Source organism: uncultured Bradyrhizobium sp., from assembly GCF_936928535.1.
In the GTDB taxonomy this organism is placed as follows: Bacteria; Pseudomonadota; Alphaproteobacteria; order Rhizobiales; family Xanthobacteraceae; genus Bradyrhizobium.
In genome coordinates, this window is the sequence record NZ_CAKZHY010000095.1 from 1 (window position 1) to 56,369 (window position 56,369).

At 62.2% G+C, this 56,369-nt stretch carries 55 protein-coding genes (1 of these 55 running past the window's edge); 23 read left to right on the forward strand and 32 right to left on the reverse strand.

The features are described from left to right. Positions 1-61: 61 nt before the first annotated feature. Positions 62-1,906 carry an alpha/beta fold hydrolase gene (locus Q0687_RS17450; RefSeq protein WP_298879478.1) on the reverse strand — a complete coding sequence of 615 codons (1,845 nt, stop codon included), beginning with the start codon at positions 1,904-1,906 and terminating at the stop codon, positions 62-64. Positions 1,907-2,110: 204 nt separating this feature from the next. Here Q0687_RS17450 and Q0687_RS17455 point away from each other — a divergent pair, with 204 nt between their 5' ends. After that, the gene (locus Q0687_RS17455) at positions 2,111-2,839 is read left to right on the forward strand and encodes a CBS domain-containing protein (RefSeq protein WP_298878962.1); all 729 of its coding nucleotides are present in this window, start codon (positions 2,111-2,113) and stop codon (positions 2,837-2,839) included. A 27-nt stretch (positions 2,840-2,866) separates the two neighbouring features. Here Q0687_RS17455 and Q0687_RS17460 read toward each other — a convergent pair whose 3' ends face one another. The 3 genes from Q0687_RS17460 to Q0687_RS17470 form a co-directional block, all read right to left on the reverse strand. Further along, entirely contained in the window at positions 2,867-3,331 is a 465-nt protein-coding gene (locus Q0687_RS17460; protein WP_298878964.1) for a RidA family protein, read from the reverse strand. A 15-nt stretch (positions 3,332-3,346) separates the two neighbouring features. Then, positions 3,347-5,038 carry a benzoate-CoA ligase family protein gene (locus Q0687_RS17465; RefSeq protein ID WP_298878965.1) on the reverse strand — a complete coding sequence of 564 codons (1,692 nt, stop codon included), beginning with the start codon at positions 5,036-5,038 and terminating at the stop codon, positions 3,347-3,349. A 149-nt stretch (positions 5,039-5,187) separates the two neighbouring features. Further along, positions 5,188-5,706, reverse strand: a complete 519-nt coding sequence (locus Q0687_RS17470; protein ID WP_298878967.1) for a MarR family transcriptional regulator — start codon at positions 5,704-5,706, stop codon at positions 5,188-5,190. A gap of 253 nt (positions 5,707-5,959) precedes the next feature. On the opposite strand from Q0687_RS17470, the gene Q0687_RS17475 reads away from it, so the two are divergent. Continuing rightward, a complete protein-coding gene (locus Q0687_RS17475) occupies positions 5,960-7,135 on the forward strand; it encodes an ABC transporter substrate-binding protein (RefSeq protein WP_298878968.1) in 1,176 nt (391 codons plus the stop codon). A gap of 30 nt (positions 7,136-7,165) precedes the next feature. Further along, positions 7,166-7,624: a cupin domain-containing protein gene (locus Q0687_RS17480; protein ID WP_298878969.1), complete on the forward strand. Its 459-nt coding sequence runs from the start codon at positions 7,166-7,168 to the stop codon at positions 7,622-7,624. 9 nt (positions 7,625-7,633) lie between these two features. Here Q0687_RS17480 and Q0687_RS17485 read toward each other — a convergent pair whose 3' ends face one another. From Q0687_RS17485 to Q0687_RS17495, 3 genes are all read right to left on the reverse strand, one after another. Then, on the reverse strand, positions 7,634-8,884 hold the full coding sequence (locus Q0687_RS17485; RefSeq protein WP_298878972.1) for a flavin-dependent oxidoreductase: 1,251 nt from the start codon (positions 8,882-8,884) through the stop codon (positions 7,634-7,636). 140 nt (positions 8,885-9,024) lie between these two features. Beyond that, entirely contained in the window at positions 9,025-9,861 is an 837-nt protein-coding gene (locus tag Q0687_RS17490) for an enoyl-CoA hydratase family protein (RefSeq protein WP_298878974.1), read from the reverse strand. Between the two features lie 42 nt (positions 9,862-9,903). Beyond that, on the reverse strand, positions 9,904-10,665 hold the full coding sequence (locus tag Q0687_RS17495; RefSeq protein WP_298878975.1) for an SDR family oxidoreductase: 762 nt from the start codon (positions 10,663-10,665) through the stop codon (positions 9,904-9,906). Positions 10,666-10,861: 196 nt separating this feature from the next. Between Q0687_RS17495 and Q0687_RS17500 the strand changes: the two genes are divergently transcribed. Genes Q0687_RS17500 through Q0687_RS17520 form a run of 5 tightly spaced genes read left to right on the forward strand, consistent with a single transcriptional unit; the run spans position 10,862 to position 16,586 of the window. Next, positions 10,862-11,680, forward strand: coding sequence for an alpha/beta fold hydrolase (locus tag Q0687_RS17500; protein WP_298878976.1), 819 nt, complete (start codon positions 10,862-10,864; stop codon positions 11,678-11,680). 6 nt (positions 11,681-11,686) lie between these two features. Continuing rightward, positions 11,687-12,976: an acyl-CoA dehydrogenase family protein gene (locus tag Q0687_RS17505; RefSeq protein WP_298878977.1), complete on the forward strand. Its 1,290-nt coding sequence runs from the start codon at positions 11,687-11,689 to the stop codon at positions 12,974-12,976. 2 nt (positions 12,977-12,978) lie between these two features. Continuing rightward, complete coding sequence (locus Q0687_RS17510) at positions 12,979-14,505, forward strand: AMP-binding protein (protein WP_298878979.1); 1,527 nt, start codon at positions 12,979-12,981, stop codon at positions 14,503-14,505. Then, positions 14,502-15,590, forward strand: a complete 1,089-nt coding sequence (locus Q0687_RS17515) for an NAD/NADP-dependent octopine/nopaline dehydrogenase family protein (protein ID WP_298878981.1) — start codon at positions 14,502-14,504, stop codon at positions 15,588-15,590. The genes Q0687_RS17510 and Q0687_RS17515 overlap by 4 nt, the downstream gene beginning before the upstream one ends. Before the next feature lie 3 nt (positions 15,591-15,593). Next, entirely contained in the window at positions 15,594-16,586 is a 993-nt protein-coding gene (locus tag Q0687_RS17520; protein WP_298878982.1) for a 3-hydroxybutyryl-CoA dehydrogenase, read from the forward strand. Here Q0687_RS17520 and Q0687_RS17525 read toward each other — a convergent pair. From Q0687_RS17525 to Q0687_RS17550, 6 genes are all read right to left on the reverse strand, one after another. Beyond that, the gene (locus Q0687_RS17525) at positions 16,583-17,629 is read right to left on the reverse strand and encodes a peptidase M29 (protein WP_298878984.1); all 1,047 of its coding nucleotides are present in this window, start codon (positions 17,627-17,629) and stop codon (positions 16,583-16,585) included. The genes Q0687_RS17520 and Q0687_RS17525 overlap by 4 nt on opposite strands. A gap of 35 nt (positions 17,630-17,664) precedes the next feature. Next, positions 17,665-18,432 (reverse strand): ABC transporter permease subunit, encoded by a 768-nt coding sequence (locus tag Q0687_RS17530; protein WP_298878986.1) that lies wholly within the window; start codon positions 18,430-18,432, stop codon positions 17,665-17,667. After that, positions 18,429-19,214 (reverse strand): ABC transporter permease, encoded by a 786-nt coding sequence (locus tag Q0687_RS17535; protein ID WP_298878988.1) that lies wholly within the window; start codon positions 19,212-19,214, stop codon positions 18,429-18,431. The genes Q0687_RS17530 and Q0687_RS17535 overlap by 4 nt, the downstream gene beginning before the upstream one ends. Beyond that, positions 19,211-20,056, reverse strand: a complete 846-nt coding sequence (locus Q0687_RS17540; RefSeq protein ID WP_298878990.1) for an ABC transporter ATP-binding protein — start codon at positions 20,054-20,056, stop codon at positions 19,211-19,213. Before Q0687_RS17540 ends, Q0687_RS17535 begins: the two co-directional genes overlap by 4 nt. A gap of 93 nt (positions 20,057-20,149) precedes the next feature. After that, positions 20,150-21,844: a dihydroxy-acid dehydratase gene (gene ilvD / locus Q0687_RS17545; protein WP_298878993.1), complete on the reverse strand. Its 1,695-nt coding sequence runs from the start codon at positions 21,842-21,844 to the stop codon at positions 20,150-20,152. 71 nt (positions 21,845-21,915) lie between these two features. Then, entirely contained in the window at positions 21,916-22,899 is a 984-nt protein-coding gene (locus Q0687_RS17550; protein ID WP_298878995.1) for an ABC transporter substrate-binding protein, read from the reverse strand. Between the two features lie 176 nt (positions 22,900-23,075). Here Q0687_RS17550 and Q0687_RS17555 point away from each other — a divergent pair, with 176 nt between their 5' ends. Next, entirely contained in the window at positions 23,076-23,984 is a 909-nt protein-coding gene (locus Q0687_RS17555) for an NAD(P)-dependent oxidoreductase (RefSeq protein ID WP_298878997.1), read from the forward strand. 7 nt (positions 23,985-23,991) lie between these two features. Here Q0687_RS17555 and Q0687_RS17560 read toward each other — a convergent pair whose 3' ends face one another. From Q0687_RS17560 to Q0687_RS17575, 4 genes are all read right to left on the reverse strand, one after another. Beyond that, positions 23,992-24,552 (reverse strand): flavin reductase family protein, encoded by a 561-nt coding sequence (locus Q0687_RS17560; RefSeq protein ID WP_298878999.1) that lies wholly within the window; start codon positions 24,550-24,552, stop codon positions 23,992-23,994. Between the two features lie 9 nt (positions 24,553-24,561). Continuing rightward, the gene (locus Q0687_RS17565) at positions 24,562-25,791 is read right to left on the reverse strand and encodes an acyl-CoA dehydrogenase family protein (RefSeq protein ID WP_298879001.1); all 1,230 of its coding nucleotides are present in this window, start codon (positions 25,789-25,791) and stop codon (positions 24,562-24,564) included. A 70-nt stretch (positions 25,792-25,861) separates the two neighbouring features. Further along, a complete protein-coding gene (locus Q0687_RS17570; protein WP_298879002.1) occupies positions 25,862-27,124 on the reverse strand; it encodes a CoA transferase in 1,263 nt (420 codons plus the stop codon). Between the two features lie 262 nt (positions 27,125-27,386). Continuing rightward, the gene (locus tag Q0687_RS17575) at positions 27,387-27,686 is read right to left on the reverse strand and encodes a hypothetical protein (RefSeq protein ID WP_298879003.1); all 300 of its coding nucleotides are present in this window, start codon (positions 27,684-27,686) and stop codon (positions 27,387-27,389) included. Positions 27,687-27,938: 252 nt separating this feature from the next. On the opposite strand from Q0687_RS17575, the gene Q0687_RS17580 reads away from it, so the two are divergent. Next, positions 27,939-29,888 (forward strand): PAS domain-containing sensor histidine kinase, encoded by a 1,950-nt coding sequence (locus Q0687_RS17580; protein ID WP_298879004.1) that lies wholly within the window; start codon positions 27,939-27,941, stop codon positions 29,886-29,888. A gap of 2,638 nt (positions 29,889-32,526) precedes the next feature. Here the strand turns inward: Q0687_RS17580 and Q0687_RS17585 are convergent. Then, the gene (locus tag Q0687_RS17585; protein WP_298879005.1) at positions 32,527-32,724 is read right to left on the reverse strand and encodes a hypothetical protein; all 198 of its coding nucleotides are present in this window, start codon (positions 32,722-32,724) and stop codon (positions 32,527-32,529) included. Between the two features lie 246 nt (positions 32,725-32,970). Between Q0687_RS17585 and Q0687_RS17590 the strand changes: the two genes are divergently transcribed. From Q0687_RS17590 to Q0687_RS17605, 4 genes are all read left to right on the forward strand, one after another. Next, on the forward strand, positions 32,971-33,315 hold the full coding sequence (locus Q0687_RS17590; RefSeq protein ID WP_298879007.1) for a response regulator: 345 nt from the start codon (positions 32,971-32,973) through the stop codon (positions 33,313-33,315). Between the two features lie 266 nt (positions 33,316-33,581). Next, positions 33,582-35,114 carry an FAD-dependent monooxygenase gene (locus Q0687_RS17595; RefSeq protein WP_298879008.1) on the forward strand — a complete coding sequence of 511 codons (1,533 nt, stop codon included), beginning with the start codon at positions 33,582-33,584 and terminating at the stop codon, positions 35,112-35,114. 278 nt (positions 35,115-35,392) lie between these two features. Beyond that, complete coding sequence (locus Q0687_RS17600) at positions 35,393-35,593, forward strand: hypothetical protein (protein WP_298879009.1); 201 nt, start codon at positions 35,393-35,395, stop codon at positions 35,591-35,593. After that, positions 35,590-35,823, forward strand: coding sequence for a hypothetical protein (locus tag Q0687_RS17605; protein WP_298879010.1), 234 nt, complete (start codon positions 35,590-35,592; stop codon positions 35,821-35,823). The genes Q0687_RS17600 and Q0687_RS17605 overlap by 4 nt, the downstream gene beginning before the upstream one ends. A gap of 19 nt (positions 35,824-35,842) precedes the next feature. Here Q0687_RS17605 and Q0687_RS17610 read toward each other — a convergent pair whose 3' ends face one another. Further along, positions 35,843-36,100 (reverse strand): hypothetical protein, encoded by a 258-nt coding sequence (locus Q0687_RS17610; protein WP_298879012.1) that lies wholly within the window; start codon positions 36,098-36,100, stop codon positions 35,843-35,845. A 102-nt stretch (positions 36,101-36,202) separates the two neighbouring features. Beyond that, the gene (locus Q0687_RS17615; protein WP_298879014.1) at positions 36,203-36,451 is read right to left on the reverse strand and encodes a hypothetical protein; all 249 of its coding nucleotides are present in this window, start codon (positions 36,449-36,451) and stop codon (positions 36,203-36,205) included. A 402-nt stretch (positions 36,452-36,853) separates the two neighbouring features. Between Q0687_RS17615 and Q0687_RS17620 the strand changes: the two genes are divergently transcribed. Continuing rightward, positions 36,854-37,039 (forward strand): hypothetical protein, encoded by a 186-nt coding sequence (locus Q0687_RS17620; protein ID WP_298879016.1) that lies wholly within the window; start codon positions 36,854-36,856, stop codon positions 37,037-37,039. Between the two features lie 48 nt (positions 37,040-37,087). Here the strand turns inward: Q0687_RS17620 and Q0687_RS17625 are convergent, their stop codons facing one another. After that, the gene (locus Q0687_RS17625) at positions 37,088-37,261 is read right to left on the reverse strand and encodes a DUF3606 domain-containing protein (RefSeq protein ID WP_298879017.1); all 174 of its coding nucleotides are present in this window, start codon (positions 37,259-37,261) and stop codon (positions 37,088-37,090) included. A 336-nt stretch (positions 37,262-37,597) separates the two neighbouring features. Between Q0687_RS17625 and Q0687_RS17630 the strand changes: the two genes are divergently transcribed. Beyond that, positions 37,598-38,329: a Crp/Fnr family transcriptional regulator gene (locus Q0687_RS17630; RefSeq protein WP_298879019.1), complete on the forward strand. Its 732-nt coding sequence runs from the start codon at positions 37,598-37,600 to the stop codon at positions 38,327-38,329. 7 nt (positions 38,330-38,336) lie between these two features. Here the strand turns inward: Q0687_RS17630 and Q0687_RS17635 are convergent, their stop codons facing one another. Then, the gene (locus tag Q0687_RS17635) at positions 38,337-39,017 is read right to left on the reverse strand and encodes a phytanoyl-CoA dioxygenase family protein (protein WP_298879020.1); all 681 of its coding nucleotides are present in this window, start codon (positions 39,015-39,017) and stop codon (positions 38,337-38,339) included. Between the two features lie 168 nt (positions 39,018-39,185). Between Q0687_RS17635 and Q0687_RS17640 the strand changes: the two genes are divergently transcribed. Both Q0687_RS17640 and Q0687_RS17645 read left to right on the forward strand, forming a co-directional pair. Then, positions 39,186-40,505 carry a divalent metal cation transporter gene (locus tag Q0687_RS17640; RefSeq protein ID WP_298879021.1) on the forward strand — a complete coding sequence of 440 codons (1,320 nt, stop codon included), beginning with the start codon at positions 39,186-39,188 and terminating at the stop codon, positions 40,503-40,505. Positions 40,506-40,989: 484 nt separating this feature from the next. Further along, positions 40,990-42,204: a mandelate racemase/muconate lactonizing enzyme family protein gene (locus tag Q0687_RS17645; RefSeq protein WP_298879023.1), complete on the forward strand. Its 1,215-nt coding sequence runs from the start codon at positions 40,990-40,992 to the stop codon at positions 42,202-42,204. Between the two features lie 3 nt (positions 42,205-42,207). Here the strand turns inward: Q0687_RS17645 and Q0687_RS17650 are convergent, their stop codons facing one another. The 4 genes from Q0687_RS17650 to rocF all read right to left on the reverse strand — a co-directional run bounded on the left by Q0687_RS17650 (position 42,208) and on the right by rocF (position 45,543). After that, positions 42,208-42,492, reverse strand: a complete 285-nt coding sequence (locus tag Q0687_RS17650; protein ID WP_298879024.1) for a hypothetical protein — start codon at positions 42,490-42,492, stop codon at positions 42,208-42,210. A gap of 115 nt (positions 42,493-42,607) precedes the next feature. After that, complete coding sequence (locus Q0687_RS17655) at positions 42,608-43,150, reverse strand: cytochrome c (protein ID WP_298879026.1); 543 nt, start codon at positions 43,148-43,150, stop codon at positions 42,608-42,610. Further along, positions 43,137-44,405, reverse strand: a complete 1,269-nt coding sequence (gene soxC / locus Q0687_RS17660) for a sulfite dehydrogenase (RefSeq protein ID WP_298879028.1) — start codon at positions 44,403-44,405, stop codon at positions 43,137-43,139. Before soxC ends, Q0687_RS17655 begins: the two co-directional genes overlap by 14 nt. Before the next feature lie 160 nt (positions 44,406-44,565). Continuing rightward, positions 44,566-45,543, reverse strand: coding sequence for an arginase (gene rocF / locus Q0687_RS17665; protein ID WP_298879029.1), 978 nt, complete (start codon positions 45,541-45,543; stop codon positions 44,566-44,568). A gap of 236 nt (positions 45,544-45,779) precedes the next feature. Here rocF and Q0687_RS17670 point away from each other — a divergent pair, with 236 nt between their 5' ends. Continuing rightward, entirely contained in the window at positions 45,780-46,040 is a 261-nt protein-coding gene (locus Q0687_RS17670; protein ID WP_298879030.1) for a hypothetical protein, read from the forward strand. An 8-nt stretch (positions 46,041-46,048) separates the two neighbouring features. Here Q0687_RS17670 and Q0687_RS17675 read toward each other — a convergent pair whose 3' ends face one another. Both Q0687_RS17675 and Q0687_RS17680 read right to left on the reverse strand, forming a co-directional pair. Further along, complete coding sequence (locus Q0687_RS17675) at positions 46,049-48,793, reverse strand: EAL domain-containing protein (protein ID WP_298879031.1); 2,745 nt, start codon at positions 48,791-48,793, stop codon at positions 46,049-46,051. A gap of 63 nt (positions 48,794-48,856) precedes the next feature. Further along, positions 48,857-50,086: a FecR family protein gene (locus tag Q0687_RS17680; protein ID WP_298879032.1), complete on the reverse strand. Its 1,230-nt coding sequence runs from the start codon at positions 50,084-50,086 to the stop codon at positions 48,857-48,859. A gap of 128 nt (positions 50,087-50,214) precedes the next feature. Between Q0687_RS17680 and Q0687_RS17685 the strand changes: the two genes are divergently transcribed. From Q0687_RS17685 to Q0687_RS17695, 3 genes are all read left to right on the forward strand, one after another. After that, positions 50,215-52,011: a ShlB/FhaC/HecB family hemolysin secretion/activation protein gene (locus Q0687_RS17685; RefSeq protein ID WP_298879033.1), complete on the forward strand. Its 1,797-nt coding sequence runs from the start codon at positions 50,215-50,217 to the stop codon at positions 52,009-52,011. Between the two features lie 143 nt (positions 52,012-52,154). Continuing rightward, complete coding sequence (locus tag Q0687_RS17690; protein WP_298879035.1) at positions 52,155-52,985, forward strand: alpha/beta fold hydrolase; 831 nt, start codon at positions 52,155-52,157, stop codon at positions 52,983-52,985. Between the two features lie 289 nt (positions 52,986-53,274). Beyond that, positions 53,275-53,595 carry a cytochrome c gene (locus Q0687_RS17695; protein ID WP_298879037.1) on the forward strand — a complete coding sequence of 107 codons (321 nt, stop codon included), beginning with the start codon at positions 53,275-53,277 and terminating at the stop codon, positions 53,593-53,595. Positions 53,596-53,779: 184 nt separating this feature from the next. On the opposite strand, the gene Q0687_RS17700 is transcribed toward Q0687_RS17695, so the two are convergent. From Q0687_RS17700 to Q0687_RS17710, 3 genes are all read right to left on the reverse strand, one after another. After that, a complete protein-coding gene (locus Q0687_RS17700; protein ID WP_194481422.1) occupies positions 53,780-54,121 on the reverse strand; it encodes a phasin in 342 nt (113 codons plus the stop codon). A 146-nt stretch (positions 54,122-54,267) separates the two neighbouring features. Beyond that, complete coding sequence (locus Q0687_RS17705) at positions 54,268-54,453, reverse strand: hypothetical protein (protein WP_128950591.1); 186 nt, start codon at positions 54,451-54,453, stop codon at positions 54,268-54,270. A gap of 391 nt (positions 54,454-54,844) precedes the next feature. Next, positions 54,845-55,309, reverse strand: a complete 465-nt coding sequence (locus Q0687_RS17710) for a hypothetical protein (RefSeq protein ID WP_298879041.1) — start codon at positions 55,307-55,309, stop codon at positions 54,845-54,847. Positions 55,310-55,499: 190 nt separating this feature from the next. Here Q0687_RS17710 and Q0687_RS17715 point away from each other — a divergent pair, with 190 nt between their 5' ends. Next, entirely contained in the window at positions 55,500-55,856 is a 357-nt protein-coding gene (locus Q0687_RS17715; protein WP_298879481.1) for a hypothetical protein, read from the forward strand. Between the two features lie 46 nt (positions 55,857-55,902). Here Q0687_RS17715 and Q0687_RS17720 read toward each other — a convergent pair whose 3' ends face one another. Continuing rightward, positions 55,903-56,369, reverse strand: the 3' portion of a protein-coding gene (locus Q0687_RS17720) for a hypothetical protein (RefSeq protein WP_298879042.1). Its footprint extends 97 nt past the window's final position; only the last 467 of its 564 coding nucleotides appear in the window; the start codon falls outside the window, past its right edge; its stop codon occupies positions 55,903-55,905.

A 56,369-nucleotide genomic window follows, 5' to 3' on the forward strand; every position in this document is an offset into this window, starting at 1 on the left:
GCAACCGAGGAATCCGCCAACACTCAATCAGTTCCAGCGCAGGTTTCTTGGAATCAATCGTCTAGGTGCGGACGTAATCGCCGGGAGCATCGGGCAGGCCATCGAGGTCGCCATATCCGGTCCGCGGCGGATCACAGAGCGCGCCGGATCTCGCGACGAGCCAGCGGGTCCACTCCGGCCACCACGATCCCTCGACTTGGGGCGCCAGCTTCAGCCATTCATCCGGGCCGACATAGGGCGCGTCTGCAACCTTGGTCATCACCTGATAGCTGTGCCCGGGCTCGTCGGGCGGCGCGACGACGCCAGCGTTGTGGCCGCCACTGGTCAACAGGAAGGTCAGGTCAGCATCGACCTGGTAATGGAGCTTGTGCACGGATCGCCACGGCGCCACATGATCGGTGATCGTGCCGACCGCGAACATCGGCGCATGAATGTCGGAAAGCGAGATGTTCCTGCCGTCCACGACGTAACGTCCTTCGGCGAGATCATTGTCAAGGAACAGCTTACGCAGATATTCCGAATGCATGCGATAGGGCAATCGCGTTGCATCCGCGTTCCAGGCCATCAGATCGCTCGGCGGCACCGCGTCGCCCATCAGGTAGTCGTGCAGCAGCCGCGACCAGATCAGATCGTTCGAACGCAGCAGCGCGAACGCGCCGGCCATCTGTGCCGTATCCAGATAGCCTCGCTGCGACATCATGTCTTCAAGAAAGGCGACCTGGCTCTCGTTGATGAAAAGCGTCAGCTCGCCAGCCTCGGTAAAGTCGGTCTGTGCGGCCAGAAGCGTGATGGTGCCGAGCCGATCATCGCCATCGCGTGCCATCGCAGCAGCGGCGATCGACAGCAGAGTTCCGCCAAGGCAATAGCCGAGCGCATGGACTTTCTGTCCGGGCAGGATTCGGCCAATCGCATCCAGCGCGGCCATCACCCCCTGCCTGCGATAGTCGTCAAACGCAACATCCCGATCCCTGGCGTCCGGATTGCGCCAGGAAATCGCGAACACAGTAAAGCCCTGATCGGTGAGAAATTTAACCAGCGAGTTCTGCGGCGAAAGATCGAGGATATAGTATTTCATGATCCAGGCCGGCACGATCAGGATCGGTTCGGGCCGCACTTTTGCTGTTGTCGGATAATACTGGATCAGTTCGATCAGCGCGTTGCGGTAGACGACCTTTCCGGGCGAGGCCGCAACCGTCTGGCCGACGACAAACTGGTCATTCCCGGCCGGCTTTGCGGCCAACAGCATCCGCATAAGATCGCCGTACCAGTTCTGACAGCCAAAGACAAAATTCTCTCCGCCGCTTTGAAACGCCTTCTCCAGCACTTCCGGGTTTGTTGCTGCGAAATTCGACGGTGCAAGCGTGTCCAGTATCTGACGCATCGAGAATTCGACGATGGCTTCATTCGCATGCGAGACCCCTCGCACGCCCGTCGTGGCGTCGTGCCACCAGCGCTCTCCGAGCAGAAACGCCTGCGCAAGAAGATTGAAGGCCGGCGCCTCCCATTGCGGCTCCTTGAAACGGCGGTCCCGTTTCCCCGGCCGGATCACAGACCAGGGCTCCATCCCCGCTGATGTCGCGTATGTAGCCGCTTGCAGCAACCGGCTGCTATCACGAATGACGTTCGTGGCGATCTCCAGCCGTCGCTGCGGTGCCGCCGCCAGATGGGAACTCCAGTCGAGCCACGCGAGCGTCAAGGCGATCGGCGAAATTCCGCCCGTGTACCGCGCCAGTATCGCATGGAATATGCGGTCCATCGAATAGCGCTCAGACACCGGCTCGGCGGTTTGCGTCTCGGCGAGAGGGGCGCTGTTCGTCGCATCCAAGGCGGCTTCAACAGCGGGTTCGACGAATGACGTCGGCAACACCGGCTCGCCGGTCCGAGGAAGGATCTGTACGACGCTCATGGCCAGGGATTCTCGTGCGCTTCTGCTCACGGGCAGGATATGGCTTTCTGCGCCGGAAACGTTGAGCTGCATCAATTGCCGAGGTTGATCACAACAGCTCAACCGGGACGCACCGATCTCGTCGTTTGACATGGGTCAAACCATACCGCCGGGCGCGATCTAGATTTCAAGCTGTCAAAATTTGAAAAGCCAGCGGAGCACACCATGCGCGCCCACCAGATCATGACCCGATCGGTTATCTCGGTCACGCCCGACACCAGCATCGTCGAAGCAGCCAACATCATGTTGAAGCGCCATGTCAGCGGACTTACCGTCGTCGAGGACGGCGGCAAGCTGGTCGGCGTGGTCTCGGAAGGCGACTTCATCCGGCGCAGCGAGATCGGCACTGGGCGCAAGCGCGGGCGCTGGCTGCGGTTCATCCTCGGGCCCGGCAAGTCGGCCGGCGACTTCGTCCACGAACACGGCCGCAAGGTTTCCGAGGTGATGACCGCATCGCCCATAACCATTACCGAGGATACCGCGCTCGCCGAGATCGTTGACCTGATGGAACGCAACAACGTCAAGCGCCTGCCGGTGGTTCGCGGCGACAAGGTCGTCGGAATCGTGTCGCGCGCCAACCTGCTCCAGGCCGTGGCCGGCCTCGCTCGCGAGGTGCCGGATCCGACCGCGGACGACGATCACATCCGCGGCCGCATCATCGACGCCATGGAGAAGAACGATTGGTGCCCGTTCGGGCTAAACGTCATCGTGCGCGATGGTATCGTTCACCTAAGTGGTGTCATTACCGAGGAGCGGGCACGACAGGCGGCGGTCGTCGCCGCGGAGAACGTCGAAGGCGTCAAAAAGGTGCACGACCATCTTTGCTGGGTCGACACCATGTCGGGCGTCTATCTGAACTCGCCCGAGGATGACGATCTCGCCAAAGCGAGCTGAAATAGCGAGCTCCGCGCGGAAGGCGACTCAGCGAGGAATGATCGCGGTAGCCTCGATCTCGACGCGCGCCGCCTTCTCGACCAGACGCACGACCTGAACCAGGGCCATCGCGGGATAGTGCGTGCCGAGGGCAGCACGGTAGATCTTGCCGAGCTCCTTCAGGTTTGTGAGGTATTCCTCCATATCGACCACGTACCAGGTCAGACGCACCAGATGCTCGGGCTGCGCGCCGGCCTCGGCCAGGATCTCGGCGATGTTGCTCAGGGTCTGCCGCACCTGCGCGATAAAGCCGTCCGCGAGACGCTCCTGGGCGTCCCAGCCGATCACGCCCCCCGTGACAACAATGCGCCCCTCGGCGGCCATACCGTTGGCATAGCCCTTCGGCATCGGCCAGCCGGAGGGCTGAAGCACCTTTGCCTTGGGGCTGCTGTCAGCCTCGGCGCCGCTCGGTAGCACCGCAAGCTGGGGGCCTTTCGATGTTGTCGCGGACAATGCTAGATCCTCATCTCATTCCGCCGCGACGCCTGAGGACGTCGCAGCCGCCTGCGCCAGTTGCCGCAAGGCGAAACGCTTCAATTTGCCGGTCTCGGTCTTCGGCAGTTGCGTCACAAACTCAATCGCGCGCGGATATTTGTACGGCGCGATTTCGCGTTTGACATGCTCCTGCAACTCGGCCGCGAGCTTTGCATCCGGCATCACGCCGGGTGCGGCTATGACATAGGCCTTCACGATCATCCCACGCGCCTCGTCCGGCGCGCCGACAACACCGCACTCGGCAACCGCAGGATGGGTGAGCAAGGCCGCTTCCACATCGGTACCCGCGATATTATAGCCGGATGACACGATCATGTCGTCCGAGCGGGACTGGTACCAGAAGTAACCGTCGCTATCCATTAGATAGGTGTCGCCGGTAATGTTCCAGCCGTTCTGAACGTATTTCCTCTGCCGTTCGTCGGCGAGATAACGGCAGCCGGTCGGCCCGCGCACAGCGAGCTTCCCCATTGTGCCTGGCGGCAAATCCTTGCCGTCATCATCGACGATCTTCGCCTCGTAACCCGGAACGGGCTTGCCGGTCGCGCCGGGACGAATCTCGTCCTCGGTCGCACTGATGAAGATGTGCAGCAGCTCGGTCGAGCCGATGCCGTCCATCAGCTTGATGCCCGTCGCCTTCAGCCAGGCATCGAATGTCGGCTTGGGCAGCGTCTCGCCGGCGGAGACGCACTTTCGCAGGGAGGAAATGTCGCGGCCTTGAAGCTTGCCGATCATGGCGCGGTAAGCTGTCGGTGCCGTGAAGCAGACCGTGGTCTTGTATTGCTCGATCGCCGAGAGAATGTCATCGGGCGTCGTCTTCTCCAGCACGACGAAGGAAGCACCGATGTGCATCGGAAACAGCACGCCGCCGAAGCCGAAAGTAAAGGCCAGCGGCGCCGATCCAATGAAACGGTCCTTTTGCTCGGCTCGCAGGATGTTGCGTGCGTAACCATCGCACACCGCCAGCATGTCCCGGTGGAAATGCATCGTGCCCTTGGGATCCCCGGTCGTGCCCGACGTAAAGGCGATCAGACAGATATCGTCGGCGGCGGTATCGACGGCCGTAAACTCGGTGCTTGCATCCGCGATCAGCGTATCGAGCGAGTCTGCCGCGCCGTTGCCCCAATACACCGCATGCTTGAGGCCGGGCGCCGCCAGCTTCGCCTTCTCCATCTCGTCGGAGAGTTTTCCGTCGCAGAGCGCGAGCGTGATCTCGGCCTTCTGGATCGGATAGGACAACTCCTTGGCGCGCAGCAGCGGCATGGTCGCCACGCAGATGCCACCTGCCTTGATGACTGCGAGATAGGTCGCAACCATCATCGGGCTGTTGGCGGAGCGCAACAGCACGCGGCCGCCGGTGACGAGACCGAGCTTGCCAACCAGCACATTGGCGATGCGATTCACCAGCGCCTGCAATTCGCGATAGGTAAAGCTGACGGCGGGACTGATGACGCAAGGCGCGTCGCCGTGCCCTTGCTCGACCCAGCGGTCGAGGAAATAGCTGACGCAATTCAATCGCGCCGGATAGCGCAGTTCCGGCCGCGTGAAGATAAACTCCGGCCAGAGGTCAGGCGGCGGCAGATGCTGCCGCGCGAACGTATCGACATGGGCGGTCGCGACGTCGCCGTCATGCGAGCCCGAGACTTGAACCTTGGCAGCGTTGGCCATCGCACGCTCCTTTGCGCATGGAAAGCACCCGGCAGCACTCACTGGAAAAACATTTTAGGCTTAAAACAATTTTGCGCAATAGCGGATTTTGGGCATCCCATGGATTTTCGTGCGGCAAAGTGGGATTGGCGGGCGCCTCGGCCCGTAGACTAGGGCTTGCGACGAGCGGCAGATTTCTGCGCCGATGCCTTGGTCTTGGCCAGTAGCCGCATCAGCTCACGCACATCCTTGGGCGTCAGATCGGCAAAGAGATCGGCGATCCACGTCTCGTGTTCCGCAGCCATTCTGCGAAATTCAGCACGACCAAGCTTTGTGAGGCGGATAACCTGGACGCGGCGGTCGGTCTCCGAGGTGCGGCGGTCGAGATGGCCGGATTCCACGAGGCGTTCGACGAGGCCGGTGACGTTGCCGTTGGACACCATCATGCGCTTTGAGACATCCGACAGCGTCATGCCGTCGGGCGCCTTGTCGAGCTGCGCCATCAGATCGAAGCGCGGCAGCGTGACGTCGAAGCGCTGCCGCAGCCGACCGCGGACCTCACCCTCGATCAGGGTCGTGCAGGTGAGCAAACGTAACCACAGCCGGAGCTCTTCGGCGTGGTCCTCCGGAGTTTCGACGGCCTTCGTCTCGGAATCGAGCATTTCGATGCAGTCACTCACGGCCGGCATTGGCGCCGGCCCGGATCCCCCAACGTTTTGAGCTTCAAATAAATCGGCGCCGGCCGCAAGCCCAAAGCTGCAACAATCGACCGCATACGAATTTCTTTAGGCTTCAAATAATTGGCGCGCCGTTTGCATGCGTCGCTGCCCGCACGATGACGGCGGCCGTGAGCTTGGCTTGCCGCGAACGCCGTCATCGGCATAAGCTTGTCTCGGAGTACGCGGCTTGCAATGCAGGCGCAATCGTTAGGGGGGATCAATCATGAAGACGCAACTGACCTTGGCAGCAACCGCACTTCTTCTCGGCACCGCGATGAGCCCTGCCCTCGCGCAGGAGAAGATCAAGCTGGGCGTGATCGTGACCCTCTCCGGACCCGCTGCCGCGCTTGGTCAGCAGGTTCGCGATGGCTTCGCGCTCGCTGTGAAGGATCTCGGCAGCAAGATGGGAGGCCGGGATGTCGAGGTGGTCGTGGTCGACGACGAGCTCAAGCCGGATGCGGCTGTGACCAAGGTCAAGGGTCTGCTTGAGCGCGACAAGGTCGACTTCGTGGTCGGACCGATCTTCTCCAACATCCTTCAGGCGATCCACAAGCCGGTCACGGAATCCAAGGTATTCCTGATCAGCCCCAATGCGGGTCCTTCGACTTTCGCCGGCAAGGACTGCAACCAGTTCTTTTATGTGACGTCCTACCAGAACGACCAGGTCCACGAGATCCTCGGCAAGGTCGCGCAGGATCGTGGCTACAAGCGCATGTATCTGATGGTGCCGAACTATCAAGCCGGCAAGGACTCCGTCGCCGGCTTCAAGCTCGACTACAAGGGCGAGATCGTCGAAGAATCCTATTTGCCGCTCAACACGCTGGACTTCCAGCCGGAGCTGTCCAAAATTGCTTCGCAGAAGCCTGATGCTGTCTTCACGTTCATGCCTGGCGGCCTCGGCGTCAACCTGGTCAAGCAGTACAAGCAGGCGGGTCTTGCCGACAGCATTCCGGTGCTTTCGGCCTTCACGGTGGACGAATCGACCCTACCGGCACAGCAGGACGCGGCTGTTGGAATGTTTGGCGGCGCCAACTGGGCGCCTAATCTCGACAATGCCCCGAACAAGAAGTTCGTCGCTGCCTATGAGGCCGCCTATAACAGCGTGCCCGGCACCTATGCCATGCAGGGTTATGACGCTGCGATGCTGATCGACAGCGCAGTCAAGGGTGTGAAGGGCGACCTCTCCGACAAGGAGGCTGTTGGGGCAGCCCTGAAGAAGGCGGATTTCACGTCGCTGCGGGGATCGTTCAAATTCAACACCAACGGTTATCCGATCCAGGACTTTTATCTGACCAAGGTCGCCAAGCGTCCGGACGGCAAATTCCAGACCGAAATCGTTCAGAAGGTCTTCGAGAATTACGGCGACCGTTACGCCAAGGACTGCAAGGCCGCCAACTAAGACCGCGCGTCGCGCTAAGGGAGGAATACCATGAAGAGCGAAATCACCGGCATCACGCGGGCCAACGAGGGTATCCAAGGCATTTCCTGGAACATCCTGGGCCAGACCTATGTCCCGAAGAGCTGTAGCGAGAACAGCTTCTCCTGGCATGCGACGCTGCCGCCCGGCACATTCGTGCCGCCGCACATTCATCCCGACCAGGACGAATATCTCTACATGCTGGAGGGCAAACTCGACTTCGTGCTCGGCAATTCAGAGGCGCAAGCAGCGCCCGGCGATCTGATCCGACTTGGCATGGGCGTGCCGCACGGCATCTTCAACAAGTCGGAGCAAACAGCAAAAGTACTGTTCTGGGTGTCGCCGACCAAAAAACTGTTCGACCTGTTCTGGGGCCTTCACAACATGAAGGAACAAAAGCCAGAGGACGTCGTGGCGATGGCCGCCGAGTTCAACATCCACTTCCTGCCGCCGCCTCCCGGCGCCGGCTAGCGACCTTTCTTAAGCGCGCACCGCCGCGAGTCCTGGCACCGCGGCGAAGCCAGCTTTGGTCGCGTAGCCGCGCACGATGGCTTCGCGCTGGGAATAGCTCAAGACGTTGTCGACATTGTCGAAGCCGTCGGGCGCGAGCTGCTCGACGGCGTCGATGACGCCTTCGGGGCCACCGCGCCGGTTGGATCGGACGATATCAGCGGTCATCGGCAGGCGCTTCTTCTCGTATTCCATCAAAGCCTGACGCGGATGCTCGGCACGCACCAACGCGTCGGCGAGACAGCGCGCATCAAGGATTGCCTGCGAGGCGCCGTTCGAGCCAACCGGATACATGGGATGCGCGGCATCACCCAACAGCGTGACGCGGCCCGACGACCAATAGGGCAACGGATCGCGGTCGCACGTCGGATATTCATAGAACTCCGGCGTGGCCGAAATCAGGCTCTTTACGTCGATGTAGGGTACCGAGAAGCGCGCGACGTGCGGCATCAGCTCCTCACGTCGGCCCGGCCGCGACCAGTCTTCCTTGCGCGGAGGCGGCGCATTGCCCTCGCCAACTTTCACCAGCACCGCCCAATTGGTCAGACGGCTCGCCGGGCTCGATCCCTCGGCGATGGGATAGACGACCACTTTGGCATTGAGGCCACCGGCCACGATCATCGATTTGCCAGTGAGGAACAGCGGCCAATCGCGCGCACCGCGCCACAGCATCAGGCCGTTCCAGCACGGCGGACCCTCGTTCGGGAATAGCGCCTCGCGAACGCGCGAATGGATGCCGTCGGCGCCGATCAGGATATCGCCCCGCGCGGTGTGGATGTGCGCACCTGCACGATCGAAGAAATAAGCGGTGACGCCACCCTCGTCCTGCGTGAATGCGCCGAGCCGGCAACCAGTATGGATTGAATCCGTCCCGAGCCGCTCTTCGACGGCGCGGTGGATGACGCCCTGGAGGCGGCCACGGTGGATCGAGAACTGCGGCACGTCGTGGCCAGCATCGACGCCGCGGGCTTCGCGCCAGACCTCCTGACCATGGCGGTTGAGGTAGTAGAGCTGATCGGTACGGATTGCGACGTCGTCGAGCTTCTGCAGCAGGCCAAGGCCGGCAAGCTCTCGCATGGCATGCGGCAGCGTGTTGATGCCGACGCCTAGCTCGCGGATCGTATCGGATTGCTCGAAAATCTCACATCCAATGCCGCGGGCCCGCAGCATCAAAGCTGTGGTGAGACCACCGATACCGCCACCGACGACAATCGCCTTCATCGCCCTCAACTCCACTCGATACACAGGCAACGGGGTTAGCGTCGCACGGCCGGTCACCCCGCCGCAAGCGGCTTTGTCGCGTCCGCCGCGACCTCGGCCGCCGTCTTGGGCTTAGCCTTAATTGCGGCCCAAACCGCCGCTCAATCGCCCCTGAAGACCGGTTTGACCTTGTTGGCGAAGGCCTGAAAAGCACGCTCGAAATCGGCCGTCGTCATGCACAGGGCCTGGGCAACGGCCTCCGCTTCGATAGCCTCCTCGACCGACATCGCCCATTCCATGGCTAGCATGCGCTTGGTCATCGTGTTGCCGAAAGTCGGCCCTTCCGCCACCTGCTTGGCCAGCAGCTGCGCCTGGGGCAGCACCTGCTCCGGCGTCACGATGCGGTTGAAGAAACCCCACCTCTCCCCCTCCTCCGCAGTCATGAAGCGGCCAGTGTAGAGCAACTCGGAAGCGCGGGACTGCCCGATGATCCGCGGCAGGATCGCGCAGGCGCCCATGTCGCAGCCGGCAAGGCCGACCTTATTAAACAGGAACGCCACCTTGGCTGCGCTTGCTGCGAGCCGCATATCGGACGCCATGGCAATGATTGCGCCGGCGCCGGCGCAGATGCCCTCGACTGCGGCTACGATCGGTTGCGGACAGGCGCGCATCGCTTTGACCAGATCGCCCGTCATCCGGGTGAAGGCGGTTAACCCCTTGGTATCCATTTTGACGAGCGGGCCGATGATTTCGAACACGTCACCACCAGAAGAGAAATTGCCGCCGGCACCGGTGACGACAATGGATTTAACCGCGTCGTCAAACGCGCAGGCCCGGAAGAAGTCCGTCAGCTCACGATAACTCTCGAATGTCAGCGGATTCTTCCGCTCCGGGCGGTTGAGTGTCACGGTGGCAACGCCCTCGACAACGGCCAGCAGGAAGTGCTGCGGCGAATAGTCCGCAAGTGGCACGGTGACGGGATTGGCTGGTCTGCTCATGCAATCTCCTTGGCTTCCTTGTTCCGCACCTGCGCCACGACGCTAGATTTCGCCACCGGCGACCGCAATCGCCTGCCCGGTGATCGCGCCGGCGTTCTCGCTGCACAACCAGAGCACGGCATTCGCCACTTCCTGCGGCGTGATCAGACGCCCCTGTGGATTATGCTTCGCGAGCTCTGCGATCGCCTGCTCGCGGGTGCGCCCGGTCTTCTTCATGATGTTGTCGATGCTGCCGGCGACGAGATCCGTGTCGGTGAAGCCGGGGCACACCGCATTCACGGTCACGTTGCTGCCGGCTATTTCCAGCGCAAGTGCGCGCACGAGACCGACCACGGCGTGCTTGGCCGCTGTATAAGCGCTCACATAGGCATAGCCCTTGAGCCCGGCTGTCGATGCGATCGCGACGATACGCCCGTAAGGGCGATCCTTCATTCCCGGCAGCACAGCGCTGATGGCATGGACAACGCCCATGAAATTGACATCCATCATGCGGGTGAAGAGCGCACTGTCCGATTTGGCGAACGGCGCGGATTCGGCGCTGCCGGCATTCGCAACCAGGATATCGATCGGCTTTCGCGCATGCGCTGCGGCGATAGCTTCCTTCAGTGCAGCTTCATCCGAGACGTCAGCAACGGCGGCATGATGCGCAGCACCGGCTTTGACCGCCTCCTCGAGAGAAGCGGCATTCCGGCCAAGCACTGTCACGTTGGCGCCGGCGCCAACAAGGGCAGAGGCAATCGCGCGGCCGATGCCGCGACCGCCTCCGGTCACCAGCGCGTGCGGCGAATGCGGCAATCCGGACATGCGCTTGCTCCCTGGGATCTGCTGATCGTTCCTCCGATATATTTTAACCTTCAAATTTTTGCAACGAAAGCACCGACGGATGTAGCGCATAATGTTGCGCAGGCGACCGGCCCGAAAATTGCTTTAAGTATAAAATTATCTCTTCCCATCCCTCACAGGCCTGTTAGCATCGCTGGGCCAAGCCAAAGGATGTCGCGTGCCGCAGCCTTCGCCAATGATAACAAAGGATGGACGCTTCGCCTATGAAGCCGCTGGCGATCCAGGCGCAACTCCCTTGATTTTCCTTCATGGAATCGGCGGCGCGGCGCGGGCCTGGCGGCAACAGCTTGCCGCATTCGGCGATCGTTTCCGCACGATCGCGTGGGACATGCCGGGATATGGCGGATCGGCCCCGCTCGCCAGCGTCAGTATCGCTGCCCTGGCCGATGCGCTCCAGCAATTCATCGAGCAACTCGGGGCGACAAAGCCCATTCTGGTCGGCCATTCGATCGGTGGCATGATCGTCCAGAAATGGCTGGTCCAAGCGCCAAAAGTGGCGCGCGCGGTGGTTCTGGCACAGACAAGCCCGGCCTTCGGCAAGGCCGACGGCGACTGGCAAAAGTCGTTCATCGCAGCGCGGCTTGGTCCGCTCGATCGCGGCGAGACCATGAAGTCTCTGGCACCGTCTCTGGTGAAGGAACTCGTCGGCGACGATCCCGATCAAAAAGGCATCGAGCTAGCGCGCGAGTGCATGGCGAGCGTGCCCGAAGCGAGCTATCGCGCCATGATGCTCGCGTTGATCGGCTTTGACCAGCGCGGCACGCTCAAAGACATTTCAGTGCCGACGCTGCTGCTGTCCGGTTCGAAGGACAATAACGCGCCTGCACCGATGATGGCAAAGACGGCAACCTATATTCCCGCGGCCAAATATGTCGAACTCGCCGGCGCCGGCCATCTCGCCAACCTCGAACGCCCTGATACCTTCAACGAAGCGCTCGGCGACTTTGTCGATTCCATCGCTGCAGACCACGAATGACGCGAAATGACCATGCAAGTCAGCAAGACCATGGGCGCAACTGATAAGGTTGCGCTGGACGCACCGATCTTCGATCCAGTAGCGTTCCGGCTGAACGACGAACAGGCTGCCATCATCGCGCGGGCGCGTGAGATCGGCCAAAGCGTGTTCGCCGGTCGTGCCGCCGCCTATGATCGCGAGGCGATTTTCCCGACCGAGAACTATCGTGACCTGCATCGCGTCGGTCTGCTCGGCATCGCTGTACCCAAGAAGCACGGCGGCCTGGGAGCGAACTACCAGACGTACGCGCTGGCGGCCGCCGAGATCGGCCGCTATTGCGGCGCGACCGCGCTGACCTGGAACATGCACGTCTGTTCGACGCTGTGGTCGGGGCCTTTGGCGGATGACCTCGACATGGACGCGGAAACCCGTGCGGAACACGAGCGCCGACGGGCAATCCACTACAAACGCATCACCGAAGACGGCGCGATCTATTCGCAACCATTTTCGGAGGGGGGCGCGGCAGCCGCCGGTGGCGTTGCGTTCGGCACAGAAGCAAGGCCCGTCGCCGGCGGCTGGATCGTCAACGGCAAGAAGATCTTTGCATCGCTCTCAGGCCACGCCGACTATTACGGCGTGCTCTGCACGGAGATCGAGGAAGGCGAAAAGGCCTCGCGCCGCAATACGCTTTACCTCGCGATCCCCGCGAAGTCGCAAGGCGTCTCCATCGTCGGCGATTGGGATCCCCTCGGCATGCGGGGCACGGTCTCGCGAACAATCCTGTTCAAGGATGTCTTCGTTCCGGAAGATTCCGCGCTGATGCCACGCGGCGTGTACTTCCAGGCGGCGATGCGCTGGCCGCACATGTTCCTGACGCTGTCACCGACCTATATGGGGCTCGCGCAGGCCGCCCATGATTTCACCGTGCGTTATCTGCGTGGCGAGGTGCCGGGCATGCCGCCGGTCAAGCGCCGGATGTACCCGACCAAACAGATTGCAGTCGCACAGATGCAGATCAAGCTGGAGCAGATCAAGGGAATCTGGTTCCAGGCCGTAACGGAGGCGCGCGCCAATCCGAGCAAGGAGCAGGTACTGCGAGCCTACGCCGCGCAATATTCGGTGATGGAGGGCGCCAATGAGCTCGCTGCGCTTGCGATCCGCACCTGCGGCGGACAGGCCATGCTCCGCTCGCTGCCGCTGGAGCGCATCTACCGCGACAGCCGCTGCGGTTCGCTGATGTTGCCCTGGACAGCTGAACTTTGCCTCGACCGGATCGGCCGCGAGGCGCTTTACGAGGCCGGCGAAACGGACGACTGACGGTGGATCTCTGTAGTCTGATCGATCGCAACGCGGCGTTTGCGCCGGACAAGACAGCCATTGCCTTCGAAGGGCAGCGGCTGAGCTACGCGGCGTTGGCCCATCGGATCGAACGGACCGCAACAGCCCTGAAGCAGGAGTTCAGTGTCGGGCGCGGTGACCGCGTCGCGATCCTGAGCCTGAATCGGCCGGACTATCTGGTCCTGCTCTACGCCTGCGCGCGGCTCGGCGCGATGCTCGTGCCGTTGAACTGGCGCTTGGCGGTCGCCGAACAGCGGTTCATTCTCACCGATTCTGGCGCCAAAGTGCTGGTGCTCGAGCAGGCATTTGAAGGCGTCCTTCCCGAGATCGCGCCGGGGACGGCCGTCGTCGGCCTCGATTTTGCGCCGTCCCGCGGCAAATCCTACGAAAACTTGCTAGCCGGCGGCGAGGGAAGCGCACGCAATCCGCATGCCGATCTCTCCTGTCCGCTGCTAATTGTCTACACGTCGGGCACGACAGGACGGCCCAAGGGCGCGGTGCTGCGTCAGGAGGCGTTGTTCTGGAACGGCGTCATGAGCCAGCACATGCACAACATGACATCGGACGATCACGTGCTGACGGTGCTTCCGTTCTTTCACGTCGGCGGGCTCAACATCCAGACAACGGCGGCACTTCAGCTTGGCGCGACCGTGACGGTCCACGCTCGCTTCACCCCGGACACTGCGCTTGCGGCGATCGAACGGGACCGGCCGACCCTGACGGTCATGGTGCCGGCCATCATCCAGGCCGTCAGCGAGCACCCGGCGTGGGCCACGACTGATCTCTCTTCGCTGAAAGCCGTCGCCACCGGATCAACCATCGTGCCGCCGCACCTCATTGATCGCTTCGTTACGCGCGGCGTCCCAGTGCTGCAGGTCTACGGCTCGACGGAAACCTGCCCCATCGCGGTCTACACCCGCCTCGGCGGCGACCTGTCGCGCTCGGGATCAACCGGCCTTGCCGGCCTCTGCTGCGACGCGAAGGTGATCGATCAGGCCGGCAATGAGATGCCTGCGGGTACGCCAGGCGAAATCACCGTGCGCGGACCCAACGTGTTCTTTGAATACTGGAGCAATGCAGACGCCACGCGCGACGCGCTCCACGACGGCTGGTATCGCACCGGCGACATCGGCTTGTGCGACGCCGACGGTTACTTCTGGGTCCGCGACCGCAAGAAGAATACGATCATCTCCGGCGGCGAGAACATTTATCCGGCAGAAGTTGAGCGCGTCTTGCTCGAGCATCCCGATGTCAGCGAATGCGCGGTAATCGGACGACCGGACCCGCGCTGGGACGAAGTGCCCATCGCTTATGTCATCCGACGATCCGGCTGCCGTCTAGAAGCGGACGAGCTGAAGGCCCACGTTCAATCCCAGCTTGCCCGCTATAAGGTTCCCCGCGACGTCGTTTTCGTTGCGGATCTGCCGCGCACGGCACTTGGCAAGGTCCAGCATTTTCTGCTGAAGCAGCTCGATGCGCAGTCGCGAGCGCAAGGAGAAGCATCTTGAAGATCGCAGTTCTGGGTGGAGGAAACGGCTCTTTCGCAGCAGCGGGCGATTTTGCCCTGGCGGGGCATGAGGTCCGGCTCTGGCGGCGCGACGCGAATCAGGTGGCAGCACATCGCGCCGCCGGCTCTCGCATCCAGGTGAAGGATCACAACGGCTGCCACGACGTTAAGCTGGCGCTGGTGACCACCGACATCGCCGAAGCCGTCGACGGTGTCGAACTAGTGGTTTGCCCTGCCCCCGCCTTCGCGCAGCAGGATATCGCCCGGCGCCTTGCGCCACACCTGCGTGACGGCCAGGTGGTCTTTTTGCCCCCCGCGACATTCGGCTCGATGATCTTTGCCCAGGCGGCGCGGGACGCCGGCAACCGCGCCAAGGCGAGCTTCGCCGAAACCGGCACGCTGCCCTGGCTCACCCGCAAGCACGGGCCATTCGAGGTCGCCATCACTATCCGCGCCAAACGCCTGCCGGTTGGCGTGTTTCCGCTGGATCAGGCGCCACATGCGCTTGAGGTGATTGGCCGGGCTTTCCCTGATGTGATCGAGCCCTGCGGTGATGCGCTCTCCGGCGCGCTGATGAATGCGGGCTGCATCATCCATCCGCCATTGATCGTGATGAACGCGGGGCCGATCGAGCATTTCGAGCGCTGGGATATTCACAAGGAGGGAACACAAGCCGCGATCCGACGGGTGACCGACGCACTCGACGCGGAGCGGATTGCGGTACGCGAAGCGTTAGGATATGGCGCACCGCATTTTCCGCTTGCGCATCATTACGCCAAAGAAGGCGAGATCTGGATGTATGGCCGCGGATCGCATGACCGGCTGACTGATTCCGGCGACTGGCGGGAGCAGATCGTGCTGACCGAGCACCGCTACATGCGCGAGGATTTGCGGCTTGGGCTGTCGCTGCTGGTGTCCATTGCTGGACTGGCGGGCGTCGCCTCGCCGCTCGCCAAGGCTTTCCTGGCCATCGGCGGTGCTATCTGCGGTGAGGACTTTACGCGAGGCGGCCGAACATTGGAGACCTTGGGGCTTGGCGAGCTTCACAGAGCGGAATTGCAGACGCTGCTTCGTGAGGGATTCTAGCCGATGAGCAGCCGCGCCAAGATTGCCTGCCTCGGAGCCGGTCGTATGGGACGCGGCATTGCCGTTGCGTTTGCTTACGCAGGACATACGGTCACAATGATCGACATCAAAGCTCGCTCGGCAGAGGAGTTCGCCAAGCTGGAGGCGGATGCACTTGGCGAGATCGGAAAGACGTTTGCCAGCCTGTCCAGGCTGGGACTGTTAACCGAGGCAAACATTGATCCGCTGATCGCACGGGTCTCGGTGGTGCCGGCCAACCAAAGCGGCCCTACCCTTGCCAAAGCGGAAATCGTCTTTGAAGGGGTTCCTGAGGTCGTCGAGCTGAAGCGCGAGGTGCTGGCGACGGCTTCAAAGCAGGTCGGCCCGGACACAATCATCGCCTCCACGACGTCGACCATCCTCGTCGACGATCTGTCGGGCGCTATCGTGAATCCGCGCCGTTTCCTCAACGTGCATTGGCTAAATCCGGCCTATCTGATCCCGCTGGTCGAAGTCTCGCCCGGCAAGGCCACCGACCCCGCCATTATCGACGAGGTCAAAGCGCTGCTCGAAGGCATCGGCAAGGTCCCGGTAGTTTGCGCGGCAACACCTGGCTTCATCGTGCCGCGCATCCAGGCGTTGGCGATGAACGAGGCCGCGCGCATGGTCGAGGAGGGCGTCGCCAGCGCAGAGGAGATAGACAAGGCGATCCGCTACGGTTTCGGCTTCCGCTATGCGGTGCTCGGGCTGCTGGAGTTCATCGATTGGGGCGGTGGGGATATTCTGTATTACGCCAGCCGTTATCTCGAAGGCGCGCTCGGCAGCGACCGCTATCGCGCACCGGACGTCATTTCCCGCAACATGCATGAAGGCCGGATCGGCCTGCGCACCGGCGCAGGCTTCCTCGATTATTCCGGCCTGGACGTCGATGCCTATCGTGCAAAACGGCTCCAGGCCATGGTTGACCTGCTTCGGCACTTCGACCTGGCTCGCCCACCGGTGCTCGACCGCAACTAGCCGAACACATCCTGAAGGACGCCTTCGCGAACAACTGCCACGCCATCAAGCTCGATGGTCGCCCCCATCATCGGCAGGTCGAAATGGCCCGCAGTGTAACGTCCGGCGAATTCGTTGGCGCCCGTCGAGAATAGGAAGTTGCCGGAGACAGCGCGGATCTCCGTGCCATTGGTGTCGCGCTGGTCGTACATCGAGAGCGCCTCGTAGCGCGCGGCCGGATTCATGCCGAAGCCGACATGCGACACGGCATAGGCCTCCCGATCACCCCAGGCAGCGAGATAGGCGCGCATCATCGCGGCATCTGTGCCCTCGCCCTCCAACTCGACGACGTAATCGTCCTTCAAAGTCATCTTGACCGGCGACGTCAGGTAGCGCTTGAAGGTGAGATTGATATCACCGGGCGCCATCACCAGCGTGCCGTTGATCGTCCCGCTCTTGGGAAAGCTCACGACGATGCCCCCCGGCCAATGCGCCAACGTACCTGGCTTGTCGGTCCATCCCCAGACGCCAACCGTGGAAGCGCCCGCCATGTCCACATCGAGCGCCGTGCCGGCTCTCGAGGTGACCCGCATTCTTTTGGACCCCCGCAGCATCTTTGCCGCCGCGCGAACGCGCTTCTCGAGCGCGGAATCCGGCACCATCCGCTCCAGCGCTTCGGGATGCTCGTTTGAGATCACCAGGATGCGCGCGCCGGCCTTCAGGATTTCAGGCGTCTCCGCCGCGTGCATCAGGCCCTCAACGGTGCAGTCCACCACAAAACCCGCCTGCTGAAGCGCGCTAATGACGGGACCAAGCTTTTGGATCGCTTCGCTCGCTCCCGTCGAGCGGACCGGAACGATGTTCCGGTTGCGCGGCGTCGGCATAACGACGTGAAACGGCTTTGCTCCCATCCGCAGCAAGGCCAGTTCCGTAAGGTGTACGTTCAACGCGCGTGATTGGGTCTCCGAGAGGATCGCTGCGGTATCGCCCGCCTTCACGGCGCAACGTTCAAAGATCTCGCAAAACGCGTCGATCCATTTTGCCTCGATGCGATCAGCCAGCATGGTTCACTCCCGGTCTTGTTTTCTTGCTCGTCAGATCACGCTTCGGGGAAGCCCCGCAGGAGGTACGATCGCGCAGCACCCAACAGGCCGTTCAGGATCAGCCCCATCAGCGAGATCGTAATCAAAGGCACGAACATGTCGACAGCCTGGAAGGTGCGAGCCGCCGTCACGAGCGCATGCCCCAGTCCATCCGTCGACGTGATCATCTCGGCCAGAAACACCACGATGCAGGAAATGACAAGACCGATCCGGCACCCTGTGAGGATCGACGGCATCGCCGCCGGTAACACCACCTTGAACAGGATTTCATAGCGCGGCGTTCCCGCCGCCATAGCCGACCAGATCAGTTTCTGCTCTACCGTCGACGCCCCGTAGTAGGTGGACAGCAGAATCGGAAACAGCGCGTCCGCGGCCACTAGTGTGATCTTCGAGCCGTGACCGAAGCCGAGCAGCAGCAACAGCGCCGGATAGAGCGCGACCTTCGGCAGTGGCGCAAGCACCCGCACGACGGGCCGAACCACGGCGTTGATCGCCGGACTGGCAGCAGCTGCAATGCCAATGCTGACGCCGAGCACGACCGCAATCGAAAATCCGGCGAACAACCGGATCAGGGTCGCCACCATTTCCTCCTGGAATGTCCATGTCACGAGCTGCTGGAGCAGCCGGCTGAAGACCAGACCTGGCGGCGGCAGCAGCACCGCGGGCGCGACGCCAAACGACACCAGCCCTTGCCACAGTGCGATCACCAATGCGATCGGCGCGAGCCCCAAGACAATGTTCGTTGAGAAGAAGCGTGACATCATGAGAAGCTCAGCGGCATATCGAACTGCGGCTCGGACCAGCGCACAAGCCTTGCGCGAACCCGCTCGAAGACCGCATCTAGGCAGATGCCCATCGCACCGACGATGATGATCATCGCATAGACCGTGTCGTACTGGCCCATGTCGAGTGCGTTGAACAAGATGTTCCCCGCTCCCGACTGGCGCGCAATCATCTCGCTTGTGATCATCGTGATCAGCGCCAGCACCAGGCCGGTCCGGCACCCGGTCAGAATTTCGGGTAGCGCGGCCGGGAGTACGATCCGGACCAGGCGCTGCAAGGGTGAAAGCCCCATCGCCGCGCCCGACCACAGCATCTTCTCCTCGACGGCCTTAGCGCCTTCAAAACTGTGATAGATCACCGGCAAGCTTACGCCGAGGAAGATCACCAGCGTTTTCGTGATGTCACCGACGCCGAGCCACAGCATGATGATTGGCATCAGGGCCGCTTTCGGCACCGGATAGATGATCATCAAGAGCGGATTGAAGAAGGCCGCGACGGCCCGGCTACGACCCATCAAAAGACCCAACGGGATCGAAAGCAGCACGGCGATGCCGAACCCGATTGCCATGCGGCGGAGCGAGGCCAGGATGTTAATCAACGATTCCTTGTCGCCGAGAATATCCGGAATCGCGCGGATGGCTTCAATAGCTGTTGGAAAGCTGTCGCTCTCGAGCCCGAGCGATGCGAACTGCCAAATCGCCAGCAATCCGACGCAAGCCAGCACGGGCGCTGCACGTTTCGCCATAGCGGCCTGCGAAATCATGAGGGCGATCCGACTTCGTCGCTTTCATCGAACATGCGCTCGATATCGACGACATATTTCTGGTAGCGCGGATCGAGCAAGAGCTCGTTGCGGCGCCGCGGTCGCTGGAGATCGATGTCGATGACTTCCCTGATACGGCCGGGAGACTTCGACATCATCACGACCTTGTCGGACAGAAAGACAGCTTCATCGACCGAATGCGTAACGAAAAGCACGGTCTTGCGGTCGCGCTCCCAGATATTGAGCAGATCATTCTGCAGGCGCGTGCGCGTATGCGCATCAAGTGCACCGAACGGCTCGTCCATCAACAGGACCTCGGGATGGTAGGCGAGCGTTCGGGCCAGCGCGACGCGCTGCTTCATGCCGCCCGACAGCTCCTTCGGATAGAAGCTCTCATAGCCCCTGAGCCCGACCATCTCGATCAGCGCGCGGCTCTGTGTTTCTGCTTCGTGCGCTCGTACACCCTGCTGGCGCGGCCCGTACATCACATTGCCCAGCACTGTCTTCCAGGGAAACAGCGCGAACTCCTGGAAGACCGGTCCACGATCCGGCCCCGGGCCCGTAATCCTCTGCCCTTTCATCCTCGCCGCGCCGCTGGTTGGACTGACGAAGCCACCAACGATGTAAAGCAGGGTCGACTTGCCACAGCCGGACGGACCTAGAATGGAAACGAACGCGCCCTCTTCGATCGTCAAAGAGATTTCCGACAGCGCCAAATGGTCCTTGCGCGCCGAGGTCTGGAAGACCTGCGAAACGCGGTCGATCTCGATGATCGCAGAAGCCGGCTGTTGTGACGTCACCGGTCGCACCCATTCACTCGATCTCGAAGGCACTACCTTCATCTCGTCTCTCGCTTGACTCACGCGCGAAGGTTACGCAGCCGATCTGCTGAATGTCCTCCATCAGTGGCACGAGCTTAGCAAGAAACTTGCCACTCAGTCGAACCACGGCCACTCCGCCGGCCCCTCATGCGTAACGGCTCCGCCCGGCGCCTGACCGACCAGACGCGCGTATTTCGCCAACGCACCGGCGCGATGACGCGGGGGGCGTTGCTTCCAATCGCGTCGGCGTGCCGCGAGTTCCTGCTCGTCGACCAGCAAGTCCATGCGGCGACCGGCAGCATCAATCCGGATCTTGTCGCCATCGCGAACGAGCGCCAGCGGGCCGCCGACAAACGCTTCCGGAGATACATAGCCAATGCACATGCCGCGCGTAGCGCCGGAGAACCGGCCGTCCGTGATGAGGGCGACCTTCTCACCCATGCCTTGGCCGTAAATCAGCGCGGTGACGCCGAGCATCTCACGCATACCGGGACCACCAACGGGCCCTTCGTTGCGGATCACCAGGACCTCGCCAGGCCTGTAACTGCGGTCGCGAACAGCTGCGACGCAAGCCTCTTCATCCTCGAAGACGCGCGCGACGCCCTCGAAGAACTGGCTTTTCAAACCGGCCACCTTGATGACAGCACCTTCGGGGCAGAGATTGCCCTTCAGCACCGCGACGCCGCCGTCGGGCATGATCGGCGCGCGGGCCGCGTAAACGACCTCTCCGTCGGGCGCTTCAGCCGCGCCATATTCTTCGGCAAGCGTACGGCCGGTGATTGTCAGGCAGCCGCCATCGATATGCCCACTCTGGATCAACTCGCGGATTATCACGGCGGCCCCGCCGATGTCGTAGACGTCCTTCGCCGTGTATTTCCCGCCCGGCCGCAGGTTTCCGATCAGCGGCGTCTGAGCAAATACTTCGCCGACATCATCGATCGTAAAACGAATGCCCGCCTCGTTCGCGATGGCCGGCAGATGCAATGCGGCATTGGTCGAGCCGCCCGTCGCGGCAACGATCGCGGCACCGTTTTCCAGGGACTTCCGCGTCACGACGTCGCGTGGCAGTGGTCCACCACTCTGCAGCATTTCCATGATCAGCCGCCCGGCACGACGCGAGATCTGTGCGCGCTCGGCATAGACGCCGGGCACCATGGACACGTTGGGAATGGTGAGGCCCATCGCCTCCGATACCATCCCCATGGTGTTGGCGGTGAACTGACCGGCGCAGGCCCCGATGGTCGGCAGACAGGCGCGCTCGATCCGTTCAAGCGTCGCGGCGTCGATCTCGCCCGTCATGAAGCTGCCGACAGCCTCGTAGGAGTCGAGGACGGTCAGCGTCCGTCCATCCACGCGACCCGGCAGGGAGCTGCCGCCATAGATGAAGATGGAAGGCACGTTGCAGCGAACCATGCCCATCATCACGCCCGGAAGCGTCTTGTCGCATCCGCCATATCCGATCAGTGCGTCATAGGCGAGGCCATGAACGACAGCCTCGATCGAATCTGCAATCAGCTCGCGCGAAAACAGCGAGAATTTCATCCCCTCGTGATTCATGCTGATGCCGTCCGACACCGAGACGGTCGAGAATTCGCGCGGCGTCCCGCCGGCCTCCTCAATCCCGGTCTTGGCCGCAGCCACCTGGAAATCATGGGTCATATTGCAGGGCGTCTGCTCGCCCTTCATGCTGACAATACCCACCATCGGCTTGGCGATGGCCGAATCGTCCAGCCCCATTGCGCGCATGAAGGCACGATGGGGAGCCCGGTCGAGCCCGTCAGTCGTGATCCGTGATCGCAACTTCTTCATGCTTGCATCATATTCGTGCAAAGTCTCGCGTGGCGGAACACTGCGACCTCGCTATCTTGCGACCCGCTCAACTATTGCAGCGGCGCGATGATCGTCGGGTGCTTGAACTGCGCCACATCCAGTTTCGGCAGCATCCCCGTGTCCGCGTAAATGTCCAGCATCTTCTGGATCGCAGGGAAGTTCGGCGCCGCACCGGGATCGCGACCGAAATCGTTGTCCTTGAGAAGGTAAGTATCGAGCACTGGAACGGGCGCCTTCAGTACTTCGGACACGACCTTCAGGGTCTCCTCGCGGTTCGCCAGTGCCTTCTTCATCCCGGAGGTGATATCGCGGACATAGGCCTTTACGAGGTCCGGATTCTTGTCGACGAAATCGGCGCGGCAGGCCTCCAGGATATGCACGATATTTGGCATGGCCTCCGACAGCGAGAACAGCTTCCTGATACCGCCCTTCGCCTCTGCGCGCGCTGCAAACGGCTGGTTCATGTTGACTGCATCGACCCGGCCCTGGCGCAGCGCATCCTCGGAGACCGCAAAGCCGACCTCAACCAGCTTGATGTCCTTGGCGGGATCGACGCCGTTTTTCTTCAAAAGCAGGTTGAACGGGCCCTGGGTGCCGCCGCCGATCACAGAAATGCCGACGGTCTTGCCCTTAAGGTCCGCAATCGTCTTGATCGGCGAGTCATCCTTGACGGCCCAGTAGACCGAGAAGCCACCAGGCTTCTCGAAGACGTGCTGGGCCACGATGTAGGCTTTGAGATTGCCGCCAACCACGCCATTGGCAAGCGACAGCGGCGCCTGCGTCGCACAATCCAGTGCGCCGGCCGCCAATGCCTGCGTCATCGGCGCGGTGCCCTGAAATTGGGTCCACTCGATGTTGTAGGTCTTGCCGATGTCGGGGAATTCGGTCGGCCTGCGCATCATCCAGTATTTGGATTCCTCGGCCGGGATGGTCCAGCCCACGCGGATCGTTTGCTGCGTCCACGCCGGGCTTGCGCCTGCGATCATGGCCGCCATAGCTCCTGCCGCAAGCATCCAGCTCGAAACTGCCCGCATCTTGCCCACTCCGTTGCTCCGGCGCCGACCGACGCCACCCAACCCGACCGGTCCGAATGTTTCATGGTTCAAACAATCAGGCAAGCCATGCGAGCTGGTCCGGTTTCGCCGCGGTATCCGTTATGTATGCTGGGACAGCGGTCGCGCCGTTGCGCTGCGGCAGGAGGAGGCAACCTATGGCTGACGCGAGCAAGGCAAACCCGCAAGGCGTCGAACGGCTCGGCTATCTCGGCCTGGGACTGATGGGAGCGCCAATGACACGTCGGCTGCTCAAGGCCGGCTATCACGTCAGCGTCTGGAACCGTTCGGAGGACAAGGTCGCGCCGCTTGTCGAGGCTGGCGCCAACCACCCGAGCACGCCGCGTGAATTGTTGGCGAGCTCCGACATCCTCTTCATGTGCGTGACGGATGCCGCCGCGGTTGAAGAGGTGATCTTCGGGAAGACGGGCCTTGCCGCGGGTCCCGGTATGGGCAAGCTTGTGGTCGATTTTTCGTCGATCCACCCCGACGCCGCGCGCGAGCTTGCGGCGCGATTGAAAGCTGCGAACGGCGCAAGCTGGATCGATGCGCCGGTGTCCGGCGGCACAAAGGGCGCCGAAGAAGGTACTCTTGCCATCATGGCCGGAGGAGAGACCTCCGATATCGAGCGCGCACGGCCTTATGTGCTGGCCATGGCGCGCAGGTTTACCCACATGGGTCCGGTCGGCGCCGGCCAAACCACAAAACTCTGCAATCAGGTGATCGTCGGATGCGCGATGGCTGTGCTTGCGGAAGCGACGCGTCTTGCCTCGAACGCCGGAATTGACGCCAGCCGGCTGCCGGAGGCGCTCGCTGGCGGCTTTGCGGATTCGATTCCGCTTCAGCTCTTCGTGCCGCGCATGGTCCAGGGCATTCACTCACCGCCACTCGGCCATATCGCTACAATGTTGAAGGATCTCGACACGGTCGCCGATGTCGCGCAAGCAACGTCGACCCCGGTGCCAATGGCGACCCTCGCGGGACAAATCTTCAGGCTGGCCAAGGCCGCACGCGGTGCCGACGCGGACGCACTGGAAATTTACAAGCTCTCGGCTACAGACCGCTGAAATCCCCTTACGGCGACTTCTTGCGCTCGTCGTCGGCGAGAAAACGGCCGTACATCCCCCGCGCAAATAGCAGCGGCTCATTCGCGTTGTAGGCATAGGCCTCGACGGCACCGAGAAAGATGACGTGATCGCCGCCATAATAGCGATTGACGGACCGGCACTGAAAGCTCGCCACACTCTCGGCGAGCACAGGCGCGTTGCCGAGACCCGGTGTCCAGTCCACGCCCGCGAACTTATCGTCCGACGATTTGGCAAACTTGTTTGCAAGGGCCTGCTGCGAAGTCCCGAGCACGTGCACCGTGAAATGGGTGGCGTTCTGAAACACGGTCAGGCTCGATGAATAGACGCCGAGGCTCCAGAGAACCAAAGGAGGATTCAACGAGACCGAGGCGAACGAGTTGCAGGTGATGCCATAGGGCTTTCCATCGGGGGCCGTAGCCGTGATGATCGTTACACCCGTTCCGTAGGTGCCGAGCGCGTTGCGGAAATCACGCGGGTCGATCGGCGAGTTGTCGCTTGAGAACTCGTTGGCGGGATCGGCGGCCGGATGCTTTGGCTGATCATTCATCGCCCGGCCTCACAAGGTGAGATTCTCGGACGGCAGGCCGAGGGCGACGCGTCCATAATTGGTTCCGGCCGCATCGAAATTGAATGCGAGGTGCGAATTGATCGCGTGCGCATCGCGAAACTGTCGCTGTAGCACCCCCGTCGTGAACAGACCGCGCGCTCCGCTCGCCGCAAACAGCATCGAGACGGCATCTGTGCACAGATTGACCGAGAACGCTCCATCGCGCCGGTATTTGGTCTTGGTGATCATATCGGGCGTGCGGTTGCGCCGTGCGTTTTCCATCGCCTCGGTGCAGGCCGAGCGCATGATGAGGCGCGCGGCATCGATCTTGGCGGAAGCTTCCGCAATCTTGATTTGCGTGCTCTGGAAGTCGCTCAGCTTGGCACGGTTGTAGGTTGATATGCGGTGACGCGCGACCTCCGCATAGTCGTCCAGGCACGCCTGTGCATTCCCGAGCGCGACGCCGGACAGGACATAGGGAAACAGCGAGAACACGGGCAACGCGTACAGCGGATTGGGATTCACCTTGCTGCCGGGCGCCGCGCCGCCGGCAAGATCACCCACCGCGACGGTCATATCATCGGGTACAAAGGCGTCCCTGACCTCGACGTCCGACGACCCGGTGCCGCGCAGTCCCACGACGTTCCACGTATCGAGGATCTTGTAGTCGGCCTTGGGTAATAGAAAGATGCGGTATTCGATCCCGTCCGCCTCGTCGTCGGATGAAACCACGCTTGCAAGCATATTCCATGCGCACGAGCCGACGCCCGACGAGAACGGCCAGCTTCCGCGCAGCCGGTATCCGCCTTCGACTTTCTTGGCACGCCCGGCCGGGAAGATGAACGATGATGCGATCAAGATGTCCGGATCTTGGCCCCAGACCAAATCCTGCGCACGCTGCTCGAACATGCCGAGCATCCAGTGGTGGCTCGCCAAATTGGCCAGATTCCAAGCAACCGACGCGTCGGCCCGCCCAAGCAACTCGGCACAATCAATAAGGGCAACATAATCGAGCTCGGCACCGCCGATACGCTTCGGCTGAAGCATCCGGAACAGGCCGGCTTCATGCAAGTCGCGCTCGGTCTCCGGCGGCAGGTGCCGCAGTTCCTCAGTTCGGACCGCACGCTCCCGCAATTGCGGGACTAGCGATCGGGCCCTGGCAATCATCGCCGCATAGGGTCGCTCGCCGGAACCTGTCGCCGCCGATTGATCCATGCTCGGGTCCTGACCAGGCACCATTCGCGTTCCTCGCTCTCGCGCACTTATGAGGCTGGAACCGTGCCAAATCAAGCCGTTGCTGCGCTCGGTCCTATGTCGCGGCTCCCCGCCGCCCGAAAGCACCTTTTTCGGCCATGGCAGCAATCCGCTGCTTGTCGTAACCAAGCGTCTCGCGCATGACGTCCTCGGTATGCTCGCCCAGCAGCGGCGCCGCTACAGGATCAATTGCCGCCGTCAGGCTCATGCTGATCGGCGGTTCGATATTCGGCACCCACTGCGCCGTGCGATGGGGGATTCGGCTCAAGCGGGCGCGTTCGCGCGCTTCGGGTGCGTTGAACCCTTCCTCGACCGTCCGGAGATAGCCGACCGGAATATTGGCCAGCTTCATCTTCGTCATCCAGTTCTCGAGCGTGTCGCTGGCAAACACTTCCGCGATCGCCGCACGCAGGAGCTCCTTGTTCTCGGACCTTGCTTTGCGCGTTGCGTACTGCGGCGCGTTGATAAGATCCGGGCGGTTCAACACCTCGACCACTAGCCGTCGATACAGCCGATCATTGGCGCAGGCCATGTAGAGCGGACCATCAGAAGCCTCATAGACACCAACCGTGGGAGAGCCGGCCGGTGAATTGCCGAACCGGCCAGGATTGTCTCCGTTGATCAGATAAGCCATCCCGTAGAATCCGGTCATGCCCATGGCGACATCGAACAGCGCAACCTCGACATGCTGGCCTCGACCGAGCCGGTCTCGCGCCAACAATGCCAGCAGAATGGCATTGCAGGCCGACATCCCCGTCGCCATGTCGACGATCGGAGGGCCGGTGCGAACTGCCGGGCCATCCGCGAACCCGTTGAGCGACATGAAGCCGCTCTCCGCCTGCGTGATGGGATCGAAGCCGGGGCGCGAGGCGAACGGCCCGGTGCGTCCGTAGGCGGAAATGGAGCAATAGACCAGTCGCGGGTTGAGCGGTGCCACGGCCTCGTAATCAAGGCCGAACTTCTTCATGACACCGCTAGAAAAATTCTCCACGACCACATCGGCCCTGCGGATCAGGTCCAACGCAATCTCGCGCCCCTCCGGAACTGCAAGATCGAGTGCGATCCCGTGCTTGTTGCGGTTCAAGCTGAGATAGGCTGCGCTTTCACCGCCGATCTCGGCGTGCTCATAGGCGCGCGTGTCGTCGCCGCCATCGGGATTCTCGATCTTGATGACGCGCGCACCGAAATCGGCCAGCGTCTGGGTGCAGGCAGGACCCGCAACCACGCGCGTGAAATCGACAACCAGCAAGCCATCAAGCGCGCTTGGTCCTCCCGCCGCCCGCGGCGGACGTTCCGGCAATTGAGGCTTGATGGACATCCTGCGGCTCCTGACATCGGCTTGTGCTCGCCGAATTGCTCCAAACGAATTTAAAGCCCGGGAGAGCTAACTTCGCAAGTGTTTCAACCGCGCGGCTTCAAGGGACCTTGGCCGGAGCGAAGCCAGAAATGCACGTTCCGCGTCGCGGTACATTCCGATTAACCAAGGCGACCTGCGCCAGCTTCGACCATATGAATTATATACACGGTACGGACTCATCGAAGGAGATCAACCGAGCAGCGGCGCTCCTGCCACGAGAAACTCACTTGCACAGTACGACCTTCACGCCGAGCCAAGCGGCCCCCATCAGGCCGGTGGCAATCACGGTGATCACGGCCTTGAGCGTGTAGCTGCGGGCCTGCTCTGCGCATTTTCGCCACCGCCGCAGGTGATGAAAGTCCGCCCTCATCTCCCTCCGGTCATCGTCTTCGATCCCAACGGAAGCCAATACCGACGTCACTGTCTTTAACGCGATCGCATCGATACTGGTCAACTGAATCCTATCCTGCTCCGCGAACATCTCGGCAACGATCGCCCTGATCTCGTCATCTTGCATCTTCATCGCTTGATGATCCCTGCAATGTTATCAAAACCACGCTTGGCGAATGGCGAATTGACCTCGGATCTGCGAATTCGAGGCTGAGGACCTTGCCCAGACAAGGATCTTCGACGTTGCGGGAACGCCTGCGGGCAATGGTCCCGGCTTCTGACGGTTATTCATCTTCCGCCTGATGACCTTGAGGGCTCGGCGCCGAATTCGGAACCTTATAGAAGCGCACGGCGTTGTCCCTACTCCGTTTCTAGAGTTTCAAGAATGAGAACGACATCCGTAGGGGATGCCCGCAGCCTCGAACTGCTGATCAACGCGATCGTCGACTACGCCATCTTCATGCTCGATCCTAACGGCGTGGTCAGGACCTGGAACAGGGGAGCCGAACGCCTCAAGGGCTATGCGGCCGACGAGATTATCGGAAAACCCTTTTCAGTCTTCTACACGCCTGAAGATCGCGAGAAGGGTTTGCCAAATAGGGCGCTGGCAACGGCCGCGGAGACAGGTCGCTTCGCCTCCGAGGGTTGGCGGGTCAGAAAGGATGGCAGAAGGTTCTGGGCGCTCGTCGTCCTCGACGCAATTCGCGACGAGAACGACAGCCTGGTCGGCTTTGCCAAGGTTACGCGCGACATCACCGAACGTCACCAGGCTCAGAATGAGCTCCTGGAAGGTGAAAGACGCTACCGCCGGCTGGTCGAAGCCGTGGTCGATTACGCCATCTTTCAGCTTGATCCTTCCGGCCATGTCGCGACCTGGAATCCCGGCGCACAGCGGATCAAGGGTTACTTGCCTGAAGAGATCATCGGCCGGCATTTCAGCACGTTCTACACGCCTGAGGATCTGGAAAAGGAGGTACCAAAGAACGCTCTGGCGGAAGCGACCGAAAAGGGTCGGTTCGAAGCCGAGGGCTGGCGCGTCCGCAAGGATGGGACGCGTTTTTGGGCCTCGGTGGTCATCGATCGGATCACCGACGAGAGCGGCGCCATCATAGGCTTTGCCAAGGTTACGCGCGACTTGACCGAGCGCAAGCAAGCACAGGACGAGCTTCAACGTGTCCAGGAACAGCTTGTGGCATCGCAGAAGCTCGAAGCGGTCGGACAGCTGAGCGGTGGTATTGCACACGACTTTAACAATCTACTCATGATTGTCCTGGGAAATCTGGAGAACGCCGAGCGCAACAGCCGCAACCTCGGTGGACCCAACCTTCATCGCGCGTTGGCAAATGCAAAGCGCGGGGCCCAGCGCGCCGCTGCGCTGACCAGCCGGTTGCTCGCCTTCTCACGGCGTCAGGCTCTCGATCCGAAGCCCATCAACCTGAACAGCTTTCTGGGTGGCCTGCAGGAGTTTCTTCAACGCACGCTGGGCGAACGCATCGAGGTCCAATCCGTCGGTGGCGCCGGCCTCTGGCAGATCGAGGCGGACGTGAACCATCTGGAGTCGACCATCGTCAATCTAGCGATCAACGCCCGCGACGCGATGCCTAATGGTGGGAAGCTGACGATCGAGGCGGCGAACGTCTCCGCGGATGACGACTATTCGCGCGCAAATCCGGAGGTTGCTGCCGGGCAGTATGTCGTCGTCTGTATCAGTGACACGGGCTCGGGCATGACTCCAGAGGTCCTACATCATGCGTTCGAGCCGTTCTTCACCACCAAGGAGCCAGGGCAGGGAACCGGGCTTGGCCTCAGTCAGGTCTATGGCTTCGTCAAGCAATCGGGCGGCCATGTGAAGATCTACAGCGAGGTCGGGGAGGGCACGAGCATCAAGATGTACTTCCCGCGTTACCATGGCCATGCACAGCCCGCTTCGGAGGAAGCGGACGAGTTCATCGCCGAGGGAGCTACGATCGAAACCGTTCTCGTCGTTGAAGACGATGCCGATCTCAGGGTCTATGTTTCGGACGTCCTGCGGGATCTTAATTATCGTGTTCTGTCTGCCGGAAGCGCTCAAGCTGCGTTGACCATTCTGCTCCAGGAAGATCAAGAGGTCGACCTTCTCCTCACCGATGTCGTCATGCCGGGAATCAATGGACGCGAGCTGGGACGGCGGGCTGAGCAGATCAGGCCCAAGCTCAAGATCCTCTACATGACGGGCTACTCGCGCAATGCCGTCGTACATCAGGGGCGTCTCGATGACGGGGTCGATCTGCTCGAAAAACCGGTCACTCAGGCAAGGCTAGCGCTGAAGGTGCGCGAGATCCTGGATCGAAGCTGATCGCGACGCCCCCAGCTGATGGCCGCTACGCGCGCTTGCAAGGCCTGGTCCCCAGCCTATCGCGGTCGCCTATGAAGAACGCAACCAGCACGCTGTAACAGAATAGGCCGCAGTCTCTGCTTTGGAACGACCGACACCGGTGGGGAAAGCCGCAGGATTAGCCGAGTAAATCCTATGCGCCATGAGCCGGCCTCCACGCCGAGCGCCACGCGGTTTCGGCTCAAACGGCAAAACCCGACATTTTTGACTGTCCAGCAACGCTGATCGAGTTATTGCTCAGCGCGCCTCGCGCGCCGTCAATCACGCTTTCGTAGATGCGGCTTCTGTTTGCCTAGTGGAGTACCAGGTCGTTCGATCGAGGAGCCATCTATAGTCTGGAACACAGGGAAGATGTATCTATGTTGGCAGCCCGAGCGCGGCAGCCAGATGAGCGACACTCGTTTCGATGGCTACGACGAAAGCGAACGCTGAAACCAGCGTGGCCGTGGCAGAGAAATCAGTGAGGTCGTCGGTGAGATCGGCGATATCGTGCCGTTGATCGACAACCTGCTTGTCGAGGGGGCCTTGGATCCTTCTGCAGGCAGACGAACTGTGCACTGGCCATTCAGCCTGGTTTACTCAATTTATCGAGGTGATAAACGTCAGAAGCTGGCGTATTCGCAGAGGCTATTCCCACGTATAATTCCTCCACCCGCCACCCCTCTTCCCGCAGGCCATCGACGAGACCAAATCTCTCATTCCATTCTTGAAGCGCCAAAAGATATTTCGTGTCGAATGATCGAGCGATGTGGGCAATTGCCACTGACCTTAGCTTCCCGACACTCGGGAAAGTCAGTCGTTTGTGAAATTCGATCGCGACAGGCGTCTCGAGGCCCACGAGGTCGACAAGCGGGACACGTCCTGCATACGCAACATAGCGTCATGCACCAGTATCGTCGGTCGATCGGTCAAATTCTCATTGATCACCGCACGATGTCGGACAGGCTTTTCTGATGTCCTGTTATGCGTGTCCAATAGTCGGAAAGTTGCCAACCGAAAGCTAACGGTAGGAAGAAAATCGCAATCCAGATCAATCGAAGGGTCTTCGTTCGAGCCGCGGAACTGAGGGCCGACGCCACTCCAAAGAGGATGATCGGAGCAAATATATAGAGATAGCGACTTCCATTGTGCGAGAGTCCGCTAGGAAACTTCCAGAAATATAAGCCTATGAGAGTGGTCGCGAACACAGCCAGCATTATCCCAACCGAGAGCGGCCGAATGAAACGCAGGCAGAGAAAGAGCGGAAAGCAGGCTGTCGCGGCCCGAGCCATCGCAAGCGACGAAGGCCAATTTGTTCGGCCAATCTGCGTAACGGTCTGCGAAGTAGTACGTCTTGGCATCGAGGGTACTAGGAACTAACGACCTCGTGTCGACCCAGTACCAAACCAGGAACGGCGCAACGGCTAGAAGCGAGGTCGCGCATGCAAGGGTCTTAAAGCGGAGCGCGTGGCCATGATCCAAAAGCAGAATGACCATCGATCCGTTAGACAGAAGACTAAGCTCCGGCCGAATAAATGGCATGACTCCGCAAAGAAGAGAGAGCCAGATCGTTCGTCTCTTGTCCGTCAATAGCTTGATGTCCCTAGCCACCGCAGCCAAACGCAGCGAGCAATTTCGACGCGATGAGCCCCGGCTGTGTCGATCGCTCCTAAAAGAAGGCTCCAACGGGGCGGCCGCAAAGACAGGCCGTGCGAGTATCTATTCCGTTATCCAGTTTGGGAAGTTCGTGCCAATTAAGACCACTCGCTCATGGTGCCACACCGATAAGAATTAGGGGCTCACTCTGCATTCTGCTCGTGTTTTGCCCCCGTCGAACGGACAACAGATGGACTAAATTGAAGCCGGCTTTGAACCAGTTACCGCCGACCTATTTCCCCAACCGCAGCCGGCTCGGCCACCCCACCCGCACCAACGTCTCATCCGGATCCGAGATCGCGAATTCATAAATCCCCCACGGCTTGTCCTCAGGTATTTGCTGAAATTCGTGCGCGGCGGCGTCGACGTCCTCGAGGTAGAGATAGAGGGCGAACGGATTTCGGGGGAACGAGCCAGCCCTCGACCGCGTCGATGAGATGCAGATATCCGCCCTGCCCGTTCGACAGCATGCGATAGCTGTCCTCCTCCCCTCACGGGCCTTTCGCCGTCCGGTCGCGCAAAGCCCAAGCGGGCGTAGAAGCGCTCCGACGCATCGAGGTCGTTACAAGGCAGGATCGCGACAAGGGCACCGGTCGGGCTCATGCGGACACTCCGATCAGGATAGCGGCATCAGAAAGCCCGCAGCGAATGCTTCCCGCGCGGGCTGAACCGAACGTTTCGATGATGCCATTCTGCCAGTGTTTTGCCCGACGGGTCAACCCTCATTTTGGTTAAACCGAAACGGCTCCGGCGCTGACGGGGGGCTTGGTGCGCCGGAGCCGCCATTCCAGCCGGCCAATCGGCGGTATGCCGGCACGACACCAAATCCACCCTGGAACCGAAGATTCCTAAACGCTCCGCGGCCCGTGCTTGGTGGACCCGCCTGTTGCTCGTCCCTCAAGGCGCGGAAGCGGGGAGCGGGCGGAAGGGCAGACGCGACCTGGCGCGTCGCGACCCGCCGACATCACGCCTCGTTCAGGCCCGCGCCGCGATCGATCACGGCCGCTTCGCCCTTGGCGGTGAGCTCAAAAGTGTCGCCATCCTTCTGCACATAGCCGTCGGCGATCAGCCGAAGCAGCCCGTCGTGCCTGTCATCGCTATCGCTGAAGGCGATGGACTGGCCGATGTCGCAGAGCATGGCGATATCAGAATCTGTCAGCATGGACTCCTCCCGGATCATACAAATTCCTGTTCCCGCCGGCGGTTCCTGCGAGAGGCGAGCTGGCGCCGCTTCGATGCGAAAAGCCCGCGCCAGAAATTCTCCCGCGCGGGCTGAAGCTTCTGTTTCGATGATGGCATCGTGCCGGTGTTTTGCCCGACGCGGCAATCGACACACGCCTTGCACGCGCATCCGGGTCAGGAACAGGAGGCAGCAGCGCGCGTTTTTATCGCAGGAGGACAATCATCCATGAGTCATGTCGTACTCGTCGTCGACGACGATGCCGGCGTTCTCGATGTCGTGACAAGCATGCTGCAGGAGCTCGGTTGCGATGTCGTCGGCGCGCAGAGCGGGACGGACGCGCTCGCGCAACTCGTGCAGAACGAGCGCATCTCGATCCTGATCACCGATATCAACATGCCGGGCATGGACGGACACGAGCTGGCCGAGCGGGCGAGGCGCGTGCGGCCGAGCCTCAGGGTGCTTCAACTGTCAGGCCGGGAGCCGCGGCGCGGCGGCCTTCCGATGATCCGCAAGCCGTTCTCCCTCGAGGATCTCGCCAACACCATGAGGCAGACGACAGGCGTCTGCTGAATGTTCGTCGCCACATAAAAAGCCCGCAGCGGATGCATCCCGCGCGGGCTGACCTGACTTTTCGATGATGGCATTGTGCCAGTGTTTTGCCCGACGAGTCAAACGAACTCGCGCGCTGCCGCTTGTGTTTGTCCGACGCCGCGCGAAGGCCGAACGCAAACGAGATACGCCCCTCCTCCCAGCTCTATATGTGGTGCGCAAGGGGCTTGCTTCAAGCTCCCGCCGCCGGTGTACACCCCGCGCCTCACACCGAGAGGGGTCACCACATGCCTGTTTTGCTTCCGACATCCCGCCTGCGCGCGCACACCTCGCCAAGGCGCAACCGGGAGATGCCCGACCATGCCGTCGTGATCGCCGGCGGCGGCCCGACCGGATTGATGCTGGCGGCGGAACTGGCGCTGGCGAAGGTCAATGTTGCGATCGTCGAGCGCCGCGCCAGCCAGGAGCTCATCGGCACGCGCGCCGGGGGCCTGCATGCGCGCAGCATCGAGATCCTCGATCAGCGCGGCGTTGCCGATCGCTTTCTGCGCGAAGGGACGATCACCCAGCTTGCGGGCTTTGCCTGGACGCGGCTCGACATCAGCGATCTGCCCACCCGGCATCCTTACGGGCTTGCGCTGCGGCAGAGCCACATTGAACGCATCCTGGCCGACTGGGTCGAGGAAACAGGCGTACCCATCTATCGGCGCCGGGAGGTGAGCGATGTCGTGCAGGACGACACCGGCGTCGACGTGATGCTTGCGGGCGGCGAGACAATGCGCGCGGATTATCTGGTCGGCTGCGATGGCGGGCGTAGCCTGGTGCGCAAGACCGCCGGCATCGATTTTGCCGGAACGGATCCGACGCTCAGCAACCTCATGGCCGAGGTCGAGATGGGCGAGACGCCGCAATGGGGCCTGCATCACGACGCAATCGGCTTTCACGGCCTCAGCAAGACGGAGCGCGGACGCGTGCTGGTGGTGATGACGGAAGCAACGCTCGATCGCAAGGGCGAGCCGACGTTGCACGATCTCAGCGAGGCGCTCGTCACCGTCTACGGCATCGATTTCGCCGTCCGTAACCCGTCCTGGATCTCGCGTTTCACCGACACGGCACGGCAGGCCGTCTGTTATCGCCGCAAACGCGTGCTGCTCGCCGGCGATGCCGCGCATATCCATCACTCCGTCGGCGGACAGGGCCTCAACACCGGCTTGCAGGACGCCGTCAATCTCGGCTGGAAGCTGGCGCAGGTGGTGAAGGGCATGTCGTCCGACGCTTTGCTCGACACCTACCACGCCGAGCGTCATCCCGTTGCCGCGCGCGTGTTGCGCAACACCAGGGCGCAGATCGCCCTGCTCCGCCGCAACGACGACGGCCGCAGGGCCGCGCGCGAGGTCATGGCCGAGCTGCTGGCGATGGACGAGCCGCGCAAGCGTTACGGCGCCATGATGAGCGGGCTCGACATCCGCTATGATCTCGGCGGCCAGCATCCCTTGCTCGGCCGCCGCATGCCCGATCTGGCGTTGACCATCGAGGGCCGCTCGATGCGGCTGTTCACGCTGCTGCACGATGCGCGCGGCGTCCTGCTCGATTTCGGCAGGGCCGGCGGGCCGGACATCTCGCCCTGGGCGGATCGCGTCGCACACATCAAGGCCACGTATGATGGCGCATGGGAGCTTCCTTGTATCGGAGCCGTCACCGCGCCGACAGCCGTGCTGGTGCGGCCCGACGGGCATGTGGCGTGGGTGGACGATGGACTTGGAAGCGGACTTGGAGTTGGACTTGCGGAGGCGCTGACGATCTGGTTCGGCGCAGCGTGAGATCGTCGGAGGCACCAGAGCAGCATGCCCCCACGGGCTTGCTGCTTTGTGCAAAAGTGCACTTTCGATTGAGGCGTCGTGCAAAATGAGTAAGTGGCTCAAACGCCGCAAATCGCGCATCGAAAAGATCGCGCGGATTCTTGTCCGACCTATCAAATGATGAAGACTCATCGCGAGACGAGTCGTACAGTTAACCGTTACCGCGCGGTCCGTGGCACATATCGGTGATGAGAACGCCCGGTCGCGCTCCTGCCCTCCTCGAACATGGGAGCAGCGCCATGCTGAAGCGGCGTCGTTTCAAGCAGACCAGGACACTTCACCAGAGGCTCGCCGACCAGGCCGTGCAATTGCGCGAGCAGGCCCGCGCGCTCGCGCCGGGACATCGCCGCGAGATGCTGCTGCGCCGCGCGCGGCAGGACGAGATGGCGATGCAGATCGATGCCTGGCTGCATTCGCCCGGCCTAAGGGCGCCGACATGAACGGGCAATATCGCGCTTATCTGGTCGGCGAAGACGGCGTCTTCCGCGCCGCCGAGGCGTTCGAGGCCCCGTCCGACACATCAGCACTCGCCCTTGCGCAGCGCTTTGCGCGCCGCGGCGACGTCGAAGTCTGGCAGCTCGGCCGCAAGATCGGCTTGGTGAAGGGGCCGAGGCCGCCCGAGGCCCCGGAGAGGTTAAAGGCCCGACCTGAGGCGCGGCCCGAGACCTAAGATCTCGCCCGCCTCCAACCTAGGCCGCGCGGGACAGTTGCGCCGTCCGCTCGACCCGCGCTTCCAGCAGGGCGATCGAGGTCCGCAAATTGTCGCGGCGCGCCCGCAAGGCCTGCGCCAGCATCGAGTAAGTGGGGCTGCGGGGATCGGCATTCCCGGCAATGCGCTCCTCCTCGGCAATGTCGCCGTCCAGCATCTGGATGCGCCAATGCAGGTCGGAGATCAGGGCATGGAGTTGCAGGGACGCGGTCGCTTCGAAACGGGACGTTGACTGCATGGGATCGCCTCAATCTGAAACGGCCCGATGGGCCGGGCCGGGATTACGACGTCGTGCAGCAAGACGGATGCCAACTCCGTTTGGGACAGCAGAAGGCCGCCCCTACTCGTCCTTCAGCTTCCGTTCGATATAGGCGTCGACGGTCTCGGCGAACGAGCGCTGCACGCCGACCGAGCTGACGTGCAGATCGAGCGCGTCCTGCTGCAGCACGCGCAGGCCGCGCCTGCGTGCGCAAATCGGCGCCATCGCGAGATAATCGTCGATGGCATCAGTCGCCAGCGGGATCCCTTTCGGATCCCCCCACGCGATCAGCAACCGCAGAAAGCTCAGGCAATCGGCCAGACCCGGCATGGCTTTCGTCTTCAGCCCTGCCGCGATTTCGGCTTCGGCCTGCTGACGGGCTGGGTATGGGTCCCGAACAGGGCCAGCAGCAACGCGACTTCTTCCTTCGAACCGATCTGGATCATGACTTGTCTCCGTTTCGCTTCGTTGGTCGGGCCCAACGGCGAGGGAGTTCAGGACGATCTGGTTTCAGGATTGTTTCAGGACGGTTTCGTGGTCAGTGCGCCCCGCGCAGCAAGGCCGGCAAGATCGCGTCCAAAGGCAACAGTTCTGCATGTCTTGATGTCGCCGGAGGGGATGCAGGTTCAACCGGACGGCTCAAACTTTAATCGAATGCCGTGATGCGGATTCGGCGAAATGAAATCTCTTCGCGCCATGCTGGCACATGTCCGTTCTCAGGAGAGAGAGCCGATGTACTACGTCGCTGGCTTACTGCTTGGACTGGCGGGATTGTTCTATTCGGCAGGACATCACGAGCTCGGCTCGTTCGGGGCCGATGTTTGCAGCTATGGCGGCCTGTTCTGCGACAGCCCGGGTGTTGTCTTTACCGGCGCGGCGCTCTCCGCCGCCTGGGGCATGTTCGTAAGCATCAAATAGGGACACGCAGCATATCCGTCGGTCGCTGCCGGGCTTGAGCGCCGCGGCTCACAGCGCAAGCTCCTTGCGAACGGCTGCCGCTGCATTGCCCACCTTGTCGACAGCCTGTTGCAGCTCTTCCCTGGAGACGCCGAGCGCGTGGGTCCAGTACTTGACCTCCCAGGGCTCGTGCATGTTGATCTTGCTGCGATCCGGCTGCTCGCGCTTGGTCAGACGATCCATCGCGACGTCCCTCCTCGAGGTGAAAGAACGCGGCCGGGCCCGCACCGTTCCGAAGCGACATGTGTGCAGAACGCACATTTCGGACAATCGGTTGGGACGTTTCTGGGTGGCTCGTCGCCGTGAACAACGCGGCGGCTCGACTTGATAAATGTTAAGCGGCGCGCACGGCCGGGCTCGCCCCCACTTAACATTTGTTGGATTTGCCCAATTCCCTAACGCATCGTCCACAATGTTGAGACGCCGGAGCGGCGTCATTTAACCTTTGTTGTCAACAACGAGCCGGGGTCTATGCTTTTTGCTCCACACGCGCTCAGCCGCGTGGGGGAATCGAGTGCCGTGACAAGCGACATGATCTGGGCGCCGCTGTTTCAGCGCCTGAAAACCACGACCGGCGCGGATGACCGGGATCTGCAAGCTCTCGCGGCGCTGCCGTTCACGCTCCGCAACTTTCGCGAAAACCAGACCGTGCTGCGCGACGGCGAACAGCCGAGCGAATGCTGCCTGATCGCCGACGGCTTCTGCGTGCGCTCCAAGACGATTGCCGACGGCAGACGCCAGATCCTGTCGATCCACATTCCGGGCGACCTGCCGAGCTTGCAAAACCTCCATTTCGCGACCGTCGATCATGACCTGATCGCACTGTCCGATTGCACGCTCGCCTTCATCGCCCACAAGGCGCTGAACGAGTTGATCCGCCAGCGACCGGGCGTCGGCGACATGTTCTGGCGCGACACGCTGGTAGATGCCGCCGTGTCCCGCGAGTGGATCGTCAATGTCGGCCAGCGCTCCACCTACAACCGGCTTGCACATCTGATCGTCGAGCTGCGTGAGCGGCTGCGCCTGATCGGGCGCGTGATCGACAATACTTTTGAAATCCCGCTGACGCAGGAGCAGTTCGGCGAAGCCATGGGCGTGACCAGCGTCCACACCAACCGCATCCTGCGCGAACTGCGCATCGACGGCGTTCTGGAGCTTCAGCGCGGCACGGTGCGGATTCTCAACGAGCACAAGCTGCAGGAGCTCGCCCAGTTCGACGGCCGCTATCTGCATTTGTCGCCATCGTCCTAGAGCATACTCAGGGGGCAAACACCTCGGAAGTGTCCATGCGCACGTTGCGGATCGCGCGGCAGGACTCCTGCGCCTCCCGCATGTGCTCCGGCATGAAGCTCAGCAGCAGCGAACGCCGCCGTGCGCCGGACCGATTGCGGGTCGCGCCATGCGGCAAGTCGGCGTCGAACACCAGGATGTCCCCCGCCTCGCCCGCCGTGATCAGAGACGCGGCTTCGTCCGGCTCGCCCAGATCGACCGCGCCTTGGTCGAGGTGGCGCGGAACGAGGCGCGTGGCGCCGTTGTCCGGTCCGTAAGCATCCAGGAAAACCAACGCGGCCACGGCCCCCCTGCCCAGTCCATCGCGGTGGAGGGGCTGATGGCCGCCGCCCTGCAGCGGTTCGCGGCCCTCGACCTGGGACAAAAAGAACGGACCTCCCAGCATCTGTGCTCCCGCCGCCAGCAGCGGCGACAGTCGGCAGGTCCGCTGCACGATGAGATCGAGATCGACCAGTGCGTGGCGCCAGCCCGCGCCGCGGGGCACCGCCCATTGATCGCCGGTCCCGACACCGGCATCGAAGGCCGCACGCAGCGCCTCGCGCCAGGCTTCGGGCACCGCACCGCGAAGCAGAAGATAGTCGCGCGCCAGCGCCGCTGCCTGATCCGGCGCAAGCGGGGTAACCCTGGTGGGAGGCGGGCGAGGGCTCATGACGCTCCGTACAATCTCAAATTGTTTCTCGCAAGAGCGATGCAGATCGGCGCAGGGGGAGTTACGCCCCGTCTTGAGGCGGGGCTCAATCGCCGGATCCCGGCCATGGAACTTTCCGGCTATGATCGCGCTTAGCCCTTAAATTCGCAATTTCCGGAAGGCCAGCCCTTGTCGAACCGCGCCAAACTCCAAGCCTCCAAACGTGACAGCGTCGTCGCTCCGACCAAGGCGGCACCGACCCTGCTGCAACGGCTCGGGCCCGGCCTGATCACGGGAGCGGCCGATGACGATCCGTCGGGAATCGCAACTTATTCCCAAGCCGGCGCGCAATTCGGTTTCGGGCTGCTCTGGACGATCTTTCTGACCTTGCCGTTCATGATCGCGATCCAGCTCGTCAGTGCGCAGATCGGCAGGGTCACCGGCAAGGGGTTGGCGGCCAACGTCCTCGAGCTTGCACCGCGCTGGATCGTGATGGGGCTTGTGGGGCTGCTCGTCGCCGCCAACACCTTCAACATCGCCGCCGACATCGCGGCGATGGCGGAGGCGCTCTCCCTGGTCATCGGCGGGCTTAATCACGAGCACGCGCTGATCTTCGCGGCCGGCTCGACCCTGCTGCAGGTGTTCGTGCCCTATCGCCGCTATTCGCCGGTGCTGAAATTCCTGACACTGTCGCTGTTTGCCTATGTCGCGACGGCCTTCACCGTGAAGATCCCCTGGGGCACCGCGCTGCTCGCAGCAGTGTGGCCGAAGGCGAATGTCAGCGCCGACTATTTCATGATGGTGGTCGCGGTCCTCGGCACCACCATCAGTCCCTATCTCTTCTTCTGGCAGGCCTCCCAGGAGGTCGAGGAAATGAACCTTGGCAAGCGGGACAAGCCGCTGCGCGAGGAAACCAAGCGCGGCGGCGATCCCGAACTCACGCGCATCAGGGTCGATACGACGCTCGGCATGCTGCTGTCGAACGGCATCGCCTTCTTCATCATCCTGACCACGGCCTCGGTGCTGAACGCCAACGGCGTCACCAACATCAACTCGGCGACGCAAGCGGCCGAAGCACTGCGGCCGCTCGCCGGCGACTTTACCTTCGCGCTGTTCGCGACCGGCATCATCGGCACCGGCCTGCTCGCAATCCCGGTGCTGGCCGGCTCGGCCGCTTATGGCGTGGCGGAAATCTTCGGCTGGCGCGCGACACTGGAGGCAAGGCCGGAGAAGGCGGTCGGCTTCTATACCATCATCGCGGCCGCAACCATCATCGGCTTCGGGCTCGGCTTTACCGGGATCGACTCGATCCACATGCTGGTCTGGAGCGCCGTGCTCAACGGCGTCGTCGCTGTGCCCATCATGGCGATGATGATGCTGATTGTCTCGAGCAGGGCCATCATGGGCCGTTTCAAGGCCCGGACATGGCTGGTCGCGCTGGGCTGGCTCGGCACCGCGCTGATGGCGCTGGCCGTGCTCGCCCTGCTCGGCTCGTCGCTGATAAGCTAGACCGGCGACAGCGCCGCCGAGATCTGCGAAGCGATGATGAAGGCCGCAATCACCGCCGGCACACTGATGAACCGCAAGAACTGGTCGACTGAAAGCATTATTGTCTCCCCAAAGACAAAGCACCTTCGCCCGAGCGCGCTACTCCACCCCTTGCGCGATGGGCTGCTCGGCCGTCAGAAACCGATCGGAAATCGCCGCCCCACTCATCGTGAGGAGCGCCAGAACCGAAATCATGGCTAGAAATTGCATGCCTCCGTGATCGGCTCCGATTGTGGCCAAATCGGTCAGGGTTTGAGACGATCCCAAGAAACATCAAGCCCCCCGGATTCTACGGGCTTTCCGCCAGTGCAGCCAGAAACCGATGGCTGGCCAAGCGTTTGCGAACTTCACGGCACTCGATCGTTAGCCTAACAATTGTGGCTGGGCCGGAGCTTGCGAGCCGGCCGTAAAAACAACAACGCCCGGCCGGGCGACAGGGAGCGACATGGCAAAATCATCAAAAGCAACCAGTCTCGAGATCCTTGCCTGCGATGCCGGCTGGAGAAACTACCACTTCGTCAAGGTGACGACGGAAGACGGCATCGTCGGCTGGAGCGAGTTCGACGAGGGCTTTGGCTCACCCGGCGTCGGTGCGGCGATCCAGCGCCTGTCGGCACGCGTGATCGGCCAGAACGTGTTTCAGCACGAGCGCATCCATGCCGAACTTTTCGCAGCCACACGGCCTGCCGCCGGCGGCGTGGTGGCGCAGGCACTCGGCGCGATCGAGAACGCCTTGCTCGATGCCAAGGCGAAATGCCTCGATGTCCCCTGCTGTGAGCTTCTCGGCGGCAAGATCCGCGACCGCGTCAGGGTCTATTGGTCCCACTGCGCGACATGGCGGATCAATCATCCCACCTGGTACCAGCCACCGATCGAAAATCTCGACGGCGTCAAGGCCATGGGCCGTGAGGTGCGCGAGAAGAAGTTCACCGCGCTGAAAACCAACATCTTCTCCTATGATGACGGCAAACCCACCGGTTGGCGGCCCGGTTTCGGCTCGCCCTTCGCACCCGAGATCAATGTCGACCGCAAGATCCTGCGCGACCTGCATACCCATCTGGAAGCGATCCGCGACGGCGCCGGCCCCGATGTCGACATCCTGCTCGACTGCAATTTCAACGCCAAGACCGAAGGCTATTTGAAGATCCTGCGCGAGATCACCGACCTCGACATGTTCTGGATCGAGATCGACAGCTTCAATCCCCAGGCCCTCGGCTATATCCGCCGGCAGAGCCCGCATCCGATTTCATCCTGCGAGACGCTGCTCGGCTTGCGCGAATTCCTGCCCTATTTCCACGAGCAGGCCATGGACGTCGCGATCATCGACACGCCCTGGAACGGTGTGTGGCAGTCGATGAAGATCGCCTCTGCCGCAGAAGCTTTCGAGGTCAACGTCGCGCCGCACAATTTCTACGGCCACCTCTGCTCGATGATGAACGCGCATTTCTGCGCGGCTGTCCCGAACCTGCGTATCATGGAGATCGACATCGACCGCCTCGCCTGGGACCGCGAACTGTTCACGCATGAACCGGAAATCCAGAATGGGCACCTGATCATTCCGGATCGTCCAGGCTGGGGCACTGAGCCGAATGAAGAAGCCCTTCGCGCGCATCCGCCGAAGACGACAGGCGGTCTGCTCAGCTACGGCCGCAAGAGTTGACGTTTACGGCTGCACTGGATTGATGGTCGGGGACGTCTTCGGCCCCGGCCGTTCCGGTTCGACAGGAGATTTCGGTTCAGTCGGAAGCACCTTGGCGCCTACCGCGCGGGCGGCTTCGCCTGTGGTCGCGTACATGGCGACACGAGCCGGCTCGGTCTTGGCGCGGCTCCAGGGCCCGTGGTCGACGAGCAGCATCGCAGCAATCGTCGCGGCGGCCACGATCATCGCGATCACACCGGGGTGCCGAAGCGCTATCGAGATGGAATTTGCGAAGCGATCTGTTGCCATCGAAGAATCCGCACCTTTTCTCTCTCGCGGATCAACGCAAAGCTGGCTCGTCGAGTTCCACTCTCGCGTAAGCAAGTTCCCAACCAATGCGAGGGGAACTAGCGGGCTGGTCTGCTCAATGCCTTACGTCGGGCCGCGCGTCGCCGACGAATTTGTCGCGGTTCGGCATTTTGACCGCTGCGAGCGACTTGGCGTCGAGCACGGCGTCATCCCGCACCAATCCGTTCAAGTTCAGGATGTAGGCCGAGACCGCGTACACGTCTTCATTGCTGAGTGATTGCGGCGCGTTCTGCGGCATCGCGCGGCGAATGTAATCAAACAATGTCGGCGCATAAGGCCAGTAACTCCCCACCGTGCGAACCGGTTTGGCCGTTCCGATCGTGCCCTGCCCTCCCACGAGGCGATCGCCAACCCCGCCCTCGCCCTTGTCGCCGTGACATGACGCACATTGCTGGACGAACACCTCGCGCCCGTGACTGACCGAGCCGCTTCCTTGCGGCAGGTTGTTGCCATCGCGCCCGATCTCGATATTCCAGCCCGCGATCTCAGCAGCAGTCGCTGGCCGGCCGATGCCGTAAGGCGTTTGCGCCCGCACAGTGCTCGCTGAAGCACAGAGCAAGGTTGCAAGAACGACGCCGCAAGTCTCACGCCAGCGCATTGGTCACCTCCCCGTCGGCGCCGATGCGCCAGGGCCAGATCGCATTGTTGTGGTAGAAATAATTCTCGCCGCGGACTGCGAGCAGCTCGGCAAGCGTCGGCTGCACGTAGCCGGTCTCGTCACTGGCACGGCTCTGGATCACCGCAGGATTGCCGTCCCATTGCCAGGGCAAGCGAAAGCGTGTGAGCGCACGTGTCAGCACCGGCTCCTGCAAATGTGCATCCTGCCAGCTCTTGCCGTCATCGACGGATACCTCGACGCGCTTGATCTTGCCGTGGCCGCTCCAGGCGATGCCGGTGATTTCGTGGAAGCCGGGTGCGCTGAGGCGCTGTCCGCCCGAGGGACGCGTGATGATCGACTTCGCCTCCATGTAGAACGAGAACTCGCGCGCGGTGCCGTCAGGCAGGAGGTCGGTATATTTCGAGGTCTCCTCGCGCGAATAAACGGGTTCTGCCGTCACGTGCAGGCGCCGCAGCCACTTCACGTTCATATTGCCTTCGAAGCCGGGCAATAGCAGCCGCAACGGATAACCCTGCTGCGGGCGGAGCCGCTCGCCGTTCTGGCTGTAGACCAGCAGGGCGTCCTCCAGACATTTCTCGATCGGGATGCTGCGAGTCAGCGCCGCCGCGTCTGCGCCTTCCGCAATCACCCATTTGGCTTCCGGCTTCAGTCCGGCCTCCTGGAGCACCAGCTTCAGGCTCACGCCCGTCCATTCCGCACAGCTCAAAAGGCCAACGAGATCGGACGCAGTCTTGGCATAGGGCTTGGTGTAACCGGGATTTCCAGAGCACTCGAGAAAATGGATCCGCGATTCCGACGGAAAGCGCCTGATATCGTCGACAGTGAAGATGAGGGGTCGCTCGACCAGGCCATGAAGCATCAAGCGGTGCTGCGCCGGATCGATCGTCGGCACACCGCCGTGGTGGCGCTCGTAGAACAGCCCGTTCGGCGTGATGATGCCGTCAAGCTCCTGCAACGGCGTACGGCCGGACGCGGAGATGTATTGTTTGAGGTTCTTCGGGATGTTCTTGACGACGCCCTTCTCGAACGGCGACGGCGCACCATAGGGCTGGCTTCCCATGGGATCGCCAGGTGCCTTCATCCAATCGGGGACGTTGGGCGGAAGGTTTTCCGTCTCCGCTGCGGCCGACGCACCAGTTCCAAGGACAACGCCTGCCACGACACCGCTACTTTGCAGGAAGCGGCGGCGTGTGGTCCTGGTCGGCTTGTCGCTTGTGTCGATCTTGTTGCTCATGGCGGACCCTCGGCTGAAGCTGGGCCCGCATGAAACCTGCCGCGAAGCACATTTGCAATTCACGCGTATTTCAAAAGCAGGCAATTTTGATCAGGACTGATCTAAATCCACCGGCCGTGCCGGCAGTTCCATCCTTTGCAATGCACAAACGGCTCGCGCATCATTCACCCGGCGCAATCGCATTGCTGGGCGTCGGCCGATCGGTGATCTGCTGGCCGAACAGGCTGCCGATCAGTTCGACCGCGGTGCGCGCCGTGCGACCACGCTCATCCAGGAACGGGTTGAGCTCGACGATGTCGACCGACCCCACCACCCCGGAATCATGCAGCAGCTCCATGATCAGATGCGCTTCACGATAGGTCGCGCCTCCCGGCACCGTGGTCCCCACGCCCGGTGCGACGCAGGGATCGAGAAAATCGACATCGAAGCTGACATGCAGCACGCCGTTGTCAGCCTTGACGCGCTCGATCACGCGCCGGATCAGCACCGCAACGCCGAACTCGTCGATCTGGCGCATGTCGACGACCCTGATCCGCCGCGCGCGCATCAGCTCCCTTTCGAGCTTGTCGATTGAACGCGCGCCGAACAGGTCGAGCCTGCCGGGATCGATCGAGGCGCGTGGATCATCGCCCAAGAGGCCATCGAGGCCCGCCTCGCAGCACAGGAACGCGGCCGACATGCCATGCATATTGGCCGTAATCGTCGTCTCGGGCGTGTTGTAGTCGGCATGTGCGTCGAGCCAGAGCACGAACAGCTCGCGTCCGTGCTCCCGCCAATGCCGCGCCATGGCGTTGACCGATCCCATCGACAAGGTGTGATCTCCGCCAAGGAAGATCGGCAGCGCACCGGTTTGGGCGATCTCATAGCCGCGACGACTGAGCACACGCGTCCAACGCTGGATTTCGCGGTAATGATTGGCCTGTGCCGGCGGCTTGTCGGCGAGGTCGCCGATCTCGGCCACCGAGAGATCACCGTAGTCGACGACTTCGAAATCCAGGCTTTCGAGCAGTGTTGCAAGGCCGGCGGTCCGCAGCGCCGCCGGGCCCATCAAGGTGCCGCGCTGCGAGGCGCCCATATCGATGGGCGCGCCCAGCAACGCGATGCGCCGGGCTCGATCCGTGATGGCTCGATCGGTCACGGCAATCTCCTGAGGTCAGCAAGGCTGCACCAGCGTAACAGAGATTCGCATCCGTCGTTTCACGGGGGCGTCGGAACAATTTCCCGCGCGCGGCATTTTCACTGCATGGCCGGTACCCGCCGTTCAAGACGGCGCCTGTCGCGGATAGCCAAAGGCCCTCGGGCCCGCTGTTCAAAACGAGCGCACGCGCGGATAGCCAAAGGTACCGGCCTCAGTTCTTCCTGGAGGTCGCGAGCTTGAGCACGGACATACCGCAGCCCAATCCCCAGCCCGGCATGGCCGAGCGCGCCATCGATGCAGCCACCGACGTGTCTCAGACGATCGGCGAAGTCGCAGGAGGATTGCGCGCCGCCGTCGATCGTCTCACTTATGCGGTCGACGAGGCACGAAAGCCGGGCCGGCCACTCGCGACCGTGGCGGCGATCACGCGCGAAGCGCCGCTCGCCAGCCTGTTCGTCGCGTTCCTGTTTGGCGTAGCGGTCGCGCGCCGGCGCTGACGAGCGGTTCAGGCTGCGGTGACGGCTTCGAGCTCGGCCGCCAGAAATTTCTCTTCAAACGCATTGGACGGCATCGGGCGACCGAAGAAATAGCCCTGCCCTTCCTCGCACCCCATACTGACCAGGAAGTCGGCCGTGGCGCGATTCTCGATCCCTTCGGCAACAACCGTCAGGCCGAGCTGCTTGCTCAGGCCGATGGTCGAACCGACGATGGCAGCATCGTCGGAATCGGCGAGCAGATCGGTCACGAAAGAGCGGTCGATCTTGAGCCCGTCGAGCGGAAATTTCTTCAGGTAGCTCAGGCTTGCATAGCCCGTCCCGAAATCGTCGAACAGAATGCGCACGCCGAGTTGCTGGATGCGCTTGAACATGTCGAGCACCCGAACCTCGTCGTGCAGCAGGATGTCCTCGGTCACTTCGATCTCGAGCAGTGAAGGCGTAAGTCCCGTCGTCCTCAAGAGCTCCGCAACGGAATGCGCGAGGTCGCCGGAGTGGAGCTGCGATGGCGAGAGGTTGATCGCGACGCGGACCTGATGGCCTGACAATTCCCACGCGCGCGCTTGCCGGCCGGCGGTCTCCATCACCCAGCTCGCGATCCGCTCGGATAGTGCCGAGGTGTTGACCACAGGCATGAACTCTCCGGGCGAGACATAGCCACGCACCGGATGACGCCAGCGGATCAACGCTTCGGCTCCGACCAGGCTACCGTCGATCAACCGCACCTGTGGCTGATAGAACAGCTCGAACTCGCCGCGATCCGCGGCAAGCGCCAGCTCGCTCTCCAGCGTCAGCCTGCTTTCCAGCTCCTGCCTGATCGCGCTTTCGAAGATCACGTGACCTCCGCGCCGCGTCAGCTTGGCCTTGGTCAGCGCAAGATGGCCGTTGCTGATGAGGTCGTCCGCATTCTGTCCACCGTCGGGGTAGATCGCAACACCAAGGCTGATCCTGACACGGTGCTGGCGCGCACCCGTTGCGAGCGGCGCATCGAACGCGCGCGCAATCCGCTCGGCGAACGCGGCAACAGGCTCGCCGACGGCGGCGCAATCCAGCGCAATCGCGAACTCGTCACCGCTGAGCCTGGCGAGGAGCGCCTTGCTGCCGACTTCAGTCCGCAGGCGCTCGGCCACTGCCCGCAATACGAGGTCGCCGGCGGCGTGTCCGAGCATGTCGTTGATCTGCTGGAAGCCATCGAGCCCGAGCACGAGCAACGCGACGTCGGAGGACCGCCGCTCCGCAGCGGCGATCAGACCGACGAGGCCGGCGTGCAACGTATTACGGTTGGCAAGCCCGGTCAGCGCATCATATTCGGCGAGATATCTGACACGTTCGGCTTCGCGCTTGCGTACGGAAATGTCGCGCAAGATCGCGCCATACTGAAAGCCGTCGGTTCCCTGCCAGCCCGAAAAGCTCGCCTCGACCGGGAAAGTCTCGCCGTTCTTGCGTCGTCCTTCGAACTCGACGACCACGGCACCGCCGGGGACCAGCAGCGCCTGCCGCGCAGCATCTCTGATAGCGAAGGCCTTCGCGCCGGCTTCCGCCGGAATCGCGCAAAGCGTTTCGAAGGGGTGACCGATGATTTCGGTCGGCATATACCCGAATACCGCGCTTGCACCGGGATTCCAGACGGTGATGCGGTGATGTTCATCGGTGCAGACCAGACCATCGCCAAGCGACATCGCGATACGGTGGAATCGGCTTTCGGCGATGCGTCCCAACAGGCTGCGGAAGTCAATCTCGTCCAGCGCGATGGCCGTCAGATAGGCGATAATCGCGATGTGGAAGAGCGATGTGTCGATGACAACAGGCCAACGCTCCTGCACGAGGGCCGCAGTCAGCTCGATACCGGCTCCGGCTGCTACCAGGATGGCGACGCGGGCACCGGGCGCCAGACGGCGCCATGAATACATCATCAGCAGACAGATCACGGCAAGGCCGACAATCATGCCGGCATCGGACGTCCAGCGCAGCATGCGGTTCTGAAGCACCGATTCTGCCGCCAACGCCTGCAGCACGGGGCCCGCGACGATGCGACCATTCGGGACACTGAAGCGGTCGCCCAGTTCAAGTGCCGTGGCACCGACGATGACCTTCTTGTCTTTCAGCTTGTCGAGCGCTGCGGCGTCACCCCGCAGCACGTCGATGTAAGAAACAAGCGGAATAGATCCAGCTCGAATGCTGAAGTCGATCAGGAAAGGCGGACGCCGATCGACGTTCTGCCCGGCCAGGACGACCGCCATCGACGGTATCTGCGCATCGCCGAGCTTCTCCCCGACCGGATAGCGGCGAACCAGCCCATCCGGTTCAACCGCGACATTGACGACCGCCGGCCATGACTGGTTGCCAAACGGTTTCAAGGGACGATTGACATGAGCCGCCCCGCCATTGGGCGTCGGCTGCTTGAACGACGGCAGGATCGTCGAGCCGCCGACTTCGCGAAGTGCCGTGAGGAACGTCTCGTCGGAGGCGGGATCCGAGGGCGTACTGAAATCGATATCGAAAGCGATATCCTGGGCGCCGGCGGCCTCGAGCCTGCGAAGGAGGTCGGCGTGCAGGCTGCGCGGCCAGGGCCATACGCCGATCTGATCGATCGAGGGGGCATCGATAGCCACGACGACGACGTTGCCGGTGGCGGAGCGCGACTGCCAGGCAAAGCGCAGATCGGTGAGCGCGTTACGCAGCGCGCCGTGCCATCCCGTGGACAGCACGACCGCCAGGGCGATCACGACGAGAATATGCGGCCGATAGCGCTTCACCTGATCCTCCCGCGCGCCCGCTTCAACAGGCGCGCCCCCATCATCCCCTAGGAAATCGCCTTACTATTTGTGGCCATTCCCGTTGCCATTGCCGTTACCGTTGCTGCCGTTACCGCCGCCATTCCCGTTGCCATTACCCTGGTTACCCTTGCCGTTACCGGTGGCACTGTTGCCATTCCCGTTCCCGGAATTGCCGTTGCCGGAATTGCCGTTGCCGTTGGACGCTCCGGGAGAGCCGGACATTGCATCGTTGCTCGACCCGGCACTCGTCGCGGCGGTGTTTGTTGCACTCGATGACGTCGAGGCCGCGGATCCACCGCCGCTGATGGTGACCGCCGTGACGCTCGAGCTGTTGCCGGCCGCGGTGGTCGTGCTCGACTTGCTGTCGCTCCACACCGTGTCGGTGCTGGCATTCGCGTTGCGCACCTGTCCCGGTGCGGCTGCGTTATGAGCGAGCCCGTGCGTGACCTTGTGGAAGTTCAGCTTGACCTCGCCGAGCGAGCTCGAGATGTGCACGACGCCGGGCTTGGTCGCATGAGCTCCCGCTGCCTGATGCGCATGCGTCGGCGCGCCGGCGACCTTGATCCCCTTGTTGATCGTGCCCAACGCATGGATCGCATGACCGTTCGCCGCATTGCGGGGCGCGGACAAACCGGATTTCGGCACGGGAACGCGCTCGATCGTCGATGCGCGCGGCTTGCCTTGCTCGATCGGATTGAGCGCGCCGGAGCCACTCAGGCTGAGACCGGACTTGCCGTTCGCGAAGGCGGTGGCCACCTGGCCGGGCATCACCTGGGCGATCTGGCCGGTCTTGAAATCGGACACTTCAACCTGTCCGCGGAGCACGCCGACCTTGGTGATGCCTGCGCCCACCGTGACGCTGAAATGCGTTCCCTTGACCACCGCGGCGAGGTACGGCGTCTCGACCTCGAAATGCTTGACGTTGCGCTTCTCGACCTCGAGCAGGATCGAGCCCGCCTGCTGGATGATGGTGGTCGAAAGGCCCTCCTTCTTCTTTGCCGGCACGCCGACCACCGAGTTCGGAGAGATCAGGATGGTCTCCTCACCGCGAACGAGCAGGACGCGCCCGTTGCGACCGGTGCGGATGGTGTCGCCCGCCTCCAGGGTCTCCTGTTGATTGAGCGAGACCTGCTGCGCGCCACTGGTCGCGAGCCAGACCTCACCCGATGACTTGCTGACCGACCAGACGCCGTCATCCGCGGCGGATGCGGCGGTGGCTCCCAGGACCAGCGCGACCATCACGGCGCACCGCATTCCAATTCGGACAAGCATGATGACCCTCAGCCGGAGTTACTCGAGCCTGAGGCGTATCCGAAATCACTCAAGATTGACTTAGCGGCATTCCCGGAGTCCGGGGGCCGCATTAACCGATCATTGACCATAAAAAACTATGAAAAATCATGCGGCTACTGAATCCTTACCGGAACCAGGCGACGTCTCCGTCAGACTACGGAGAACGATCCGCGCGTGGCGCCGTGGGACGGTATCTCGCTGCCGTCCTTGCCATCCTAGGGGCGACATTCACGGGAATCCTCCCAGCACTCGCGCAGCAGGCGAACCAGCCGGGCTTCGATCCGCGCCAGCCGGAGAAATATTTTGAAAACCAAACTGAGCAGGAATCCCTCCGCCGGCCTCCGGTGAAGCTGCCTTCGGTCGGCCAGCCGAATAGCGGCGGGAATACCAGGCCGCAATTCGTGCTCCGCGGCATTAACGTCACCGGCGTCCACGCCATTCCCCACGATCGCATCGCCGCAGTCTACCAGTCCGATCTGGGCAAGCAGGTCTCGCAGGCCGACCTCGCTACGATCGCCAGCGCGATCAGCGATCTCTACCGCGCCCAAGGCTTCCATCTGAGCCGGGCGATCGTGCCGGCGCAGGACATCGCCGATGGCCGCGTCCAGATCCAGGTGATCGAAGGCTCGATCGTCGAGGCCGAGCTGAAAGGCGATGGCGCTGAGCAGTTCGGCTTGAGGCCAATGCTCGGACCGATCTTGGCCGAACAACCGTCGCGCCTGGCAACGCTCGAACGTCAACTCTACCTCGTCAACGGCCGGCCGGGCGTGCGGATCGCCGACACCGCACTGGAGGAGATCGGTGGTACGACCGGCCGCTTCCGCCTTACCGTCTATGTGAAGACCTGGCACGTCTTCACCTCGTTCGGTCTGGACAATCTTGGATCGTCGTCGGTCGGTCCATGGCAAACCTACGCGACGGCCGCGTTCAACTCCTACCTCACGCCCGGTGACACGCTCGCCGTGAACCTGTCGACCATTGCCAACGACCCGCGCGAGCTCGGCTTCTCGCGCCTGTCCTATGACGCTCCGGTTGGCGTCGACGGGATTCGGCTCGGTGGATCGGTGCTGTACAGCGCAGTCAGGCCTGGCGATGCGCGCCGCCTCGCCAGCGACATCACGACGACCGAGGCGTTCGAGCTTCGCGCCAGCATCATCCCGCTTCAATCGCAATCATCCTCGCTGACCCTGACTGCGGCGACGACAGTCAGCAATGTGTCGGAGCACGATTTCTACGGCCCCTGGTACAACGATCACATCAGAACCGCGAGCCTCACCGCCGACTACCGGCTGCAGGATGGCTTCGGCGGCACCAGCTACGCGACGATGACCTTCCGGCAGGGCCTCGATATCTTTGGCGCATCGCATGCCGACGACGATCTGTTGTCGCGCGACGGCGCATCTTCGAATTTCTCGGTGCTGAACTTCTGGTTCACGCGTTACCAGACGCTCAACGATGCATGGTCGCTCAAGCTGTCCGCGGCCAGCCAAACCGCGTCACGCCCCCTGTTCACCTCGCAGCAATTCTATCTCGGCGGCGCAGCCTTCGGCCGCGGCTACGGTGCGGCCGAGATCAGCGGCGACAACGGCCTTGCCGGTTCGCTCGAGCTGCGCTTCGACCAGAAGCTCAATTTCCGCTACTGGAGCGGTTACCAGCTTTACACGTTCGGTGACGCCGGCGCAGTCTGGAACGATGGCTACCGCCTGAGTGATGGCCTGTCGCTGACATCGGCCGGTGCAGGCGTACGGTTCTTCCTGCCGCAGGATCTCCAGGCGGATTTCGGCGTGGCGGTGCCCCTGAGCTACCGCGCGCCGGACAATGAACGCCGCAGTCCGCGCTTCCTGTTCACCCTGTCCAGTGCGTTCCGGCTCTGCCCCGAACGCGGCAGGAATGGCTGCCTTTAGCCGCTTGGCCATTGCCTCGACGCGGCACTTTTGCGGCCTTCCTCACAGACTTGCCTAAATTTAATCCCGCAATCTGGTCACGATCGCTCGATCCGGGCGTTTCCAATAGCCATGTTCAGTGAAAAGTGATTGAGACGGAACCCATGAAGAGGGTGTTTGCAATTCTGGCTTTTCTCTGCGTCCTTGCGGCGGGCCAGTATGTTATCGTCAGCAAGTTCGCGATCCGCCACGAGATGCTGTCCTTGTTTGACGCCTCGCGTCAGCGCCCGATCTCGGTCGAGATCGCGGTGCGGCGCGACTACGAGACCAAAGCCAATCTCGGCCTTTGGAAGCTTCCCGTTGCCATCATCAGCAACGGTAACACGGTCAAGGCCACCGAATATTCCTTCCTCGCCAACGTGCTCGCGGCGCGTGGCTATCTCGTCGCCAGCATCCAGCAGGACCTGCCAAGCGATCCGCCCCTGATGACCCGTGTCGGCCAGAAATATGTCGGCCGGCGAGAGGTCTATATGCGCTGCGAGGCCAACATCCTCTTCGTGCTGAACACGTTGAAGGGGCGGCAGCAGAATGCCGATTACGACCACATCACGCTCGTCGGCCATTCCAACGGGGGCGACGTCTCGATGTATGTCGCACAGCAGCATCCCGAGCTGGTGTCGAAGGTGATTACGCTCGACAATCTCAGGGTGCCCTTCGTTCTCAACGATCACATGAAGATTCTGTCGTTCCGCTCCAAGGATCCGCATTTCCTGACCGACCCCGGTGTGTTGCCGACGCCGGAAGAGGCCAAGTCGCTCGGCATCGACATCATTCATACCGGTGCGCAGCACACCGAGATGAGCGATCGTGGGCCCGACTCGGTCAAGGAGAAGATCCAGGCGACCCTCGACCGCTTCCTGCGGGACAGCGCCAGCAGCGCGCTCGCACCGGCCGATACCACCACCCCGATGATCATGAACCCCGGCGACTATTAGCCGGGAGGCTTTGCGGCAGATCAACGCAGCTCCATGCCGGCCGGGATAAATGGCCACACGGCATCGGAGAGACGCGTGTTACACCATACCGAAAGGCTTGATGCGACGAGGCTCAAGATGGAGAGCCTTGGCCTTCCCCCGGCGAGGACGCCTGCACCCGTGCGCCATCTCTATCGCTTGGCCCGCAAGCTCTTCCGCTCGATTATCGCGCGTATCGACCTCTCGCAGTTTCCGGGATCATGTTGCGGCTGAGCATACGGTCCGCAAGCGAATACAGGCAGGAGATGAGATGCGCACAACTGCGAGACGAATTTGGCTTCTGCTAGCGACAGTCGCGAGTTTGGGCATATCGCCTGCTCTGGCGGCCGACGCCGATCACGGCGCCGATCTGGCCCGGCGCTGGTGCGCAGGCTGCCATCTCGTGTCGAGCAGCCAGACTCAGGCTAGCGCCGACGTGCCCTCCTTCGCATCGGTTGCGCGCAAGCCCGATTTCAGCCCGGAGAAGCTGGCGTTCTTCCTGCTTGATCCGCACCCGAAGATGCCGAACTTTCCCTTGAGCCGGACCGAAGCCGCCGACATCGCGGCCTATATCGCATCATTGCGCAAGTAGCCGGCTGGTCGCTCCCGACCCTCAAAAATTGCAAAATCCCTGCCGGGTGAACCGACAGGGATCAGCAGAAAGGACGATGGACGGCGGATGAGGTTTCATCCGGTGGCCCTCATGGACCTGCATTGGAATTGAAATGCGCATTACACCGCTGCGCAAGATCAATTTGCAGGCAGACAATTCAAAATCAGGATTTGCCCTTGCCCGGCTGCATGAAGTTGCCGGTCATCTGGCGCATGTGATCGCCGGCGTTCGTGAACTGGCTGCGCAGGAACTCGGACTGGATCCGCATCGCCTCCTGAAGATCGGTCGCATGAACCAGCTTGCGGGCATGCTCGAATGCCGCCTTCATGTTCTGCTCGGTGAAGGCGAGCGCCTGCTTGGACACGTCCGCGCTCGCGCCGGGAACAGACGACATCGATTTGGTGGCGGCATCGAAAAACATCCCGAATGCCTTCTCCGCCTGGTCGATCGTCTTCTCCGCCAGGTCGCGCAGTTCAGCCGGAACTTCGAGCTTCGGTTCGATCATGGTCGTACTCCTCCCTCTTTTTCCTGACTGATTATCACATTTATCGCACCACCTTCCAGCGGCCCCGCTTCAGCCGGGACCGCTACCCGGCGTTCCATCGCCGGTCGGGAGGACGGAAAAAGCGTATTGCCGGCACTCGGCCAGGCTTAGGACAGGGGATGGTCGGGGAGCGTTTCGTCGGTGACGAGATCTTCGACGAGCTTGATGACCTCAAAGCGCTGGCGCGGGGCGAGCTTGAGAAAGGCGCGCAGCAAGCGGAGGCTCTCGACCGTGCCGGTCGCGGGTGCACCGAGCTTGAGATGCAGCTCAGCCGCGAAATTGAGGTTCTTCATCTCGCACCTATGACAGGATCGGTCCTACGGCTCGGGCGTCGGAAGCCCGATCAAGGACCTGATGTCGCCACCGAACGCCACGGCGACGACAAACTCCAGGGTCGGAGCCCCCCAGCAGGCTGGCGCGCCGAGCCGCAGATCTGAACAAACTCGGCCCGACCCGAGAAGTTGCAATTATGTCAAGGAACAACCCGTCGGGCAAGCCAAACCGTAAGGCTTAGCGATGCTTCATCGGTATCGTGCCACGGCAATTCCGGATAACAGGAATACGCGCCGCCGTCACCCACCTGCGTCAAGAAGCAGCATCAGTCACCACAGGGCTGCGATCGCTGTCAATTCGACCAACGTTTCGCATTGTTTCTGACATGCTCGGAATCTGGCAAACCGCGGATCAGCGCTTCTTCAGCGTATACACGTAATCGTTGAGGCCGATTTCGGCGGTTGTATCGTCGACGAAATGAACGTCGATCTCGCAACCCGTCTCCAGTGTCCTGATGCGGGACCCGGCAAAGCCGAGCGAAGCCGCAAGCGCCTTGGGATCGACCTTCTTGTCGGCGCTGCGCATCTCATCGAATGCGCCCTGGAAAAGCATCTCCGGACCATAATCGGTCACCTTGTAGTGAGGCTTGGCGCAGGCAAATGGTCGCGGACCGGAAATTTCGCTGGTCTTGAGAGCCACGGTCTTGCCCATCAGCCGCGCTCGCTCGGCATCGTCAGGTCTGCGGTGCGGATCGGCCCAAGGTGCAACCACGGCCGTCGTGAATGACCAGTTTCCGACAAAAAAGGGATCGGCGGCCACGGCGGAGCCCGCCAGTCCGAGCGATGCGAACAGACAAGCAAGGCGGATGAATTTCATGCGGCAGGTCCCCTTCACGGATTGGACGCGTCGCGCCGCATCACGGTTCATCATGGTCCAATATTTCTCGCTCCGTGAACCGTCGTTCAAGAACGTGCGACCAAGCGGTTGCGAAACGGCCACGCAGAGGGGCGCCATGGCTGATGAACGAATCGATTCGGGCGCGCTTCAGAACCAAAAGGACGACGGCATGCTTTCTCGCTGCGATCTCATCAAGGGCGCCGCGGTTGCGCTTGTTACACTCTCGGCTCATGGCGCGTGGGCGCAGGAGACCAAAATGAACCTGTTCAAGATCGTTACCGTCAGGGACGAGATCATCATCGGGCTCTCGCCCGACGAGCTCCAGGCGCTTGGCGGCAGTGACGCAAGCGCGGTCGCGCATGCTCTGGCGCAGAAGGGCGATCTCACCGTGTGGCAGTACAACGTACATCGCGGACAGAACGGTGAAATGCAGCAGGCCCCTACGGCAAAGATCGGGCTGCTGGCCAACGCCTCGCTCCGCGTCGAACCCTACACCACGCTCTACCAGATCATGCCGCATCCGTGACGCGCGATGGAGGATGGGGCGGCGGCGGAAGCCACCGGCCCAACCTTCAGCGGCGCCGCGCTGACGCCTCCGTCGCAAAACCGTAGACCAGCGCCAGTCGGTCGAGGCATTCGCGAAAACGCCGCGCGAAATAGTCGTTCCAGCGCTGGGTGCGGGCAGCGCGCCGCTGCCCGATCTGGTCCATGGTCAGACCGAGCACCAGCACGTCATGCACCAGTGCGGCACCGTCGGTGCCAAGCGCGCGTTCGACCTGGTTCAACCGAAGCACCGCCTGGCGCTGACGCTCGGTCAGGGGCTCGCGGGAGCGCGTGCCGTCGACAAATTCGCGGGTCGGATCCATGGCCTGCGGGCCTCGCTCTGCCCTCTCCCAGTCGTTCTGGTAGGCGCGACCACCGCGATATTGCGCCTCGTCGATCTGGTGATGCGAGTGGAGCCGGCCGAGCGGATCATTGCGAATCGACCGCATCGCCACGATCTTCTCGTCGGGCTCAAGCGCGAGGGGGTTATCGATCT

Bases quoted from the DNA above. Each gene is read 5' to 3' on its own strand.
- Q0687_RS17450 (WP_298879478.1), bottom strand. From the start codon at position 1,906: ATGAGCGTCGTACAGATCCTTCCTCGGACCGGCGAGCCGGTGTTGCCG.
- Q0687_RS17455 (WP_298878962.1), top strand. From the start codon at position 2,111: ATGCGCGCCCACCAGATCATGACCCGATCGGTTATCTCGGTCACGCCC.
- Q0687_RS17465 (WP_298878965.1), bottom strand. From the start codon at position 5,038: ATGGCCAACGCTGCCAAGGTTCAAGTCTCGGGCTCGCATGACGGCGAC.
- Q0687_RS17470 (WP_298878967.1), bottom strand. From the start codon at position 5,706: ATGCCGGCCGTGAGTGACTGCATCGAAATGCTCGATTCCGAGACGAAG.
- Q0687_RS17475 (WP_298878968.1), top strand. From the start codon at position 5,960: ATGAAGACGCAACTGACCTTGGCAGCAACCGCACTTCTTCTCGGCACC.
- Q0687_RS17480 (WP_298878969.1), top strand. From the start codon at position 7,166: ATGAAGAGCGAAATCACCGGCATCACGCGGGCCAACGAGGGTATCCAA.
- Q0687_RS17485 (WP_298878972.1), bottom strand. From the start codon at position 8,884: ATGAAGGCGATTGTCGTCGGTGGCGGTATCGGTGGTCTCACCACAGCT.
- Q0687_RS17490 (WP_298878974.1), bottom strand. From the start codon at position 9,861: ATGAGCAGACCAGCCAATCCCGTCACCGTGCCACTTGCGGACTATTCG.
- Q0687_RS17495 (WP_298878975.1), bottom strand. From the start codon at position 10,665: ATGTCCGGATTGCCGCATTCGCCGCACGCGCTGGTGACCGGAGGCGGT.
- Q0687_RS17505 (WP_298878977.1), top strand. From the start codon at position 11,687: ATGACCATGCAAGTCAGCAAGACCATGGGCGCAACTGATAAGGTTGCG.
- Q0687_RS17520 (WP_298878982.1), top strand. From the start codon at position 15,594: ATGAGCAGCCGCGCCAAGATTGCCTGCCTCGGAGCCGGTCGTATGGGA.
- Q0687_RS17525 (WP_298878984.1), bottom strand. From the start codon at position 17,629: ATGCTGGCTGATCGCATCGAGGCAAAATGGATCGACGCGTTTTGCGAG.
- Q0687_RS17530 (WP_298878986.1), bottom strand. From the start codon at position 18,432: ATGATGTCACGCTTCTTCTCAACGAACATTGTCTTGGGGCTCGCGCCG.
- Q0687_RS17535 (WP_298878988.1), bottom strand. From the start codon at position 19,214: ATGATTTCGCAGGCCGCTATGGCGAAACGTGCAGCGCCCGTGCTGGCT.
- Q0687_RS17540 (WP_298878990.1), bottom strand. From the start codon at position 20,056: ATGAAGGTAGTGCCTTCGAGATCGAGTGAATGGGTGCGACCGGTGACG.
- ilvD (WP_298878993.1), bottom strand. From the start codon at position 21,844: ATGAAGAAGTTGCGATCACGGATCACGACTGACGGGCTCGACCGGGCT.
- Q0687_RS17550 (WP_298878995.1), bottom strand. From the start codon at position 22,899: ATGCGGGCAGTTTCGAGCTGGATGCTTGCGGCAGGAGCTATGGCGGCC.
- Q0687_RS17555 (WP_298878997.1), top strand. From the start codon at position 23,076: ATGGCTGACGCGAGCAAGGCAAACCCGCAAGGCGTCGAACGGCTCGGC.
- Q0687_RS17560 (WP_298878999.1), bottom strand. From the start codon at position 24,552: ATGAATGATCAGCCAAAGCATCCGGCCGCCGATCCCGCCAACGAGTTC.
- Q0687_RS17565 (WP_298879001.1), bottom strand. From the start codon at position 25,791: ATGGTGCCTGGTCAGGACCCGAGCATGGATCAATCGGCGGCGACAGGT.
- Q0687_RS17570 (WP_298879002.1), bottom strand. From the start codon at position 27,124: ATGTCCATCAAGCCTCAATTGCCGGAACGTCCGCCGCGGGCGGCGGGA.
- Q0687_RS17575 (WP_298879003.1), bottom strand. From the start codon at position 27,686: ATGAAGATGCAAGATGACGAGATCAGGGCGATCGTTGCCGAGATGTTC.
- Q0687_RS17580 (WP_298879004.1), top strand. From the start codon at position 27,939: ATGAGAACGACATCCGTAGGGGATGCCCGCAGCCTCGAACTGCTGATC.
- Q0687_RS17585 (WP_298879005.1), bottom strand. From the start codon at position 32,724: ATGCTGACAGATTCTGATATCGCCATGCTCTGCGACATCGGCCAGTCC.
- Q0687_RS17590 (WP_298879007.1), top strand. From the start codon at position 32,971: ATGAGTCATGTCGTACTCGTCGTCGACGACGATGCCGGCGTTCTCGAT.
- Q0687_RS17595 (WP_298879008.1), top strand. From the start codon at position 33,582: ATGCCTGTTTTGCTTCCGACATCCCGCCTGCGCGCGCACACCTCGCCA.
- Q0687_RS17600 (WP_298879009.1), top strand. From the start codon at position 35,393: ATGCTGAAGCGGCGTCGTTTCAAGCAGACCAGGACACTTCACCAGAGG.
- Q0687_RS17605 (WP_298879010.1), top strand. From the start codon at position 35,590: ATGAACGGGCAATATCGCGCTTATCTGGTCGGCGAAGACGGCGTCTTC.
- Q0687_RS17610 (WP_298879012.1), bottom strand. From the start codon at position 36,100: ATGCAGTCAACGTCCCGTTTCGAAGCGACCGCGTCCCTGCAACTCCAT.
- Q0687_RS17615 (WP_298879014.1), bottom strand. From the start codon at position 36,451: ATGCCGGGTCTGGCCGATTGCCTGAGCTTTCTGCGGTTGCTGATCGCG.
- Q0687_RS17620 (WP_298879016.1), top strand. From the start codon at position 36,854: ATGTACTACGTCGCTGGCTTACTGCTTGGACTGGCGGGATTGTTCTAT.
- Q0687_RS17625 (WP_298879017.1), bottom strand. From the start codon at position 37,261: ATGGATCGTCTGACCAAGCGCGAGCAGCCGGATCGCAGCAAGATCAAC.
- Q0687_RS17635 (WP_298879020.1), bottom strand. From the start codon at position 39,017: ATGAGCCCTCGCCCGCCTCCCACCAGGGTTACCCCGCTTGCGCCGGAT.
- Q0687_RS17645 (WP_298879023.1), top strand. From the start codon at position 40,990: ATGGCAAAATCATCAAAAGCAACCAGTCTCGAGATCCTTGCCTGCGAT.
- Q0687_RS17650 (WP_298879024.1), bottom strand. From the start codon at position 42,492: ATGGCAACAGATCGCTTCGCAAATTCCATCTCGATAGCGCTTCGGCAC.
- Q0687_RS17655 (WP_298879026.1), bottom strand. From the start codon at position 43,150: ATGCGCTGGCGTGAGACTTGCGGCGTCGTTCTTGCAACCTTGCTCTGT.
- soxC (WP_298879028.1), bottom strand. From the start codon at position 44,405: ATGAGCAACAAGATCGACACAAGCGACAAGCCGACCAGGACCACACGC.
- Q0687_RS17680 (WP_298879032.1), bottom strand. From the start codon at position 50,086: ATGCTTGTCCGAATTGGAATGCGGTGCGCCGTGATGGTCGCGCTGGTC.
- Q0687_RS17685 (WP_298879033.1), top strand. From the start codon at position 50,215: ATGCGGCTACTGAATCCTTACCGGAACCAGGCGACGTCTCCGTCAGAC.
- Q0687_RS17690 (WP_298879035.1), top strand. From the start codon at position 52,155: ATGAAGAGGGTGTTTGCAATTCTGGCTTTTCTCTGCGTCCTTGCGGCG.
- Q0687_RS17695 (WP_298879037.1), top strand. From the start codon at position 53,275: ATGCGCACAACTGCGAGACGAATTTGGCTTCTGCTAGCGACAGTCGCG.
- Q0687_RS17700 (WP_194481422.1), bottom strand. From the start codon at position 54,121: ATGATCGAACCGAAGCTCGAAGTTCCGGCTGAACTGCGCGACCTGGCG.
- Q0687_RS17705 (WP_128950591.1), bottom strand. From the start codon at position 54,453: ATGAAGAACCTCAATTTCGCGGCTGAGCTGCATCTCAAGCTCGGTGCA.
- Q0687_RS17710 (WP_298879041.1), bottom strand. From the start codon at position 55,309: ATGAAATTCATCCGCCTTGCTTGTCTGTTCGCATCGCTCGGACTGGCG.
- Q0687_RS17715 (WP_298879481.1), top strand. From the start codon at position 55,500: ATGCTTTCTCGCTGCGATCTCATCAAGGGCGCCGCGGTTGCGCTTGTT.